Source organism: Citreimonas salinaria (genome assembly GCF_900107235.1).
Classification (GTDB): Bacteria; Pseudomonadota; Alphaproteobacteria; order Rhodobacterales; family Rhodobacteraceae; genus Citreimonas; species Citreimonas salinaria.
Genome location: NZ_FNPF01000004.1, coordinates 273245 through 328165 on the forward strand (window position 1 = coordinate 273245; position 54921 = coordinate 328165).

Consider the following 54921-nt stretch of genomic DNA (forward strand, 5'->3'; position numbering starts at 1 on the left):
TGGAACCGCTTCAACCGCAACACCGGCGGCACGCTGGTCGAGAAGTGCTGCCATTTCTTCGACCTGATGCGGCTGGTGCTGAAATCCGACCCCGTGCGCGTCAGCGCCAGCGCGGGGCAGGAGGTCAACCACCGCGACGAGCGGATCGACGGCGCGACACCCGACATCTGGGACAGCGCCTACGTCATCGTCGACTTCGCCAGCGGCGCGCGCGCCATGCTGGAATTGTGCATGTTCGCCGAGGGCTCGCGCTATCAGGAAGAGCTGTCGGCCACCGGCCCTGCCGGCAAGATCGAGGCGCTGGTGCCCGGGCCGGGCCGGTTCTGGCCGGCGCGGCTGGGGCTCGCGCCTGTGCCGCAGGTGATCGTCAGCCCGCGCGACCCCAAGGGGCCGCGGGTGGTCGAGATCCCCTTCGACCCGGAGTTGCTCAAGGCGGGCGACCACAACGGGTCGACCTACTACCAGCACCGGCGGTTCCTGGACGCGGTGCGGGGGCAGGGGCTGCCCGAGGTGACGCTCGAGGACGGGATGTGGGCCGTGCGCATGGGCCTCGCGGCGCAGCAGGCCGCGCTGACGGGCGAGACCGTGCGCTTCTGACGGCGGGTTCCGAATGGAGCGGCCTCTGGCCGCGCAGATCACTCGGCCCCCGCCTGCGGCGGGCGACCTCGGGCTGGCGCGCCGTGGTGAAGGCGGGCTTTGGCCGCACTGGCGTGCGTCAGGCGTCGGTATCCAGCCAGATCGTCACCGGGCCGTCATTGGTCAGGCTGACCTGCATGTCGGCGCCGAAGCGGCCGGTGGCCACCGGGATGCGATGGCCCTGAAGCGCGGCGGCGAAGCGTTCGTACAGCCGCTGCCCCTTGTCCGGGGCGGCGGCGGCCGAGAAACCGGGGCGGTTGCCGCGCCGCGTGTCCGCGGCCAGCGTGAACTGGCTGACCACCAGCGCGGCACCGCCGGCGTCGACCACCGACCGGTTCATCCGCCCCCCGTCGTCGCGGAAGATGCGCAGTTTCGCGACCTTGGCGGCCAGCGCGTCGGCCTGCGCCTCGGTGTCGCCCTGCATGGCGCAGACGAGGATGCACAGGCCCGGGCCGATCTCTCCCACGGTCGCCCCGCCGATCTCGACCCGTGCGGCGGTGACGCGCTGAAGCAGCGCCCTCACAGCTCGTTGTCCCAGGGCGGGTTCGCTCCGGCGCGCGACACGGTGATTGCGGCGGCCGCGACCCCCAGCGTCAGCGCCGGCTCCAGCGCATCGCCGGACGCGGCCCGCAACGCCGCCCGGTCCAGCAGCACCGCCCGGTCGAGCCCCGCCAGCAGGCCGGCGTTGAACGTGTCGCCCGCCCCCACCGTGTCGACCACCGTGACGGGGCGTGCCGGCACGCGCAGCATCTCGCCCGGCAGGTGCGCGTCGACCCCGTCGGCGCCCTTGGTGACGACGACCAGTGCCGCGCCGAGGCCCAGCAGGTCGGCGGGCGTGACGTTCAGCCAGGCCATGTCCTCGTCCGAGATCTTGACGATGTCGGCGCGCGCCAGCATCCCCGCCAGCCGCTCGCGGTAGCGCGTCTCGTCGGTGACGAAGCCCGCGCGGATGTTCGGATCCAGCATCACCACCCGGTCGCCGGCATCCTCGCAGAACGCCGCCAGCGCGTCGGCGGCGGGTTCGGCGACAAGGCTGATGCCGCCGAAGAACAGCGCGCGCACCTCGGGGCGGGGCTGTGGCATGTCGGCGGGCGCCAGCATGCGCCCGGCGGTGTTCTCGTCGTAGAAGGCATAGCGCGCGTGCCCGTCGGTGAGCGTGACGAAGGCCAGCGTGGTGGGCCGGTCGCTGCGCACCGCCAGCGTGGTGTCGACGCGGCTTTCGCTCAGCGCGCGGTCCAGCATCGTGCCGAACAGGTCCGTCGACAGTCCGCCGAACCAGCCCGCGGGCGCGCCCAGCCGGCCGAGCGCGATGGCGGTGTTGAACACGGACCCGCCGGGGTGGGGGGCGAAGGCGGGCTCTCCCTCGGCGGTTTCGCGAGGCAGCATGTCGATCAGCGCCTCGCCGCAGCAAAGGATCATCGGGCGGCTCCTGTCCATGACTTCGGGGTCCACCGTGCCCATCGGGCGGCGGGCAGGCAAGGGGGCGCCGCCTAGCGCCCCGCGACGAAGCCGATCCCCGCCGCGACGACCAGCGCCGCGATCACCGCCAGCGCGATCTTGATCGCCGACCAGGGCCGTTCGCCCTGCACGCGGCCGGTGCGGCCGTTGACCACGAAGCGGTAGCTGTCGCCGCGATACTTGTAGGCGGCCATCCACACCGGCAGCAGCACGTGCTTGAAGGTCACGTCCGAGACCTGCGTGTCGACCCGGTGAATGCGCTGGCGGTCGCCGCCGATGTCGAACTTCACCGCCTGCGCGATCGCCGCGTCCATCTTCTTGCGTGCCTCGACGAAGCCGTCGTCGAGGTCGACCTGGTAGGCCTCGGCGCGGAAACCCGACAGGAACTCCGGCCGGTAGGGCTCCATCGCGGCCAGGTCCCACGGCTCCAGCGCGTCGGTGAAGCGCCGGGGCAGGGCGTGCGAGGCCAGCACCAGCACGTCGTCGAACCACCTGGTGACGTGGCCCCGGACGTGCCGCCAGCGGACCTTGGCCACGCGCTGCGCCTTGGGCTTGCCGTCGCGCATGACCGTGCGGGTTTCCCAGTAGACGGTGCCGCGCTCGCCGGAATAGTCGCTTTCGGTATGCGCGTCGAAGGTCCAGTAGGGCACGTAGATGCCCTGCGGCCGGCGCCCCTTGCGCGCATAGGCCTGCAGCCCCGAGGGCGCGAACCACAGGCTGCCCAGCCAGTCGGTCATCGCCTTCTGCGCCGCCTCCGCGTCCAGCGCGAAGGGCAGCACGCCGCGCGGCTTGATGTGGCGGTTGGTGCCGGTGTCGGTGACCACGGGCGTCGCGCAGAACGGGCATTCGGCGGCGTGCAGCGCGGGGTCGAACTCGACCTCGGCGGCGCAGTTGGGGCAGCGGCTGACGCGGGTTTCCTCGATCTCCTGCAGGGGCAGCAGGTTGTCGAGCGCGGCCTTGAAGTCGAGCTCGCGGATGCCGCCCTCCCAAGGGCCGGGGCCGTCGATGTCGGCGGTGGCGCCGCAATGGTCGCAGACCAGCCGCCCTTCGGCGGGCGAGAACCGCATGTCGGCGCCGCAGGTGTCGCAGGGAAAGCGGTGCTCCTCGATCATCTCATGCGATCATCCCGCTCGATCGTTTCAGGCCGGCGGCGGGGGCGGCGGCAGGATCGTGAACAGCTGCGCGAGTTCGTCCACGTCCCCCGCGCGCAGCCAGCCGTCCTGCCCCGGCGTCCAGACAAGCGTCTCGCGCGTCAGCCCGCCCTCGGCCGCCATGCGCCCCAGGTCGGCCTTGGAATACGGCCCGCGGGTCTGCCCGGCCTCGGCGAGGTGCCAGACGTGTTCGACCGGGGGCGGCGGCGGAGCGGCGGGCGCGGCCCCCCACGGCCCCGGCTGCACCGCCTGGCCCATCCGCTGCCCCATCTGCATGCCCAGACCGGCGCCCAGCCCCATGCCCATCGACTGGTCGACCGCGCCGCCCTTGCCCATGGCCTCGGACGCCTTCCACTTCAGATGCTCGTCCAGATTACCCGCGATCCCGCGCGAGGTGCGCGCGTCCAGCGCCTTCTCCACCGCCGGCGGAAGCGAGACGTTCTCGATGTACAGCTCCGGCAGGCTCAGCCCGTATTGCCGGATCACCGGGTCGATCGCCTCGGCCACCAGCTTGCCCACCTCGGCGGTGTTCGCCGCCATGTCCAGCACCGGGATGCCCGAGGCCGCGATCGCACGCGAAAACTCCTGCACGATCACGTTGCGGATCTGGAAGGTGATCTCGTCGGCGGTGAACTGCCCGTCGGTGCCCACGATCTCGGTCAGGAACAGGCCCGGATCGGCCACCTTGACCGCGTAGGTGCCGAAGGCCCGGATGCGCACCGGCCCGAATTCCGGGTCGCGCATCATCACCGGGTTCTTCGTGCCCCATTTCAGGTTCGTCATCCGCGCGGTCGAGACGAAGTAGATCTCGGACTTGAAGGGCGATCTGAACCCGTGATCCCAGTGCTGAAGCGTGGTCATCACCGGCATGTTGTTGGTCTCGAGCATGTAGAGACCCGGCTTGAACACGTCCGCCAGCTGGCCCTCATGGACGAAGACCGCCGCCTGTCCCTCGCGGACCGTCAGCTTGGCGCCGTACTTGATCTCGTTGCCGTGGCGGTCGAAGCGCCAGACCAGCGTGTCGCGGCTGTCGTCGGTCCATTCGATCACGTCGATGAACTGGCCCGACACGAAATTCCACAGGCTCATGGGGTTCGCTCCTTCAGGTGCCGCCGCCCTCGACCAGTTCGGTGGCAAGGCTTCGGACGATGGGCAGCGCCTGCTCCGGCGTCATGCCGGGGCGCAGCGCGGGGTCGTAGAGGATTTCCAGCAGCATCGCGTCGTGTTCGGTCAGCAGCGCGAACTCGTCGTCGTCGTTGAAAATCGACGGCCGCGCGCGCGGGCTGTCATTGGCCAAGCCCAGCCCCTGGGCGATCTCCTCGTGGATGCAGGACTGACGCAGCAGGTCGGGATGCTCGGCCCGGATCACCGCGACCGCGCGGGCGTATTCGAAGCTGCCGAGCCGGTCCGAGAACGCGATGACCAGGCAATGGATCGAGCGCGGCAGGTCGTCGAACAGCCGCAGCGTCCGCGGGTCCGCCTCGGGCACCAGCGCGCGGATGCGCGGCACGATCCCGTTGCGCTCGTCCTCGCCCACGAACAGGACGTGGAAGTTCGGCGCGCTCTCGCTGAGCGAGATCGAGTGCCCGGTGATCCCCGCCAACCGGCGCGCATAAACGCCCAGCTCGTTGCGCGCGACCGTGCGCAGGTCGGGCGGCACCGAGGCGCCGAACTCGGGCGAGATTCGAACCGGCTGCACCCATTTCTTGATCACGCTGGCCTCGCCCTCGGACGGGCGCAGGCCCTCGCCGCGGGCGTATTCCTCGCGCAGGGCGATGGCCTCGAAGTTGCGTACCAGCATCGTGTCGGTGAACTGCGTGTCCGGCCCGCCGCCATCGGTGCGCATCAGCCCGCGCACCAGAAGGTCGTTCTGGACGCGGGCATAATAGGTTGCCAGCGCGCGGCTGTTGGACGATCGCTGCCCGGTGGGCGCGGGTTCGGGTGCCGGCGCGGGCGGTGGCCGCAGGCCGGAGGGACGCGGCGCCGGGGACACGGCGGTCTCGCGCGGGGCCATGGCGCTTTGCGTGCAGGCGCCCAGCGCCAGCAGCGCGGTCAGGCCGATCGCCCGGGCGCGGCGGGCCGGGGTCATCGCGCCGCGCGCCCGGCAGGCCGGGTCGTGCCGCCGGACTCGGCCTGTGCCAGCGCAGTGCGCAGCTCGGACTCCATCTTCTGCAGCTCCACCTCCGCCTCGGCCCGGTTGGCCTTGCCCTCGTCCGCGATGCGCAGGCTGTCCTCGATCGTCGCGATCAGGTCGTCGTTGGCCTTGCGGATGGCCTTGATGTCGAACACGCCGCGCTCGGTCTCGGCGCGGATCATGGCGTTGCTCTCGCGCAGGTTGGCGGCGTTCGCGGTCAGCAGGTCGTTGGTCAGGTCCGATGCATCCTTTACCGCCGCCGCCGCCTCGCGCGAGCGTTGCAGCGTCACCGCCTGCGCCAGCTGCGTCTCCCACAGCGGCACGGTGTTCACCAGGGTCGAGTTGATGCGCGTCACCAGGCTCTTGTCGTTCTCCTGCACCAGGCGGATCGACGGCAGCGACTGCATCGTCACCTGCCGCGTCAGCCGCAGGTCGTGCACCCGGCGGTCCAGGTCGTCGCGGGCGGCGCGCAGGTCGCGCAACTCCTGCGCGCGCATCATCTTGTCCTCGTCCCCGGCATTCTCGACCGCCCTTTGCGCGGTCGGTATCTCGGTCGCGTCCACCTCGTCCAGCCGGGCCTGCCCGGCGGCGATGTAGAGCGCCAGTTCGTCGTAGAAATCCAGCGTCTTGTCGTAGAGCAGGTCCAGCGACTTGATGTCCTTCAGCAGCTGGTGCTCGTGCCGCAGCAGGTCGTCGGTGATGCTGTCGATCTGCGCCTGCACGGTCTCGTAGCGGGCCTTGAACTTGGCCAGGGGGGCTGCGCGCCCGACCAGCTTTTCCCACCAACTCCGGCTGCGCCGCGCGTCCAGTTCCGAGATCGAGAAGCCGCGGATCGTCGCCACGATGTCGCGCAGCCCGTCGCCGGCGGGGCCGATCTCCTTGTTGCGCACCGCCGCCAGCATCGACTGGCTGATCTGCTGCAGCTCGGCCTGCGCGGCCGAGCCGAAGGCCACGATCGAATTCGTGTCGCGCAGGTCGATCTCGGCCATGCGCCTGCGGATCGCCTCGCCGGTCGCCGCATCGGCGTTCTCGAGCGGGGTCACCGCATCGGCCTGCGCCGGGTCCGGCAGCGTGTGCGCGCTCAGTTGCTCGACCAGCGTGCTGTCGGTTCTGGCGTGATCGCGGGTCTTGTCGGACATGCGGAAACCTCATGCGAGTGATAAGCGATTATGCGCCGCGGCGCGTCACGGGTCGAGGGCGACACCCTCTCGCCGGAGCCGGTCGCGCAGCACGCCGATCTCGACCTCCAGCGCGGTGGTGTCCTCCAACAGCAGGGTCTGGGTCTTCTCGCCGAACGACGCCTCGAGATCGGCCAGCAGCCGCAGGAAGTCGTCGCGCGCGCCCGCGGCACGGGTCCGGGGGTCGAGATCGGCATACTTGCGTGCCGCGTCGCGCGCGCCGATCAGGTAGACGCCCAGGTAGCGCCGCGCCGCGACCAGGTCGCGCGGGTCCTTCTCGACCCGGCGGATCATGTCGCGCACGCAGGCGGCCAGCCGGTCGACGCGCGCCTCGATGTCGCGATCACCGGTGCTGCGCGCGGCGGCGGCCATATCGGTCAGGTGCGCCTCGGCCTCGTCCACAACCTTCGCGACGCGCTTGCCCTGCAGGGTGTCGCCCGCCAGCCCCTTGTCGCGCATCGGGTCCAGCCCGAAGGCCCCCAGGTGCAGCGCGGCGGCCGAGGCGCCGAACAGCAACGGCGCCGCCAGCGCGGACTGCGAGGTCCAGGCCGCGATCGCGGTGCCGATGCCGCACATCACCGCTGCCAGCAACTTGCGCGGCAGGGCCGGGCGGCGGGCGATGGTGCGATGGGCATAGGCGGCCTCGGCCCGCAGGCCGTCGCGCAGCAGCCATGCGCCCAACATCAGCGCGCCCGCGCCCAGCAGACCGGCGGCGAATCCCGCCGCCCCCGCGCCGAGCGACGTGAAGGCCAGCACCACCGGCGGCAGGAACATCACGTTCGACCGCGCGCCCACCGGGTCGACCCGCGGCGGCGCGCCAAGCGGGCCCGCCTGCGCCGCCGCGCCGGGGCTGTGGCGGTCGCCGTAGCGCCGCGCCATGCCTAGACTCCCCCGATCGCGCCCGACGTCACGCCGAACAGCAGCAGGAGCAACAGCACGTATGTCAGTTTGCGTAGGCCCTTCGCGGACACCGGGACCCCCTTTGGGATGCGTCGATGCCCTGAACGTAGGGATTCCCGGCCCCGCTTGCCAGTGCCGACGACGCTCGCCGTCAGCAGCGCGGGGCGGACCGCGTCAGGCGGCCAGCGTCTCTCCGCCGCCGCCTGGCGCGCGCACCGAGGGGGCGGCGGCGCTTTCGGCGTCGTCCGTGATCCACGTGTCGACCGCCTCGCGCATCAGGGCCAGCCGCTCGACGTACCGACGCGACGCGAAAGGCCCGCGATCGCCCTCTTCCAGGCGCGCGATCTCGGCGGCCAGCCGGTGCTGCAGGTCGGTCAGCAGCGGCTCCATCCGGTCGATCCGCGCGCGATCCTGCCGTGCCGCGCGGTGCAGCGTCGCCGCCACGTGGTCGGCGAAGGCGGTGGTCTCGTGCGCCAGCTGGGGGTCGTCCAGCGACAGCACGCGCGCCTCGGCATCGGCCAGGGCCGATTCCAGCGCGATCAGCAGCGGGCGGCGCCGGTCGCCGGCACCCGCCTCGGGGCAGTCGGTTGCCGTCTTGTCGCGCAGCGGGTCCGGCCCGAACGAGATCAGCGCCAGCGCCGCGGCCAGCAGCCCGAACACGGCAGCGACCCGGCCCGAACCGAACCGGTGCAGCGCCAGCGTGCCCACGACCAGCCCGATCAGCAGCGCGCCGATGATCTTGCGCGGCACCCGCGGCGCCGCCGCCAGCCGCGCCGCCGCGTAGGCGCGCGCGATCCGCTGGCCGCGCGCGATCAGCCGCACCGCGAGGATCAGCACCACCGCCAGGACCAGCGCGCTCAGCTGCATCGCCTGGCTGCCGTGCAGCGCCCAGACCACCAGCGGCAGCGCCGCCAGAAGCAGCAGGCCAAGCCGCCCCTCGACGGCGTCGCCGCGCGTCACGAAGCGCAGCGAAGGGATCAGCGCCGGGGCCTTCATGCCATGCCCAGGATGAAGATCATCAGCCACAGCGCCGCGAAGGCCAGGCTGGACGCCCGCCCGCCGCGCGTTCCCAGCGTTCCCGCCAGAACCTGCGCCGTGTCCCGCAACACCCCCGGCAGCCCGGTCAGGACCAGATATCCGGAGAAGAGCGCCGTGCCCAATGCGATGATCGTGATAGCCATGCCACCATGGATTCCCGCCAAACCGGGCGAAAACGCGGCAAGGGCCGGTCAAAACAGGGGTTTGTTAACGGGGTGTTAACGGCCCGAGGGCTTGCGGGGCGTCCGAGTCACGCGCCGGCGCGGCGCGCCCTTGGCCGCCTTGGCGGTGCCGGTGTCGTCCTTGTCCGGCTCCAGCCCCAGCTGGTCGCGCAGCACGCGGCCGCGCACTTCCTCGACCGCGCCCGCTTTCAGCTGGCCCAGCTGGAAGGGGCCGTAGGACACCCGGATCAGCCGGTTCACCGTCAGCCCGATATCCATCATCGCGCGGCGCACCTCGCGGTTCTTGCCCTCGCGCAGGCCCACCGTCAGCCAGGCGTTCGCGCCCTGCTGGCGGTCGATTCCCACCACCATCGGCTGGAATCGCTGCCCGTCCACCACCAGCCCGGTGCGCAGCGGCTCCAGCATGGCGTCGGTCGGCCGGCCGTTGACGCGCACCCGGTAGCGCCGCAGCCACCCGGTCGACGGAAGCTCCAGCCGCCGCTTGATCCCGCCGTCGTTGGTCAGCAGCAGCAGCCCCTCGGAGTTGAGGTCCAGCCGCCCGATGCTCATCACGCGGGGCATGTCCTCGGGCAGGTCGTCGTAGATCGTCGGCCGGCCCTGTTCGTCCTTCGTGGTCGTCACCAGCCCCGTGGGCTTGTGATACAGCCACAGCCGGGGCGCCGCGGGCGCACTCAGCGGCTTGCCGTCGACCTCGACCTTGTCCTTCGCGGTCACGTTCAGCGCCGCGCGGTCGACGACCTTGCCGTTGACGGTGACGCGCCCCTCTTCGATCAGGCGCTCGGCCTCGCGGCGCGAGGCGACGCCGGCGCGGGCGATCACCTTTGCGATTCGGTCGCCGGGCGGCGAGGAGGGGGGCGTTTGGCTCATCCCCCGCGCTCTAAAGCATCCGCGCGCCCGAAAGAAGGGGGTTCGGCCTGCGCCGCTGCGGCGCTATAGGGGGCTCATGCGCTTCGCCTCTCACATGGATCGCGCGCTGGACCAGGCCCGCGCCGCCGCCGACCGCGGCGAGGTGCCCGTCGGCGCCGTGCTCGTCGGCCCCGGCGGCGTGCTGGCCGTCGCCGGCAACCGCACGCGCGAACTGAACGACCCCACCGCCCATGCCGAGATGCTGGTGATCCGCGCCGCCTGCGCCGCCCTGGGGCAGGAGCGGCTGACCGGCTGCGACCTCTACGTGACTCTGGAACCTTGCGCGATGTGCGCCGCCGCCATCGCCGCCGCGCGGATCGGGCGGCTGTATTACGGTGCCGACGATCCGAAATCCGGCGGCGTCGCCCACGGCGCGCGCGTCTTCGCGCATCCCCAGGCCCACCACGCGCCCGAGATCTACGACGGCATCGCCGCCGAGGCCTCGGCCGCCCTGCTGCGCGCCTTCTTCGCGGAACGCCGGGGCCCGCCCCGATGACCGTGATCCTGTTCAACAAGCCGATGAACGTGCTGTCGCAATTCACCGATCGCGGCACCGAAGGCAGCCCGCGCGCCACGCTGTCGGATTACATCGACGTGCCGGGCGTCTATCCCGCAGGGCGACTCGATCGCGATTCCGAGGGCCTGATGATCCTGACCGACGACGGCAGGCTGCAGGCGCGCATCGCCTCGCCCAGGTTCAAGCGCCGCAAGACCTACCTCGTGCAGGTCGAGGGCACGCCGTCAGACGCGCAGCTCGACGCGCTCCGCCGCGGCGTGACCCTGAAGGACGGCCCCACCCGCCCCGCGCAGGCCGAGGCCATCGCCCCGCCCGACCTGTGGCCCCGCGACCCGCCCGTCCGCGCGCGCAAGACCGTGCCCGACGCGTGGCTGCGCCTCACTATCACCGAGGGGCGCAACCGCCAGGTGCGCCGCATGACCGCGCATGTGGGTCTGCCCTGCCTGCGGCTCGTCCGCTGGCAGGTCGGCGACTGGAGCCTCGACGGCCTCGCCTCCGGAGACTGGCGCAAGGTCTAGGTGGTTTCCGGAGGGGGCGTACCCGTGGATCCGACGCTCGCCGTCGGCGTGGCTTACCCGCCGAACGGCCTCGCGCGCAGCCCGGGCGCATGGCCGGAGCGGACCCGCACCACGCGCAAGATCCCCGTCCGGAGCGGCGCCAAATCCCCCGAAACCCTAACGCTTCGCGAATCGGTCTCTGCAAGCCATTGATTTTCCTGAGGCGCGATCCTGTCCCACCGTGGGACACCCGCTCGGCCGTCTCAGACCCACTTCGCCATCGGCGGCAGGCTCATCAGCACCGCATTGGCATCGTGCCCCGTCGCCAGCCCGAACTTGGTCCCCCGGTCGTAGACCAGATTATACTCGGCATAGAGCCCCCGGTGGACCAGCTGCGCGTCCTTGTCCGCCTCCGAGAAGTCCTGCACCCGCCGCTTTTCGACCAGCGGCAGGAAGGCCGGCAGGAAGGCCCGCCCGATATCCTGCGTCAGCGCGAAATCCGCCTCCCAGTCGCCCGAGTTCCGGTCGTCCATGAAGATCCCGCCCACGCCCCGCGCCCGGTTCCGGTGGGGGATGTAGAAATACTCGTCCGCCCAGGCCTTGAGCCTGGGGTAGTGATCCTCGCCATGCGGGTCCAGGTGCGCCTTCTGGGTCGCGTGGAAATGCTCGGTATCCTCGGCGTATTCCAGGCACGGGTTCAGGTCCGACCCGCCGCCGAACCACCACGCATGCGGCGTCCAGAACATCCGCGTGTTCATGTGCACCGCCGGGACGTGCGGGTTCTGCATGTGGGCGACGAGGCTGATCCCGCTGGCCCAGAAGCGCGGGTCGCTGTCCATGCCCGGGATGCCGCGCGCGGCCATCGCCTTCTGCGCCGCGTCGCCCAGCGTGCCGTAGACCTCGGAGACGTTGACGCCGACCTTCTCGAAGACCCGCGCGCCGCGCATCGCGCTCATCAGCCCGCCGCCGGCATCCGAGCCGTCCTCGGCCCTGCGCTGCGTCTTCGTCACCTCGAACCGCCCCGGCGTCCTGTCGCTGAACGGCCCGGTGTCGTGGCTGTCCTCCAGCCCCTCGAATGCCGCGACGATCTGGTCGCGCAACTCCCGGAACCAGCCGGCCGCGCGGGATTTTTCGGTATCGAAGGCGTCTTTCATCGGGGTGCCCCTGCAGTTTCGGCCACCCTAGCTGCGACGTTTCCGCCCCGCAACGCGACCGCGCGCGCCCGCATCCTCTTCTGGCCGCACATATTCCGCGAAGCGTGAGGGGCAGCGCCCCGCTCCGCCGCCCGAACCCGCGCGCCGGCCGCTCAGTGCGCCGGCGCCGCCACCGGGTCGACCAGCGTTCGGCCGCCATCGACGGTGATGATCTGCCCGGTCATGAAGCCCGCGCTTTCCGACGTCAGGAACTGGACTGCCTCGGCCAGCTCGCCGGGGGCGGCGATGCGGCCCAGCGGCGTGTGATCCTCGATGTCGGATCGATAGTCGCGGTTGTCGCGCAGCGTGTCCTTGAGGCTGGTCGACATGACCGACCCGAAGGCCACGGCGTTGACGCGGATGCGCTCGGGCGCCAGAGCCACGGCCATGCCGCGGGTCATCTGGTCCATCGCCGCGCACGAGATCGAGTAGCCCAGCAGCGACGGATGCGTGCGCCGCGCGGCGATCGACGAAAGGTTCACGATGGCGCCAACCTGGCCGCGCTCCTGGCCCTCGGCCTGCTTGATCATCCGCTTGGCGACCAGCTGGCTCAGGCGCAGCGCGGTCATCATGTTCTGCGACAGCATCAACTCGATCGACGTGTCGTCCAGGTCCAGCGGATCCGAGGTCAGCATCTGCCGCGACCCGTTCACGAGGATGTCGACCCGGTCGAACGCGTCCAGCGTCGCCGACAGCAGGTTCGCCATGGTCAGCCGCTCGCGCAGGTCGCCGGCGAAATAGCGCATCGAGTCGCCCTCGTCGCGCTCGCCGCACTCCTTGATGAGCCGGTCCTCGTCGATGTCGGCGAACATCACGTTGGCGCCCTTGGCGGCGAAGTGCCGCGCGATGGCCAGCCCGACGCCGTTGGCCGCGCCGGTGACGATCGCGGTCTTGCCCTCTACGGAAAAGCTCATCTCGGTCTCAGCCTGTGCCTGGGGTGGATCGGCCGCGCCGGTCGGAATGCGGGCGCGCCGCGTGGAGGATCTTGAACTTGGTGTCGCCGCCCGTTTCGGACACGTCGCGGAAGGCGGCGGTCAGGGCAGGTTCATACGGCAGATGCTGGTTAGCGACCAGCCAAAGCTGCCCGCGTGGCCCCAGCATGCGCGCGGCGGCCGCGATGAAGGCCTTGCCGATGTCGGGGTCGCCCTTGCGCCCGGCATGGAAGGGTGGGTTCATCACCACTGCCTCGAGCGGCGCGTCGGGCTGCCATGCGGTGGCGTCGGCCCAGTGGAAACGCGCGCGCGGATCGTCGACATTCGCCCGCGCGCAGTCGAGCGCGCGCAGGTCGGCCTCGACCAGGTGAAGCTCGGTCACGCCGCGGCTCAGGATCTCGCGCGACAGCCAGCCCCAGCCTGCGCCGAGATCGGCCACCCGGTCGGGCAGGCGGGCGGGCAGCGCCTCGGCCAGCGCGCGCGACCCGGGATCGGCGCCGTCGGCCGAGAAGATGCCGGGCGCGGTCATGTCGCCCTCGGCGTTGGGGGACATCTCCGGAAGGATCCAGTCGGCCAGCGCGCCCGCGGCCTCGAACCACACGACCTTGCCATGCGCCTTCGAGACCGGCCCGTGCAGCGCGTCGGCCAGCCTTGCGCGCAGCGCCTTGACCATCGCCTCGATCCCGTCGGTCTTGGCGCCGTCGACGACCACCAGCCCGCCGGGCGTCGCCGCCTCGGCCCGGGCGATGCGGTCCTGCGCCAGATCGCGGGCGCGGGGCAGGGTGACGATCGTGGCGGCGTAGGACCCGTCAAGCGCGGTGGCGACGTTCATGCCACGGTCGCGCCAGATGTCGTGGTCCGGCTTGAGCGGCTGCACGATGGCTAGGCGCGCCGGGTCCACCGGCGGCAGGGGGGCGTCGAGCAGCGGGGCGACCAGCGCGACGCGCCCTCCGGGCGGTAGCGCAAGGCCGGCCTGGATCGCGTGGCTCAGGCGGTCTGGATTGTGTGAGGACATGGGCGGCGCGCGGCGCCTATTCCTTTTCCATCGTGCATTGCAGCGGGTGCTGGTGCCGGCGGGCGAAATCCATCACCTGGCCGACCTTCGTCTCGGCGATCTCGTGGCTGAACACGCCGACGACCGCAACGCCCTTCTTGTGGACGGTCAGCATCACCTCGAACGCTTGGGCGTGGGTCATGCCGAAGAAGCGCTCCAGCACGTGCACGACGAATTCCATCGGCGTGTAGTCGTCGTTCAGCAGCAGCACCTTGTAAAGCGGCGGCCGCTTGGTCTTCGGCTTGGTGTCGACGGCGACACCGGTGGCGTCGCTCGGATCGCCCGGAGGAGGCGTGCCGGCCATCGTGGCCATCATCGTGCGGGTCGCGTCCATGCTTGCCTTCGTCCTTGCCCGGTCGCGTCGGTCCGCGGTCGGGAAATGGCGGTTTCAGGACACCCTATATAACCTGTGGGCCGCGTGCGAAAAGGGGGGCAGCAACCGCGGGGTGGGAAGATATGGCACGAAAGCTGCGGACGATCGGGTTCGATGCCGACGACACGCTTTGGCACAACGAGAAATTCTTCCGCCTGACGCAGGATCGATTCGCCGCCCTGCTGGCCGACCACGCCGAGGGGCACGATCTGGACGCCCGGCTGCTGGCGGCCGAGCGGCGCAACATCGGGCATTACGGCTTCGGCGTGAAGGGCTTCGTGCTGTCGATGATCGAGACCGCGATCGAGGTTACCGACGGCCGCGTGCCGTCCTCGGTCATAAGCGAGCTTCTGGCGGCGGGGCGCGAGATGCTGGATCACCCGATCGAACTGCTGCCCCACGCGCGCGAGGCCGTCGAGGCGGTGGCCGACGATCACCGCCTGGTGCTGATCACCAAGGGCGACCTGCTCCACCAGGAGCGCAAGCTCGCGCAATCGGGCCTGGGCGAGTTGTTCGACGCGGTCGAGATCGTGTCCGACAAGCGCGCCGACACCTATGCGCGCATCTTCGGCGGCCTGCCCGGCGGGACCGAGGCCGCGATGATGGTGGGCAATTCGATGAAATCCGACGTGGTGCCGGCGGTGGAGGCGGGCGGTCACGGCGTCTTCGTTCCGCACGACTTGGGATGGGCGCTGGAAGAGGCCGATGCGCCGGCAAGCAAAAAGTTCCATGCGATCAAAAATCTCGCGGAATTGCCCGCGCTGGTTGAACGCCTCGTCTAACGGGCGCCTTGCGATGACCCACAAGATCCAGAAGATCCCGCAGGATGAAGGGCTTGCCGATCCGCCGGCCACCAGATGCGCTGTGGCCTCAAGGCCAAAGCGCGGACCTCGGCGCATTGCCCGCTTCCCGCCACACATCGGCCATGTTAACGTGCGCTTAATGAAGATCGGTCCAAGATGACCGACGCAGGAGACCCGACCGGGGACCAACCCTGGCGGAACGAGGCAGAGAAGGCAGAAATCATGACGGGACGTCACTGGCAGACGGGCCGGCCCGGCCTGTATGTGATCGCGATCGCCTGGCTGTTGCTGATCGCGCCTATGGCCGCGATCGCGGCCCCCTACGCGGCGATGGTGATGGATGCGCGCAACGGCGAAGTGCTGCATTCGCAGAACGCCGACACGCGGCTGCATCCGGCATCGCTGACGAAAATGATGACGCTCTACATCGCCTTCGAGGCGGTGCAGAACGGCGAGATTTCGATGGACACGGTGGTGACCGTCTCGCGCAACGCCGCGGCCGAGCCGCCCTCGGCGCTGGGCCTGCGCACGGGTCAGAGGATCAAGCTGCGCTACCTGGTGCGCGCCGCGGCGGTGAAGTCCGCCAACGACGCCGCCACCGCGATCGGCGAGGCGATCTCCGGCTCCGAAGCGGCCTTCGCCCGGCGGATGAACCGCACCGCCAAGGCGCTGGGCATGACCAACACCACCTTCAAGAACGCCCACGGCCTGACCGAGTCGGGCCACCTGTCGACCGCGCGCGACATGACCATTCTCGGGCGGCACGTGCTGTACGACTACCCGATGTACTACAATCTCTTCTCGCGCCAGGCGGCGGATGCGGGGATCAAGACGGTCTACCACACCAACCGCCGCTTCCTGCGCGACTATGCCGGCGCCGACGGGATCAAGACCGGCTATACCCGCGCGGCCGGCTTCAACCTGACCGCCTCGGCCCAGAAGGGCTCCGAGCGGATCATCACCACGGTCTTCGGCGGCAACTCGACCGCGTCGCGCAACGCCGAGGTCGCAAAGCTGATGGACCTCGGCTTCCAGCGCGCCGCGACGCAGGTGGCGCTTCACCGCCCGGCCAAGCCGCCCTACCTCGGCAACCAGGGCGACGTGCTGGTGGCGCATGGTGCCAACCCGGCATCCGGAGCGCAGGCCAAGACGATTCGCGTGGCCCGTGCCGCGGTGACGCGCAGCCTGCGGCCCTTTGCCCGGTCCGGTGCCGAACAGGTGGTCGCCCCGCTCGTGGCGGCGCTGCAGACCGACATCGAGGCGCTCGTCGCGGACGTTCAGGTGGTCCGCGCGGACCCCAACGCGATCCAACCCGAGGCCGGTCCGGAAGCGCCCGAAACGGTCGAGCTTGCCTCGCTCGACACGGCCGTGGACGCGGCACTCGGGATGGCCGACGGCGACGTCGCCACCGACGCCGCGACCGAGATGGCCGCCGGATCGGTCGCCACCGACGCCGCCCTCGAAACGGCGGGCGGCGCGACCATTGCCGAGGCGGCCGTGGAAGAGGCCGTGCCCGCCGCGATCACAACGCCGGTCCTGCGCCCGGTGACCATCGCCGCGTTGCGCGACGCCGCGACGCCCGCGCAGGACGAGGAAATCGTCACACGGCTGTCCACTTCGGGCGGGCGGCACTGGGGCATCAACCTGGGCCGCTACGGCAGCCGCTTCGCCGCCGAGAAGATCCTTCTGCGCACCGCGCTGTCGGAAACCGCGACGCTGGACGGCGCGCTGCGCAAGGTGGTGCACAGCAACCGGGGCTTCGACGCGACCTTCCACGGCCTGTCCCGCGACACCGCCGAACTGGCCTGCCGCCGGCTGCAGGCGCGGCAGGTGACCTGCTTCATGATGGGCCCGGGCTGACGCCGACTACCCGAACGAGCTGAACAGGACGGCCCGATCGCACCGCGCTCGGGCCGTCGTCATTTTTCGGGTGGATCCGGTGCGGGCACGGGCGCGGCGATGCGCGCCGGGCATTGATCCGGACAAAACCGGTTCGGGCAAAGATCTGCGCGAGCCCGTACTTCGGGCGCCTAAAAAGACAAACCCCCGACAGGCTCTCGCCCCGGGGGTCGTCATCGTTTTCAGCGTCAAATCGGCTGGCGCGGGCTCAGAGCATCCCTTCGCGCTGGGCCTTCTTGCGCGCAAGCTTGCGGGCGCGTCGAATCGCCTCCGCCTTCTCGCGGGCCTTCTTCTCGGACGGTTTCTCGAAATGCTGCTTGAGCTTCATTTCGCGGAACACGCCTTCGCGCTGCAGCTTCTTCTTCAGGGCACGAAGCGCCTGATCGACATTGTTGTCGCGAACACTGACCTGCATGTGGTTGTCACCACCTTTCTAGGTTCGAGTTGCAAGGAATTGCAGGAAGTGGCCCTATAGCAATCGAAAGCCATGTTGTCCAGTCCAAGACCGGGCGGACGCCGCCGAAACGACACCGACAGGAGTAGCGCCATGACCGACACACCCGAGGACAGGCTGCTGGACGCGGCGCTGGTTCACGTGCCCTTCGACGGCTGGTCCGAGGAGACGTTTCGCGCCGCGATCCGCGACACCGGCATCGCGCCGGCGGTGGCGCGCGGGCTGTTCCCGCGCGGCGCCGTCGACCTCGCGATCGCGTATCACCGCCGCGGCGACGACGCGATGGCCGCCCGCATCGCCGAGACCGACCTCGGCGCCATGCGCTTCCGCGACCGCGTGGCCTTTGCCGTCCGCGCGAGGATCGAGGCGACCGGCGACCGCGAGGTCGTGCGCCGCGGCACAACGCTGTTCGCGCTGCCGATGCATGCCGCGGACGGGGCAAAGCTGATCTGGGGCACCGCCGACCGGATCTGGACCGCGCTGGGCGACACGTCGCAGGACCTCAACTGGTACTCCAAACGCGCGACCCTGTCGGGGGTCTATTCCTCGACCGTGCTCTACTGGCTGGGCGACGATTCGATCGACAACGACGCCACCTGGGCCTTCCTCGACCGACGCATCGACGACGTCATGCGGATCGAGGGCGCGAAGGCGCAGATGCGCAAGAATCCCCTGACGCGCGGGCTGATGGCGGGGCCGGAATGGCTGGCCTCGCGGATCCGCGCGCCCCGGCGCGACGCGGGCGTTCCGGGCGGCAGGCCGCGCGGCTGAACGTCCCCCGCCCCCGGGGCATTGAGGTCACCGGGGCGATGCGCCATGGTCGCCCCCGACATGGGAGGTGGCGAATGGCCGACACGATGCGCGCGGTGGAAATCTCGAAGCCCGGCGGCCCCGAGGTGCTGACGGAATGCGAACGCCCGATCCCCCGGCCCGGCCACGGCCAGGTGGTGATCCGCGTCGCCCATGCCGGCGTCAACCGCCCCGACGCGCTCCAGCGCGCCGGCGCCTACGACCCGCCGCCGGGCGCGTCCGACCTGCCGGGGCTCGAGGCCGCGGGCGAGGTCGCCGCTGTGGGCGACGGGGTCGACTGGCCCCGCGTGGGCGAGCGCGTCTGCGCTCTGCTGCCCGGCGGCGGCTACGCCGAATACGTGGCAACCCGCGCCACGCATTGCCTGCCCGTGCCCGAGGGCATGGACCTGCGCGAGGCCGCCTGCCTGCCCGAGACCTTCTTCACCGTCTGGTCCAACGTCTTCATGCGCGGCGGATTGCAGGCGGGCGAGCGGTTCCTGGTGCACGGCGGCTCGTCGGGGATCGGAACCACCGCGATCCAGCTGGCCCGCCATTTCGGCGCGCGCGTCTTCGCCACCGCCGGCACGGCCGACAAGTGCAAGGCCTGCGAAACGCTGGGCGCCGAGCGGGCGATCAATTACCGCGACGAGGATTTCGTCGAGATCCTGCGCGCCGAGGGCGGCGCCCACCTGATCCTCGACATGGTCGGCGGCGACTACATCAAGCGCAACGTGAAGGCGCTGGCCGACGACGGGCGGCTGGTGCAGATCGCGTTCCTGCAGGGGCCCAAGGCCGAACTGAACTTCGCCCAGGTCATGGCCCGGCGGCTGACGATCACCGGCAGCACGCTGCGCCCGCAAAGCGACCTCGCCAAGGCGCGCATCGCCGAGGCCCTGCGCGTCGAGGTCTGGCCGCTGCTGGACGCCGGAATCGTGGCGCCGGTGATGGACCGCGATTTCGCACTGGAGGATGCCGCGCAGGCCCATGCGCGCATGGAAGCCTCCGAGCATATCGGCAAGATCGTTCTGAACGTCGGCTGACCAGCCGGGTAAAAAAGGAATCCGGCTGACCGGCCGGGCATAATCACGCCGGCCGACCGGCCGGCAGAGGAAGATGCCGGCTGAACGCCGCGCGGATGGAAATGGCCGGCCGATGCGGCCGCGCAAGAGGGAGACAGTGGACAATGGTCAAGACCGTCATCATCGAGGCCCATGGCGGCCCCGAGCAGTTCAGGATCGTCGACCGCGAGGTCGGCGCGCCCGGCAAGGGCGAGATCCGCATCCGCCACGAGAATTGCGGACTCAACTTCATCGACGTCTACCAGCGCTCGGGCCTCTACAAGCTGGACCTGCCGCACGCGATGGGCATGGAAGGCGCGGGCGTGGTCGAGGCCGTGGGCGAGGGTGTCTCGCACCTCAAGAAAGGCGACCGCGCCGCCTATGCGTCGATGCCGCCGGGGTCGTATTCCGAGGCGCGGGTGATGCCGGCCGCACAGGTCTGCAAGCTGCCCGACGAGATCAGCTTCGAGCTGGGCGCGGCGATGATGCTGAAGGGCATGACCGTGGTCTACCTGTTCCAGCGCACGACGCCGATCAAGAAGGGCGACACCGTGCTGTTCCACGCGGCGGCGGGCGGCGTGGGCCTGCTGGCCTGCCAGTGGGCGCGGTCCGAGGGCATCCGCCTGATCGGCACCGCCGGCACGGATGAAAAGTGCCGCCTGGCCGAGGAAAACGGCGCCGATGTCTGCATCAATTACCGCGATGGCGACTGGGTGCAGAAGGTCCGCGACCTGACCGACGGCCAGGGCGTCGACGTGGTTATGGACGCCGTCGGCAAGGACACGTTCGATGGTTCGCTCGACTGCCTGAAGCCGCTGGGGATGATGATTTCCTTCGGCAATGCCTCGGGACCCGTGCCGCCGTTCAATCTGGCGACCTTGGCGGGGAAGGGCAGCCTGAAGATCACGCGCCCGACGCTGTTCACGCACATCGCGAAGCACGAGGATTGCCAGGCCATCGCCGCCGCGCTGTTCGAGAAGGTGGCCAACGGCGACGTCGAAATCCGCATCGACCAGCGGTTCGCCCTCGACGACGTGGCCGAGGCGCAGCGCGCGCTCGAGGCGCGCGAGACTACCGGGCAGACGGTGCTGACCGTCTGAGGGGGGCGACGATACGGCGCTCGTTCCGGCCCTGCGGCCGGTACATCGCCCCGCCCGCCGTCCCGTCACGGGGCGCGGTCTAGGCGACGCGCCAGTCGAAGAAGCCCGGCCCGGCGTGTCCCAGCAACTCGTCGGCGAGGTCGCTGCCCATGGCGGCGCCGTCGGCCACGGGACCGTTGCGTTCGCCCGCGTGCGATTGCGAGCCGTCGGGGCGCAGGATCTCGCCGCGCAGGCGCAGGGTGCCGCCGTCCAGTTCCGCCAGGCCCGCAATCGGCGTGTCGCAGGATCCGTCGAGCCGGGCGAGGAAGCTGCGTTCCGCCGCAAGGCGCAGGGCGGTGGGTGTGTCGTGGATCGCCGCCAGCATCTCGGCCGCCGTGTCGTCATCGGCGCGCCTTTCGATCCCGATGGCGCCTTGTGCTATGGCGGGCAGCATGTCCTCGGGGGCGATCGGGGTCTTCGGGACATCGGTCATGTTCATGCGGTTCAGCCCGGCCATCGCCAGGAAGGTCGCCTGCGCCACGTCGTCGTGCAGCTTCTTCAGGCGCGTCTGCACGTTGCCGCGGAACTCGACCACCCTCAGGTCCGCGCGGCGATTCAGCAGCTGCGCCCGCCGCCGCAGCGAGCTTGTGCCCACCACCGCGCCGGTCGGCAGGGCGTGGATCGTGTCCACGTGGGGCGAGATGAACGCGTCGCGGGTGTCCTCGCGCGGCAGGTAGCAATCCAGCACCAGCCCCGCGGGCTGCTCGGTCGGCATGTCCTTCATCGAGTGCACCGCGATGTCGATGCGGCCGGCGATCATCGCCTCCTCGATCTCCTTGGTGAACAGGCCCTTGTTGCCGATCTCCTTCAGCGGACGATCGGCGGCGATCATCGAGCGGTCGTCGCCGGTCGTCTTGATCACCACGATCTCGAACGCGTCGCCCGGCAGGTGGAAAGCCGCCGCCAGCCTGTCGCGCGTCTCGTGCGCCTGGGCGAGCGCCAGCGGCGATCCGCGGGTTCCGATCTTCAGCGGCGCGGCGGGGGAGGGCAAACGAAGCGTCATGGCCCACGCTTAGCCACGCGGCGCAGCCCTTACAATGGCCGACTTGACATGGCCGGCGCGACACGGGACGCATGGCGCGACACCGAAGGGACCACCACATGACCAAGACGATCCTGCGCGCGCTGGCGGGCGAGACGCTGCCCGTGCCGCCGATCTGGATGATGCGGCAGGCGGGGCGCTACCTGCCGGAATACAAGGCCACGCGCGCGCAGGCGGGCGACTTCCTGTCGCTGTGCTACAACCCCGAACTGGCCTCCGAGGTCACGCTGCAACCGATCCGCCGCTACGGCTTCGACGGGGCGATCCTGTTCGCCGACATCCTGCTGCTGCCGCAGGCGCTGGGGGTCGATCTGTGGTTCGTTACCGGCGAAGGCCCGCGGATGACCACCGTGACCACGCAGGCCGGGTTCGACGCCCTGAAGCCGGTCTCGGCCATCCACGACACGCTGCACCCGGTCTACGAGACGGTGCGCCGGGTCGCGCACGCCCTGCCTTCGGAAACCACGCTGATCGGCTTCGCCGGCGCGCCCTGGACCGTGGCGACCTACATGATCGCCGGCCAGGGCACCCCCGACCAGGCCCCCGCCCACAAACTGATGGCCGAGAACCGCCCCCTGTTCGAGGCGCTGATCGACCGCATCACCGAAGGCACGATCGAGTACCTCTCGCAGCAGGTGCAGGCCGGCGCCGAGGTGGTGAAGATCTTCGACAGCTGGGCCGGCAGCCTGCCCGCCTCGGAATTCGACCGCTACGCCACCGAGCCTGCCCGCCGCATCACGCAGGAGCTCAAGCGCCGGTATCCCGGCCTGCCGGTGATCGCCTTCCCGCGCCAGGCGGGCGACAAGTATATCGGTTTCCACGCCGCCACCGGCGCCGATTGTGTCGCGGTGGATGACAGCGTCTCGGCCGAATGGGTGGCCGAGCACGTGCAGCCCGACGGCTGCGTGCAGGGCAACCTCGCGTCCAGCCACATGGTGGCCGGCGGCGAGGACCTGGTGCGCGAGACGCGGAGGATCGTGAAGGCGCTGTCGGGCGGGCCGCACATCTTCAACCTCGGCCACGGGATTACGCCCGATGCCGACCCCGCGAACGTGCAGCTGATGATCGACACCGTGCGCGAAGGCGCGCGCTAGCCAAAGATGCGCGAGGGCGCGCTGAACTCCGCGTGGCGGCGCGCCTGCTGCGGGTGGTCTGTGCGGTGACGATGGCTTGCGCCGGGGCGCCCGACGCAGCAACGTTGGCGCAAACGGGAGACACCTCATGGCGATGGTCGACATCACCGGCCTGCGCAAGGTCTACGACGACGGCTTCGAGGCGCTCAAGGGCGTCGACCTGTCGATCCACGAGGGCGAGATCCTCGCCCTGCTCGGCCCCAACGGCGCGGGCAAGACGACGCTGATCTCGGCCGTCTGCGGCATTGCGGTGCCCACCGGCGGCACGATCGAGGTCGGCGGCCACGACGTGCTGCGCGACTACCGCGCCGCGCGCCGGCTGGTCGGCCTCGTCCCGCAAGAGGTCAACCTCGAGCCGTTCGAGAAGGTCATCCGCACGGTCCGCTTCTCGCGTGGGCTGTTCGGGCTGCCCGCGGATGAGGCGAAGATCGAGGCGATCCTGCGCAAGCTCTCGCTGTGGGACAAGCGCGACACGCCGATCCGCGCGCTGTCGGGCGGCATGAAGCGCCGCGTGCTGATCGCCAAGGCGCTGGCGCACGAACCCCGCGTGCTGTTCCTCGACGAGCCCACCGCCGGGGTCGATGTCGAGCTGCGCCGCGACATGTGGGAAACCGTGGCCGAGCTGAAGGCCGACGGCGTGACCATCATCCTGACCACGCATTACATCGAAGAGGCCGAGGCCATCGCCGACCGCATCGGCGTGATCAGCGCCGGCCGCATCCTGCTGGTCGAGGACAAGGCCAGCCTGATGGCGCGGCTGGGGCGCAAGACGCTGCGGATCGACCTCGCGCAGCCCCTCGCCGCGATTCCCGGCGCACTCTCGCATCACGGCCTGACGCTGGCCGATGACGGCGCCACGCTGGTCTATTCCTACGACACCGGGTCGACGCGCAGCGGCATCGCGCGGCTGATGGCCGACCTGACGGCCGAAGGGCTGGCCGTGCGCGACGTCTCCACCGCGCAGGACAGCCTCGAAACCATCTTCGTCGGGCTGGTCAACGAACGGCAGGAGGGCGCGGCATGAGCGGCGGCATCAATTTCGGCGCGATCCGCGCGATCTACCTGTTCGAGATGTCGCGCTTCTTCCGCACGCTGGGGCAAAGCTTCGTCTCGCCGGTGATCTCGACCTCGCTGTATTTCGTGGTCTTCGGCGCCGCCATCGGCAGCCGCATCGACCAGGTCGAGGGCGTCAGCTACGGCGCGTTCATCGTGCCGGGCCTCGTGATGCTGAGCGTCATCACGCAGGCCATCTCGAACGCCAGTTTCGGGATCTACTTCCCGAAATTCATCGGCACGATCTACGAACTGCTCTCGGCGCCGGTGAACTTCCTGGAAATCGTCGCGGGCTACGTAGGAGCTGCTGCGACCAAGGCGCTGTTCATCGGCGCGGTGATCCTGGGCACGGCGGCGCTGTTCGTCGAGGTGCAGATCCTGCACCCGTTCGCGATGCTGGCCTTCCTGGTCCTCACCTGCGTCAGCTTCGCGCTGCTGGGCTTCATCATCGGCATCTGGGCCGAGAATTTCGAGCAGCTCCAGCTCGTCCCGCTGCTGGTCGTCACGCCGCTGGTGTTCCTCGGGGGCTCGTTCTACTCGATCTCGATGCTGCCCGAGACGTGGCAGACCATCGCGCTGTTCAACCCGGTGGTCTACCTGATCTCGGGCTTCCGGTGGTCGTTCTTCGGCATGGCGGACGTGCCCGTGGGCCTCAGCCTGCTGGCCATCGCGGGCTTCACCGCCCTGTGCCTGACCGTGCTGTGGTGGATCTTCCGCACCGGCTGGCGCATCCGCACCTGAGGGGCGCGGGGCGGGCAATTCCTAACGGTTCGTGAATCTTCCTCTGCAAGCCATTGATTTTGCTGAGGCGAAAACGTGTCCCACCGTGGGACACTCCGCGACGCCCCCGACCGCCCCGCTTCCCGAGCCCTCTCGCCAAGTCCCCTGAAAGGGCCTAAAGCGAAATCATGTCTCCCGTCCCTCTGTCCGAGGCCCGGGGCCTGCCGGTCTGGCGCCGCCCCGTGACGCTGCTGTTCCTCATGGCGATCGCCATGCCGCTCAGCTTTGCCACCTGGTCGGCGCTGCTGAACAATTTCGTCATCGAGGCGGCGCAGTTCGACGGCTCGGACATCGGCTGGCTCCACACCGTCCGCGAGGTGCCCGGCTTCCTCGCCATCGCCGTGATCCTGCTGCTGTTCATCGCGCGCGAGCAGACCATCGCGCTGGTCTCGCTGGCCCTGCTGGGCGTCGCCACCGCGATCACCGCGCAGTTTCCCACGATGGGCGGGCTTCTGTTCGTCACGCTGCTCAGCTCGATCGGCTTCCACTACTACGAGACCGTGAACCAGAGCCTGCAGCTGCAATGGCTGCCCAAGGCCCGCGCGCCGCAGATGCTGGGCCTGCTGCTGGCGGCGGGGTCCGCCGCGACGCTGGTGGCCTACGTGGCGATCGTGCTGACCTGGCAGGCGTTCGACCTGTCCTACACCTTCGTCTACATGAGCGCGGGCTCGCTGACGCTGATCATCGTCGCGTATTGCTGGTTCGCCTTTCCCCAGTTCGAAAGCCCGCATCCCCAGACCAAGGAATTCGTCCTGCGCCGCCGCTACTGGCTGTATTACGCGCTGCAGTTCATGTCGGGCGCGCGGCGGCAGATCTTCACCGTCTTCGCCGGCTTCATGATGGTCGAGCGTTTCGGGTTCGAGGTGCACCACGTCACCGCGCTCTACCTGATCAACCTCGTCGCCAACATCATCCTCGCGCCGATCTTCGGCCGCGTCGTGCACCGGTTCGGCGAACGCAACGCGCTGGCGTTCGAGTATGTGGGTCTGGTGGCCGTGTTCATGGCCTATGGCGGGATCTACTGGTTCGGCTGGGGCGTGGTGCTGGCCGCGACGCTCTACGTGGTCGACCACATCTTCTTTGCCCTCGCGCTGGCGCTGAAGACCTACTTCCAGAAGATCGCCGACCCGGGCGACTTCGCGCCCACCGCCGCCGTGGCCTTCACGATCAACCACATCGCGGCCGTCTTCCTGCCCGCGTCGCTGGGCTACCTGTGGCTGATCTCGCCCGGGGCGGTGTTCGGGCTGGCGGCGATGATGGCGGCGACCTCGCTGGCGCTGGCGCTGATGATCCCGCGCCACCCCGAGCCGGGCAACGAGACGATCTTCGCGCGCCTGATGCCCGCCGCCCCGGCCGAGTGAGGCTTGCGGCGCGGCGGCTTTGCTGCCATCTGCGCCGCAAGCTGCCAGCGGAGGACGCGATGCCCACCACCTACACCGCCTACACGAAACTCGGATCGCAAGAAGCCGCCGAAGCGCTGGGCGAGGCGATGGAATCGCTCGACCCCGAACCCACCGGCGTCGGCGTGTTCGAGATCGAGGACGGCTCGGGCACGTGGGAGGTCGGCGGCTACTTCCTGGCGCCGCCCGACGACATCGAACTGACGCTGCTGGCGCGGGCGTTCGATGCGTCCGATTTCGTCGTCTCGAAGGTTCCCGACACCGACTGGGTGGACAAGGTCCGTCGCGAGTTGACGCCGGTCGTGGCGGGGCGCTTCTTCGTCTACGGCAGCCACGACGCCGACAAGATCCCCGATGACAGCGAGCCGCTGCTGATCGAGGCCGCGATGGCCTTCGGCACAGGCCATCACGGCACCACGCAGGGCTGTCTCGAGGCGCTGGACCGGCTGGCGTCGGGCGGCTTCGAAGGCAGGAATGTCGCCGATATCGGCTGCGGCACGGCGGTGCTGGCGATGGGTGCGGCGCGGATTTGGCCCGGCGCCGTTGTCGCGTCGGACATCGACGCCGTCGCGGTCGAGGTGGCGCAGGCCAATGTCGACGCCAACGGGCTGGACGGCCGGGTGACTTGCCTCGAGGCGACAGGTTTCGACCACCCCGACCTGGCGGCCCGCGCGCCCTTCGATCTGGTCTTCGCCAACATCCTCAAGCAGCCGCTGATCGACCTCGCTCCGGCCATGGCCGCGCATCTCGCGCCGGGTGGCTACGCGATCCTGTCGGGCCTGCTGACGCGCCAGGTCGACGAGGTCGTCGAGGCCTACGACGCGGCCGGCATCGCGCTGCTGCGCCGCGACACGATCGGCGACTGGGCGACGCTGACGTTGCAGAAGCGCGGTATTTGAACCCGCTTTGGCTAAAATGCCCAGCTTCCGTACCACTGGCGCCGCAATTCGACGCGAGTGTCGCCTGATCCGGTGGGGGCCGGACGACGAGGCGACGATGGACGACGCACAACGACGATTCGAGCAGCGGTGCCGCACGGTCCGGCAAAAGCATCTCCGCATGGCTGGCGGCTATGTCACGCGTCTCGACCGGTCGGGGGTGATCCTGCAGGCGCCCAGCCAGCGGGCGCGTCCCGCAGTCTGGCGGGCGCTTACGCTCGCATTCGTCGGAGCGCTGGGGATCAAGGCGCTGATCCTGGCCGGCATGGGCGCCGAGGCCTACGAGGCGAAGCGCGCCGATCTTATCGCGGGTAACGGCGTCGAGCGGGCAGGCGCGCTGCTGATGTCCGTGGACCCCCTGACCGCCCGGGTGGCCGAACGGCTGGGGCCGCATCTTCCCTGAACCGCCGGCCATGGCATGTGCTGCCAAGCAAAAGGGCCGCCCCGGACAATTCCGGCGCGGCCCTCTCGTGTTCCGATCCCGTGGCTTCAGGGCTTGCGCAGGCGCGGAAGCTGACCCCGGTGCAGGCCGATATCGTCCAGCTGGCGGTCGCTGAGCCGGTCGAGGTTGGTTTGCGTCGTGCGCGTGTCGTTCCAGGCAGCGAAGATGTTGAACGCCGACAGGAACATCGAGCCGATGCGACCGGCGGAGCCGGCGCTGGCGTAGGCGCGGTTGGTATCGATCACGGACATGGCGGGTCTCCTTGCAGGCTGGGCGGTGCCGTCGTCCACCCGAACTAGGAGCGCTCAAGACATGCCGCAAGAGAGAAAAATGCGACTGCATTCCACGCCCCGCACGCATGGCGAAAAATCGCCTTAACGAATTATGAACAATGGAAAAATCCGGCCGCAGGGCGTGCCGTTTCCGCGTCGCGGAGCGTCGGTTTCAGACCTTGTTTTACGGACCGTGTCGTCTGTGGAAAAGTCCGTGTCGTTTTCGGATCGCGGCGCATTAGCCGTGGCCTGTGTTCGCGTTTCGTGCTAGCGGTGAAAAAAATAATTCGAATGGGGCAGCAATGCGGGTTCTCGGCATCGATCCGGGCCTACGGTCCCTTGGCTGGGGCGTCATCGAGGCCGAGGGGAACCGAATCAGGCACATTGCCAACGGGCTGTGCCAGACCTCCTCGGCGGGAGGCGCGGCGTTGGCCGACCGGCTGCTGTCGCTGCACGAACAGCTGACCGAGGTGTTCCGCAGGTTTCTGCCGCAAGAGGCCGCGGTCGAGCAGACCTTCGTCAACAAGGACGGCGTGGCCACGCTGAAGCTGGGGCAGGCGCGGGCGATCGCGCTTCTGGTGCCCGCGCAGTTCGGCCTGCCGATCGGCGAGTACGCGCCCAACAAGGTCAAGAAGACGGTCGTCGGCGTCGGTCACGCGGACAAGCGGCAGGTGGAACACATGGTACTGATGCAGTTGCCGGGCGCCAAGCTCGCCGGGCCGGATGCCGCCGACGCGTTGGCCATCGCGATCTGCCACGCGCGCTATGCCGGCGCCAGCGCGCTGAGGATCAAGGCATGATCGGGCGCATCGCGGGACGGATCGAGTACAAGGGTGACGATCACGTGCTGATCGACGTGCGCGGCGTGGGCTACGTGGTGTATTGCTCGGACCGGACGCTGGCTGCGCTGCCGCGGGCGGGCGAGGCGGCGGCGCTGTGGACCGACCTGCTGGTGCGCGAGGACCTGCTGCAGCTCTTCGGCTTCCCTACGCTGGTCGAGAAGGAATGGCACCGGCTGCTGATGGGCGTGCAGGGCGTGGGCGCCAAGGCGTCGCTGGCGATCCTTGGCACGCTGGGCGCGGACGGCGTCAGCCGCGCCATCGCATTGGGCGACTGGAATGCCGTCAAGGCGGCGAAGGGCATCGGTCCGAAAACGGCGCAGCGCGTGGTGAACGAGCTGCGGGACAAGGCCCCCACGGTCATGGCGATGGGCGAACAGGCGGTCTCGGCTCCCGATGCCTCGGTGATCGACGACGCGCCCGGCGCGGCCGCCTCGACACCGCCGCCCGCGCGCCCGGCGCCCTCGGGGCGAGCCGAGGCGCTTTCGGCGCTGTCCAATCTGGGCTACGCCCCGTCCGAGGCCGCGCGCGCCGTGGCCGAGGCGCTGGACGAGGCGCCCGACGCCGACACCGCCACGCTGATCCGCGCCGCGCTGCGCCTGCTGGCCCCCAAGTAAGGCGCTGCGATGAGCGATCCCGATCCCACCCTGCGCGCAGCACCCCTGCCCGAGGACAGCATGGACGAGGGCGGCCGCGCCCTGCGCCCGCAGATGCTTGCCGATTTTGTGGGCCAGGCCGAGGCGCGCTCGAACCTGCGGGTGTTCATCGACAGCGCCAGGCACCGCGCCGAGGCGATGGACCACACTCTGTTCTTCGGCCCGCCCGGCCTCGGCAAGACGACGCTGGCGCAGATCATGGCGCGCGAGCTCGGGGTCGGTTTCCGCATGACGTCTGGACCCGTCCTGGCCAAGGCGGGTGATCTGGCGGCGATCCTGACCAACCTCGAGGCGCGCGACGTCCTGTTCATCGACGAGATCCACCGCCTGAACCCGGCGGTCGAGGAAGTGCTGTACCCGGCGATGGAGGATTTCGAGCTCGACCTCGTGATCGGCGAGGGGCCCGCCGCGCGCACCGTGCGGATCGAGCTTCAGCCCTTCACCCTGGTCGGGGCGACCACGCGGCTGGGCCTGCTGACCACGCCGCTGCGCGACCGCTTCGGCATCCCGACGCGGCTGAATTTCTACACGGTGGAAGAGCTTGAAACCATCGTACGCGGCAACGCGGTCAAGCTGGGCGTCCGGATGGAGGGTGACGGCGCGCACGAGATCGCCAAACGCTCGCGCGGGACGCCGCGCATCGCCGGACGGCTGTTGCGCCGCGTCGTGGATTTCGCCGTTGTCGAGGGCGGCGGCGTGGTCAGCCAGGCATTGGCCGATCGGGCGCTGACGCGGCTGGGCGTGGACGCGCTGGGGCTGGACGGCGCCGACCGGCGCTACCTGGCGCTGATGGCCGAGCATTACGCCGGCGGCCCCGTCGGGATCGAGACGCTGTCCGCCGCGCTGTCCGAAAGCCGCGACGCGCTGGAGGAGGTCGTCGAGCCCTTCCTGCTGCAGCAGGGTCTGGTCCAGCGCACCCCGCGTGGACGCATGCTGGGTCGCCGCGCCTGGACGCATATGGGGCTGCCCATGCCCGCCGTCCCCGGCCAGAGCGATCTGTTCGGAGACGAGCCATGATTCCTGACGACATCGCCGCGCGGTTCACCCGCTCCGACGGCAGCTACCTGTGCGCGCGCTGGGGCCGGCCGATCGCGCCCATCGTCTTTGGCGTCGACGACGCGACGCTGGCCGTGGTCAAGGGCGCGTTCGAGGCGCTCTGCGCGCTGGCTGGCCACCAGATGGCCGAGACCGACCCCGAACTTGGCGCCAACGTCATGGTCTTCTTCTTCCGGGACTGGCAGGAATTGCTGCAGGTGCCTGACCTCGACCGGCTGATCGACGGGCTGGAGCCGCTTGTTGCGCGGCTGTCGGGAAGCGGGGCCAACCAGTACCGCGTGTTCCGCTTCGACGCGTCGGGCGCGATCCGCGCCTGCTTCGTCTTCCTGCGGATGGACGACGCGCTGTCGGCGATGCCGGCCGAGACGCTGGCGCTGAACCAGGTCGTGCAGACGATGGTCCTGTGGTCCGACACCGCGTTCACCGACCGCTCGCCCCTGGGGCGGCTCGGCGATGGGCGCGTCGTGCTGCGCCCCGAGATAGGCGCGCTGATCCGCGCGGTCTACGACTCGGTCATGCCGGCGGTGGCGCAGGATCGAAGCCATGCGTTGCGGTTGGCGGCGCGGATCGCGGCGTCGCCGTCCGCCTGAACGGACGGGCGGACCTTCGATCCGCGCCTAGCGCACCATGCCGACGATCTCGTAGGTCCGCTTCAGCACCGGCGCGGCGATCTCGCGCGCGCGTTCGGAGCCGCGGTGCAGGATCGCGTCGATCTGGGCCGGGTCCTCCATCAGGCGGGCCATCTCGGCCGAGATCGGCGACAGCTTATCGACGGCCAGATCGGCCAGCCTCGGCTTGAAGACCGAGAACGGTTGCCCGCCGAATTCCGCCATCACCTGGTCGACGCTCTGGTCCGACAGGGCGGCGTAGATGTTCACCAGGTTGCGCGCCTCGGCCCGACCCTCGAGGCCCTTCGCGTCGCCGGGCAGCGGCTCGGGATCGGTGCGGGCCTTGCGGATCTTCGAGGCGATCGCGTCGGCATCGTCGGTCATGTTGATCCGGCTCATGTCCGAGGGATCGGACTTCGACATCTTCCTAGATCCGTCGCGCAGGGACATGACGCGGGTCGCGGCCCCCTCGATCACCGGTTCGGTCAGCGGGAAGAAGTCGACGCTGTAATCGTGGTTGAACTTTGCCGCGATGTCGCGCGTCAGCTCGAGGTGCTGCTTCTGGTCCTCGCCCACCGGCACGTGGGTCGCGTGGTAGGCCAGGATGTCGGCCGCCATCAGCGCCGGGTAGCCGAACAGGCCCAGAGAGGCGTTCTCGGCGTTCTTGCCGGCCTTGTCCTTGAACTGGGTCATGCGCTTCATCCAGCCCATGCGCGCGACGCAGTTGAAGATCCAGCCCAGCTGCGTGTGCTCGGGCACCTGGGACTGGTTGAACAGGATGGACTTCTCGGGGTCGATCCCGGCGGCGATGAAGCCGGCGCACAGTTCGCGCGTTGCGCGGGTCAGCTTGGCGGGGTCCTGCCAGACGGTGATGGCGTGCAGGTCGACCATGCAGTAGATGGTCTGGTAGCCGCCGTCCTCCTGCATGTCGACGAAGCGCTTCATGGCGCCCAGGTAGTTGCCCAGCGTCAGCCCGCCGGACGGCTGGATGCCGGAAAAGACGCGCGGCGCGAAGGCGGTGTCGGGCTGGGCCTCGGACATGGGGTTCTCCGTCTGGAAGTTCGGGCCGGTGTGGCTTACTGGTGCCCCGTCACCCCGTCAAGAATGAGGCCAGCCGATGGTGCATCCGCACAACGAGAACCCGGTCAACCCGCTGCCCCCGGCGGTGGTGGCGCTGGCGCTGGTGACCGTCGGCATCGAGGCGATCTTCGGCCTGGGCGCGCGGGGCCTTCTGGGCGGTCCCGAGGCGGTGGGCTGGCGGCTGGCCGCGATCGAGCGCTACGCGTTCTCGCCCGAGATCCTGCGCTGGATGGTCGAGACCGGGCGCTACCCGCCCGAGCATCTGCTGCGCATCGTCTCCTATCCCTTCGTCCATGCCGGGTTCACCCATGCGCTGTTCGCCGCCGTGATGCTGCTGGCGCTGGGCAAGATCGTGGCCGAGACGATCGGCGGCGCCGCGATGCTGGCGGTGTTCGTGGTCTCGACCGTGGGCGGCGCGCTGCTCTACTCCCTGCTGCCTGGCAGCGTGCAACCGCTCTTCGGCGCGTTCCCACCGGTCTACGGGCTGATCGGGGCGTTTACCTATCTGTTGTGGGTGCGGCTGGGGCAGGTCGGCGCGCAGCAGTTGCGGGCGTTCTCGCTCATCGGGGTGCTGCTGGGCATCCAGCTCGTCTTCGGCGTGCTGTTCGGCGGCGGGTTGGACTGGGTCGCGGACGTGGCGGGGTTCGCAGCAGGTTTCCTGCTGACGATCGTGCTGGTGCCGGGAGGCTTTCACCGTCTGCTGGCGCGGCTGCGCCGCGGCTGAGCGCCGCGGGGCTTGCGCCCGCCTACCCGCGGCGCCGGGCGAAGGTGGTGCGCAACTCGGCCATGCTGAAGGCGCCGGTCATCTGACCCGCGATGGCGTAGACCAGCGCCCCCGCGGCGATCAGGAATGCCAGCGCCGCGTAGCGCAGGCCCGGCGTCGCCAGCAGCCCACCCAGCCAGATCTGCATCAGCCAGAGCGCCGCTCCCATGATCGCCGAGGCGACGCAGATCCGCCACATCCGCCCGCCGAAGCGCGCGTCGAAGCGCGCGACCTCGCCGAAGCGCCGGCCGCCGATCGACAGTTGCGCGACCATGATCCAACCGGCGGCGGTGGTGGCGATCGCCGGGGCGATCCAGCCAATCGCCGGCGCCAACCCGACCGCAAGCGCAGCGTTCACGATCATGGCGACGACGGCGTAGCGGAACGGGCTTTTCGTGTCCTCGCGCGCGAAGAAGATCGGCTGCAGCACCTTCTGAAGCACGAAGGCGGGCAGGCCCAGCCCGTAGATCGCCACCGCCAGCGCGATTGCCGCGGTGTCGTCCGGTCCTGTCGCGCCGCGCTGGAACAGCACCGAAACGATGGGCACCGGGATCGCCATCAGCGCGACCGCGCAGGGCACCGTCAATGCCAGAGACAGTTCACCGGCGCGCGACAGTGCGGCGCGTCCGCCAGCGGCGTCGTCCGCCTTCAGGCGGCGCGACAGTTCGGGCAGCAGGACGATGCCGATGGCGATGCCGACGACGCCCAGCGGCAGCTGGTACAGGCGGTCCGCCGCATACAGCCAGCCGACGGCCTTTTCGAAATGGCTCGCGACCAGCTGGCCGACCAGCAGGTTCACCTGCATAACCCCGGCGGCGAGTGCGGCGGGCACCGCGACGATCACCAGCCGCTTCATGTCGGGCGTCAGCCGCGGGCGGCCGGGACGGATGTGCAGGCCGGCGCGCTCGGCCGCGAGCCAGACCAGCGCCAGCTGCGCCACGCCCGCCAGCGGCACGGTCCAGACCAGCCAGACGATCGCCGCGCCGCCGAAGTGCGACGCGGCCGCCATCGCGGCGATAATCAGCACGTTGAGCAGGATCGGTGCCGCCGCGGCGGCCGCGAAGCGTCCGGTCGCGTTCAGCGCGCCCGACAGCATCGCCGAGACCGAGATCAGCAGGATGTAGGGGAACATCACCCGGCCATAGGCGACTGTCATGTCGAAGCGCGGGTCACCGGCAAAGCCGCCCGCCGTAACGTAGACCAGCGCCGGCATGAAGATCAGGGCCAGCGCGGTCAGCGCGAGCAGCACGGTCACCAGCCCGTTCAGCGCGTCGCGCGCGAACAGCAGCGGCGCCTCGTCGGCCTCGTACTTCTTCGAGAACATCGGCACGAAAGCGGCGTTGAACGCGCCCTCGGCGAAAAAGCGGCGGAACATGTTGGGCAGGCGGAAGGCGGCGACGAAGGCGTCCATCACCGGCCCGGGACCGATCAGCGCCAGGATCATGATCTCGCGCGCGACGCCCAGCACGCGGCTGAGCATGGTCCAGACACCCACGGTCAGGATGCCCGAGATCAGGCGGATCGGTTTCACTGGCATCTCCCTTTTTCGGGTTGGCTTAGACGGATGCGCGCGCGGCTGAAAGACCCCGTGCGGGGCCCTGGCGCGTCGCGCGGCGGCCGCGCGGCGTCCGGCGGTTGTGGATGCCGCTGCGGCGGCTTCGGGGGCGGGATCAGCTGCGCGCGCGCTCCTTGCCGGCCTCGATCGCCTCGCGCAGCTTCTTCTCGACAGCGTCGCGCTTGACTTTCGAATGCAGCTTCAGGCCGAACATGTCCTTGACGTAGAACGTGTCGACGACCTGTTCGCCGAAGGTCGCGATCACCGCGCTGGCGATGTAGATGTTCTGCGACGCCAGCGTCCGCGTGAGATCGAAAAGTAGCCCGCGCCGGTCGCGGGTGTCGACCTCGATGATGGTGAAGATCTCGGACCCGTCGTTGTCGAAGGTGATCGAGGTGGGCACGCTGAAGGCGCGCTCGCGCTTGCGGAACTTTTCCTTCGGCTGGATCGCGTCGCGGGCCACCAGTTCGCCCAGCAGCGTCTTGCGGATGGTCTCGCGCAGGCGGTCCAGGCGGCTGGGGTCGTAGGGGCTGCCCTCCTCGTCCTGGATCCAGAAGGCGGCGGTGGCAAAGCCGTCCTTGGTGGTGAAGGTGCGCGCGTCGACCACGTTCGCGCCCGACAGCGCCAGCGCGCCCGCGAGGCGCGAGAAGATCCCGGGGTGATCCTGCAGGGCAAAGCAGACGCGGGTGGCGTCGCGGTCCTCGTCGGGGTGGATGTCGATGGCGATCTCGTCGGCACTGATGTCGCGCAGCAGGCGGGCGAAGACCTCGTGCGCGGTGACGTGTAGGCCCTGCCAGTAGGGTTCGTAATGGCGCGTCGTCTCGGTCTTGATGTCCTTTGCGTCCCAGCCGTCCAGGCGTTCGCGCAGCAGGCGCTTGGCCTCGGCGCCGCGCTTCTCGCGGTTGAGCGCCTCCATCCCGTCTTCGAGCGCGCGGCGCGTCTGGCGGTAGAGCGCGCGGATCAGCGCGCCCTTCCAGTTGTTCCACGTGCCCGGCCCCACGCCGCGGATGTCGCAGACCGTCAGCACGCACAGCAGATTCAGCCGCTCGACGCTCTGCACCGCCTTGGCGAAGTCGCGCACCGTGCGCGGGTCGGCGATGTCGCGCTTCTGCGCCATGTCGGACATCAGCAGGTGGTAGCGCACCAGCCATTCGACAGTCGCGACATCGGCCCTCTTCAGTCCCAGCCGGGGCGCCACGGTGCGGGCGATGCGCGCGCCCAGGACGGAATGATCCTCGTCTTGGCCCTTGCCGATGTCGTGCAGCAGCATTGCGACGTACAGCACCTTGCGGTTCACGCCCTCGGCGATGATCTGACTGACGACGGGCAGGTCGTCCTCGTGCTCGCCATGCTCGATCTCGGACAGGTTCCGGATCACCTGGATCGTGTGTTCGTCCACGGTGTAGTGGTGGTACATGTTGAACTGCATCATCGCCACGACGGGTGCGAATTCCGGGATGAAGGCGGCCAGTACGCCAAGCTCGTTCATCCTGCGCAGGGCGCGTTCGGGATTGCCGTGCTTCAGCAGCAGGTCGAGGAAGATGCGCCGGCCCTCGCGGCTTTCGCGCAGTTCGCGGTCGATCAGGTGCAGGTTCGCCTTGACCAGCCGCATCGCGTCGGGGTGGATCAGCAGCCCGGTGCGCAGCGCCTCCTCGAACAGGCGCAGCATGTTGAGCTTGTCGGACAGAAAGGCCGCGTCGTCGACGATGGCCAGGCGGTTGCGGTCGACCCGGTAGCCGGGCTTGGTGCGCGGCGTGCGCTTCAGCATCCGCAGGATCAGCGGCGCGTCCTTGGTGTTCTCGGCCTCGAGCGCGGCCAGAAAGATGCGCGTCAGGTCGCCCACGGCGGTGGCGTGGCGGAAATACTCCTGCATGAACAGCTCGACCGCCCGCCGCCCGCGCCGGTCGGCATAGCCCATGCGCGCCGCAATCTCGACCTGCATGTCGAAGGTCAGCTGTTCGTTGGCCCGACCCGAGACCAGGTGCAGGTGGCACCGCACGGCCCACAGGAAGCGCTCGGCCGAGACGAAGGTCTCGTATTCCTCGCGGCGGAACAGGCCCCTGCGCATCAGCTCGGCCGGATCGTCGGCATGGTGGACGTACTTGGCGATCCAGAACAGCGATTGCAGGTCGCGCAGGCCGCCCTTGCCCTCCTTGACGTTGGGCTCGACCATGTAGCGCTCGCCCTGCTTGACGTGGCGGGCGTCGCGTTCCTCCAGCTTGGCCTCGATGAAGTCGCGGGCGGTGCCCTCGAACAGCTCCGACCACAACCGCGCGTCGAGTTCCTCGGCCAGGGCCCGGCGCCCGGCAAGGTAGCGTGTCTCCAGCAGCGCGGTCCGGATGGTGTAATCTTCGCCCGCCAGCCGCAGGCAATCCTTCACGGTACGCGAGGCATGGCCGACCTTCAGCTTCAGGTCCCACAGGATGTAGAGCATCGACTCGATGACGCTCTCGGCCCAGGCCGTGATCTTGTAGGGCGTCAGGAACAGCAGGTCGACGTCCGAGAACGGCGCCATCTCGCCGCGGCCGTAGCCGCCGACGGCCACGACTGCCAGGTGTTCGCCCTCGGTCGGGTTGGGTTTGCGGTGCAACCGCTCGGTCGCGATCTCGAAGGTCAGCTGCACTGCGCAATCGACCACGTAGCGATAGGCGCGCGTGGTGCGCCGCGCGGCGAACGGATCGCGCGCGAACGCGTCCGCGATTGCGGCGCGGCCGTGGTTGATCGCGTCGCGAAGGCATTTCACCGCGGCCTGCCGCACCGACATCTCGTCGCCACCGGACGGCAGCGACGAGAACAGCGCCGCCCGCAGCGCCGGCAGGTCGAGAATATCGGAGGCCGGCGCGATCAGGTCGTCGGGGTGCCGCGGTCCGACCGGTTCAGAAACCGGCGCGGCCGAGGCTGCTGGGAGCGGAGTCAACGATGATCACCTGTCCGTTCTGGATGCTTGCGATGGCCAGCGCGCGCTGGTTCGTCCCGTCTGCGCCCAGGCGGAAGCGACCCGTGGCTCCCTGGAAGCCGCTGGCCTGCGTAAGCGCCGCCGCCGGCACGCCGCCGCGCGTGGCGCTGGCCGCGATCGCGGTGATGCCGTCATAGGCCAGCCCCGCCAGCGGGTGCGGCGCCCGGCCGTAGGCCTGGGCATAGCTGGCTTCGAAGCCCTGTTGCCGGCTGGGGTCGGGCACTGCGAACCAAGCGCCGCGCGCGCCCGGCAGGTTGTAAAGCTCGGGCTTCACGTCCCAGCGGGTGAGGCCGATGTACTGCACCGTGGCCGGGTCCAGACCGTTCTCGGGCAGCATTTGCAGCAGCATCGGCATGGCCGCGTTGGTGGCGTCGGTGGTGATGAATACCGTGTCGGCGCCCGCCTCGGCCGAGGCGCGGGCGCGCTGCGCGGTGGCGGCGACGCCCTCGACCGACAGCGGATACGCCTCGGATGCGAGCACGTTCAGACCCGCGCGGGCGGCCGCCTGCTCGATCGCGATGCGGCCCACCTGGCCGGGCACGTCGTCGGAATGCACCACGACGAGGCTGTCCTGCCCCTGGTCGGCCGCGTAGGTCAGCAGTCGTCGCGCGGTATTGTCGAAGGTCGTTCCCAGCACGTAGACGTTGCCGCCCGCGATCGAGGGGTTGTTGGAAAAGCTCAGGACGTTCACGCCCTCGTCTGCCACCGCGACACCCGCGGCGTTCGCCGCTTCGCCCCGAAGCGGCCCGAGAATGACGTCCGCGCCCTCGTCGACGGCCTGCTGCGCGCGCGCGGCGGCGGTCGAGGTGTTGCCGGCCGTGTCGTAGACCCGCAGGTCGATCCGGCCCTGCGGATAGCCCGCCATCGCCAGCCGCGTCGCGTTCTCGAGATCGGCAGCAATCCGCGACACCTCGGGCGAGGGGTCGCTGCGCGGGATCAGAAGCGCCACCTGGACCGGGGCGGTCGATGCCGGCTGCGCGCCCGGGCCCGAGGCATCCGGAATGGCGACGTCGCAGGCGGCGATCGTCGCGGCGGCGGCAAGCGCCGCGAGCGGGCGCAGAAGCCTGCGCAGCGGGGACGGAACGGTCATGGATGGAAACTCCCTCGTTGTTTGCCATGGGGCTGGCATGCCACATGTAAACGCGGCTTGATCATAGCCGGTTGCACGAAGGGGTCCAATGACGAATCCGGCGACACAGCGGCTTTCCGCGGGGCTGTATCTGGTGGCGACGCCGATCGGCAACGCGCGCGACATCACGCTGCGCGCGCTCGACATCCTTGCCGCCGCCGACGTGCTCGCGGCCGAGGACACGCGCAGCCTGCGCCGGCTGGCGCAACTGCACGGGATCGACCTGTCGGGCCGGGCGCTGCTGGCCTACCACGAACACAACGGCGCGAAGATGCGCCCCCGCCTTCTGGCCGAGATCGCCGCCGGCCGCTCGGTCGCCTACATGTCCGAGGCGGGCACGCCGACCATCTCCGATCCGGGCTTCGACCTTGCCCGCGCCGCGCGCGCCGAGGGGCTGGCCGTGACGACGGCGCCCGGCGCCTCGGCCGTGGTCGCGGCGTTGACCATAGCCGGGCTGCCGACCGACCGCTTCTTCTTCGCCGGCTTCCTGCCCAATGCCGCCAAGGCCCGCCGCCGCGCGCTGGAAGAGGTCGCGGCGATTCCCGGCACGCTGGTCTTCTACGAATCCCCCCGCCGCCTGGGCGCGATGCTGGCCGACGCCGCGGCCGTGCTGGGCGGCGCGCGCGAGGCCGCGGTCTGCCGCGAGATCACCAAGAAGTTCGAGGAGCTGCGCGGCGGCACGCTCGACGAGCTGGCCGCGCATTACGCCGACGCGCCCGCGAAGGGCGAGATCGTCGTGCTGGTCGGGCGCGGCACCCCGAAAGAGGCCGGCGAGGCCGAGATCGAGGACATGCTGCGCGACGCGCTGGCCACCATGTCGGTCCGGGATGCAGCCGACAGCGTATCGGGCGCGCTGGGCGTCAAGCGGCGGCAGGTCTACCAGGCCGCGATGCGCCTCTCGGCCGAAGGGGACGCACCGGACCCGGAGCAGGACGCATGACGACCCGAAGCCGTCGGGCGCGCGGGGAAACCGGCTACCATGCCGGTCTGGCCGCCGAGGAGGCGGTCGCGCGCGACTACGAACGCCGCGGGCTGCACATCATCGCCCGGCGCTGGCGCGGCCAAGCGGGCGAGATCGACCTGATCGCGCGCGACAGCGACACGGTCGTGTTCATCGAGGTGAAGGCGTCGCGCGATTTCGATCGCGCGATGTCGCATCTGGGGCCGCGACAGGTCGCCCGGCTCTGGGCCGCGGCCGAGGAATATGCGGGGACGCTGGCATCGGGCAGCCTGACCGACATGCGCTTCGACGTGGCGCTGGTCGACGGGCAGGGCTCCGTCCGCGTGATTGAGAACGCGCTGGCGTGACTCCGTTTCCGTGATCGGCCGCCATTGCGTGTCCGCCGCGCATGCGCCATCAAGGCAACGTTTGCAGATGCGGGGGAACGCATGAAGGTCGCCTTTCAGATGGACCCGATCACGGCGGTCAATATCGACGCCGACACCACGTTCCGGATCGCCGAAGAGGCGCAGGCGCGCGGGCACGAGCTGTTCTACTACAGCCCCGACGCGCTGGCCTACGAAGAGGGGCGCATCACCGCGCGCGGCCACTGGATGAAGGTCCAGCGCGTCGCCGGACAGCCGGCGGTGCTGGAGCCGGTCAGCGTGGTGGACCTGTCGGAGTTCCACGTGATCTGGCTGCGCCAGGATCCGCCCTTCGACATGCACTACATCACCACGACGCACCTTCTGGACCGGCTGAAGGGCAAGGTGCTGGTGGTCAACGACCCGTTCTGGGTGCGCAACTTCCCCGAGAAGCTGCTGGTGCTCGACTTCCCCGAACTTACGCCACCCACCACCATCGCACGCGACCTGGCGACGCTGAAGGCGTTCCGCGACCGGCACGGCGACATCATCCTCAAGCCGCTCTACGGCAACGGCGGGGCGGGGGTGTTCCGGCTGGAAACCGGCGACCGCAACCTGTCCTCGCTGCACGAGCTGTTCACCGGCTTCTCGCGCGAGCCGCTGATCGTGCAGAAATACCTGCCGGCCGTGTCCAAGGGCGACAAGCGCGTGATCCTCGTCGACGGAGAGGCCGTGGGCGCGATCAACCGCGTGCCCGCGTTGGGCGAGGTGCGCTCGAACATGCATGTGGGCGGCCGCCCTGAGAAGGTTGCCCTGACCGATCGCGACCGCGAGATCTGCGCCACGATCGGCCCGCGCCTGCGCGATCACGGCCAGATCCTCGTCGGCATCGACGTGATCGGCGACTGGCTGACCGAGATCAACGTGACCTCGCCCACCGGCATCCAGGAACTCGAGCGCTTCGACGGCATCAACGTCGCAGGCCGCCTCTGGGAGGCCATCGAGGCCAAGCTGGGATGAGGCCGTGAGCTCGCTGCGGCTGCGCGCGCTCGAGACGCAGCTGCGGCTCGTGGCGCGCCGGCGGATGGAACGCGTCGCCGACCCTACCGAGGCGCGGGCCGAATTCGAGGCCGGCGCGCGCATCATGTTCCGCCAGCCCTCGGGGCTTCGCCACGTCGAGGTCGCGGACCAGCCCGACCGGATCACCGCGGGGTCGGTGACGGCAGGCCGCGCCATCCTGTATTTCCACGGCGGCGGCTACATCACCGGGTCTCCGCGCACCCATGCGGCGATGCTGGGTCGCCTGTCGCGCATGACCGGCACCGAGGTGCGCGCCCCGCGCTATCCGCTGGCGCCCGAGCATCCGCACCCGGCCGCGTATTATGCCGCCGTCGCCGCGTGGGACGCGCTGCTCGGGTCGGGGCTGACGCCGGGCAACATCGTGCTGGGCGGCGATTCCGCCGGCGGCGGGCTGGCACTGGCGCTGCTGTCGGCGCTGTGCCTGCGCGAAACCCCGCCCGCCGCCGCCTTCGCGCTGTCGCCTTGGACCGACCTGACGCTCAGCGGCGACAGCCTGCGCAGCAACGCCGCGACCGAGGTCCTGCTGCCCGTCGACCGTGTCGAGGAAGTGCGCGGCTACATCCTGCCGAAGGGCGACCCGGCCGATCCGCGCCTGTCGCCGCTTTTCGCCGACTTCCCGGGCTGCCCGCCGGTGCGCATCGACTGGTCCGCGACCGAGATCCTGCGCGACGATTCCCGCCGCATGGTCGACCGGCTGCGCAGCTTCGGCGCCGATGTCGAAGCGGTCGAGATCCCGCACGCGCCGCATGTCTGGCCGCTGTTCCACGGCTATGCGCCCGAGGCCGACGTGACGCTGCGCGCGGTCGCGCGGTTCGTTCAGCGCTCCTTCGCGCCCGACAGCCGGTAGCCCAGCGCCTCGGCCAAGTGGTGGCGCGCGATTGCATCCGCGCCGTCCAGGTCCGCGATGGTTCGTGCGACCCGCAGCACCCGGTGATATCCGCGCGCCGACAGCCCGAACCGGTCGGCGGCGCGCGACAGCAGGTCCCGTCCCTCGGCATCCAGCGGCGCGATCTCCTCCAGCAATTGCCCCTCGGCATCGGCATTGGTGCGCACCCCCGCCACGCCCTCGAACCGCGCCGTCTGCCGCGCGCGGGCGGCGGCGACTCGCGCCGCGATTTCGGCCGAGCCTTCGGTGGGCGGCGGCAGGTTCAGGTCGGTGAAGACGACGGGCGGCACCTCGATCCGCAGGTCGAAGCGGTCCATCAGCGGGCCGGATACGCGCGCCATGTAATCCGCGCCGCAGCCGGGCGCGCGGGCGCAGGCCTGCGCCGGATCGCTCAGATAGCCGCATTTGCACGGGTTGGCCGCCGCGATCAGCATGAAGCGGCAGGGATAGCGCACGTGGGCATTGGCGCGGGCGACCACGACCTCTCCGGTCTCGATCGGCTGGCGCAGGGTCTCCAGCACGGCGCGCGGAAACTCGGGGAACTCGTCCATGAACAGCACGCCGTTATGAGCAAGGCTGATCTCGCCCGGCTTGGCGCCGCGTCCGCCGCCGGTGATCGCGGCGATCGACGCGGTGTGGTGCGGCTCGCGGAAGGGACGTGCGCGTGACAGTCCACCCTGGTCCAGCAGGCCCGCGACGAAGTGGATCATCGACGTCTCGAGCGCCTCGAGCGGCGTCAGCGGCGGCAGGATGCCCGGCAGCCGCGCGGCCAGCATGGACTTGCCCGATCCGGGCGTGCCGGTCAGCATCAGGTGGTGTCGGCCCGCGGCGGCGATCTCCAGCGCGCGCTTGGCGCGCTCCTGTCCCTTGACGTCGCGCAGGTCCTTCAGGCCCGTCTCCGGGGCGATCACCCCCGCCATCGCCGGTGCGATCACCGACTGCCCGGAAAAGTGCCGCACCACGTCCATCAGCGATCCCGCGCCCAGCACTGTACAGGCATCGACCCACGCCGCCTCGGGGCCCGAGGCGCGCGGGCACAGCAGCTGGCGGTCGTCCTCGGCCGCGGCCATCGCCGCCGGCAACGCGCCCAGCACCGGCACCAGCGTGCCGTCGAGCGACAACTCTCCCAGCGCCACCGTGCGGGACACCGCCTCGGCCGAGACGATGTCCAGCGCCGCCAGCAGCCCCAGGGCGATGGGCAGGTCGAAATGCGAGCCCTCCTTGGGCATGTCGGCGGGCGACAGGTTCACCGTGATGCGCTTCGACGGAAGCGCTATGGCCAGCGCGGTCAGCGCCGCGCGCACGCGGTCGCGCGCCTCGGACACGGCCTTGTCCGGCAGACCGACGATGGAGAACGCCGGCAGCCCGGGGCTGACGGCGCATTGCACCTCGACCAGGCGGGCCTCGACCCCCTCGAAGGCGACTGTGTAGGCGTGCGCGACCATGGTTTCCCTTCCACCCGCGCGAAGGTGCGCCAACGTGGTTAGCGCATGGTTAACGGCCCATGCCAAAACAGGGCCACGCGACCGCAATCTTTCCCGGAACGTGCGGCGCGGCGACATGTCCGGGGGCGCGTCCGCCCGGCCGCCTTGCGATCGTTGCGAGGAATGTGCCCGGCACGAAACTTTTTTCGCAACCGCGGGTGATCCACCGTCGTTCTACTCACGTATCTGTCTGTGAGGAACCTGGAGAAGGGCCGCCCTGCGGCAGATCATGGGAGCGACTATGGCACTTGATGGATTGAACGATCAGACGCTGTCGCGCCGCGCCATGAAGGCAGAACTTCTGGACGCGGAGACCGAGCTGAAACTTGCCTATGCGTGGCGCGACCAGCGCGACGAGGAGGCCCTGCACCGCCTGATCACCGCCTACATGCGGCTGGCGATCTCGATGGCGGCGAAGTTCAAGCGCTACGGCGCCCCGATGAACGACCTGATCCAGGAGGCAGGACTTGGCCTGATGAAGGCCGCCGACAAGTTCGACCCGGATCGCGGCGTGCGGTTTTCCACCTACGCCGTGTGGTGGATCAAGGCCAGCATCCAGGACTACGTGATGCGCAACTGGTCGATGGTCCGCACCGGCTCGACCTCCAGCCAGAAGTCGCTGTTCTTCAACATGCGCCGCGTGCAGGCCCGGCTCGAGCGCGAGGCCGCCGCCGCCGGCCAGACGCTGGACCGCCACCAGCTGCGCCAGATGATCTCGACCGAGGTGGGCGTGCCGCTCGCCGATGTCGAGATGATGGAGGGACGGCTGAGCGGCTCGGACTATTCGCTCAACGCCACCCAATCCGTCGAGGACGAAGGCCGCGAATGGATCGACGCACTGGAGGACGACAGCGCCCAGGCCTCGGAGATCGTCGAGGGCCGGCACGACACCGACCGCCTGCGCGACTGGCTGATCGCCGCGATGGGCGCCCTGAACGAGCGCGAGCGCTTCATCGTGCGCGAGCGCAAGCTGCGCGACGACGGCCGCACGCTCGAAAGCCTCGGCAACGAACTCGGGCTGTCCAAGGAGCGCGTGCGCCAGCTCGAGGCGGCGGCCTTCGCTAAGATGCGCAAATCGCTTGAAAGCCAGTCACGCGAGGTCCAACACTTCCTCGCATGACAGCAAAGACACCGGTATCCGCGCGCCTGCGCCTTTCCCTCGCAGCCGCGGCGGTCGCCGTCGCCGCGCCGGCCGCAGCGCAGGAGGCGCGGCCCGAAACATGGGGCGACGCGCAGATCGTCTGGCTGGGCGAGCAGCACGACAACCCGGCCCACCACGCGCGGCAGGCCGAACTGGTCGCTGCACTGGACCCCGCCGCCCTGGTGTTCGAGATGCTGACGCCCGACCAGGCGGCGCGCGTCACGCCCGCCCTGGTCGCCGACCCGGAGGCGATGGAAGCCGCGCTCGGCTGGGAAGAGTCGGGTTGGCCCGACTTCTCGATGTATCACCCGATCTTCGCCGCGGCCCCGGACGCCGCGATACACGGCGCTGCCGTCCCGCGCGAGCAGGCGCGCCGCGTGAAGGACGAGGGCATCGCAGCCGTCTTCGGCGCCGAGGCCACCCGCTACGGCCTCACCGATCCTTTGACCGTGGCCGACAGCGTGGCGCGCGAGGCGCTGCAGATGGCCGCGCATTGCGATGCACTCCCGGCCGAAATGCTGCCCCTGATGGTCGACATCCAGCGGCTGCGCGACGCCGCCTTGGCCCGCGCGGCACTCGACGCGCTGGAAGACGACGGTGCGCCGGTCGTCGTCATCACCGGCAACGGCCACGCCCGCACCGACTGGGGCGCACCTGCGGCGGTCGAGCGCGTCGCGCCCGACGTCGACCAGCGCGCGCTGGGGCAGGGCGAGGACGATACCGGCCCGCCGCAGGGCAGCTTCGACGCGGTCGAGATCACCGCCCCGGTGGACCGGGGCGATCCCTGCGCGGCGTTCGCCAAGCCTTGAGGCCCGGGCGGGCGCGGCATAGGGTCGGCCCGACACCAACGGGGGTTCCCATGCTGGCGGGCAAGCGCATTCTGCTGATCATCGGCGGCGGCATCGCGGCGTACAAGTCGCTCGAGCTGATCCGCCTGCTGCGCCGCGACGGCGCGGCCGTGACCCCCGTCCTGACGCGCGCCGCGCAGGAATTCGTCACGCCGCTCAGCGTGTCCGCGCTGGCGGGCGAGAAGGTCTATAGCGATCTCTTCGACCTGACGGACGAGGCCGAGATGGGTCATATCCAGCTCAGCCGCGTGGCGGATCTGGTGGTGGTGGCGCCCGCGACGGCGGACATGATGGCCAGGATGTCGGGCGGGCACGCGAACGACCTGGCCAGCACGCTGCTGATGGCCACCGACACGCCGGTGATGATCGCGCCCGCCATGAACGTGCGGATGTGGGATCACCCGGCCACGCAGCGCAACCTGACCGTACTGCACATGGACGGAATCCGCGTGATCGGCCCCGAGACCGGCGACATGGCCTGCGGCGAACACGGCCCCGGCCGCATGACCGAACCGGCCGATCTGTTCCGCGCCATAACGGCCGCGCTGGCCGACGGCCCGCTCAAGGGGCGGCGCGTGCTGGTGACCTCCGGGCCCACGCACGAACCCATCGACCCGGTGCGCTACATCGCCAATCGCTCGTCGGGGCGGCAGGGCACGGCGATCGCCGAGGCGCTGCGCGATCTGGGCGCCGAGGTGACCTTCGTCACCGGCCCGGCCGACGCGGCGCGCCCGCAGGGCGTGCGCGTGGTCGAGGTCGAGACCGCGATGCAGATGCGTGAGGCAGCGCTGGCCGCGCTGCCGGCGGACGCGGCCGTCTTCACCGCGGCGGTGGCAGACTGGCGCGTGGCGCAGCCTTCGGACCAGAAGATCAAGAAGTCGCCCGATGGCCTGCCGATGCTGGACTTCGTCGAGAATCCCGACATCCTGGCCGAGATATCGCAGATGAAGCAGGGCCGGCCCGCGCTGGTCGTAGGCTTCGCCGCCGAAACGCAGGAGGTCGAGGCCAACGCCATCCGGAAGCGCACCCGCAAGGGCTGCGACTGGGTCGTCGCCAACGACGTATCGCCGGGCACCGGCATCATGGGCGGGACGGAAAACGCCGTCGTCGTCGTCACCGAGGCCGGCGCCGAGACGTGGGAGCGCATGGGCAAGGGCGAGGTCGCCCGCCGTCTGGCCCAGCGCGTCGCGGAGGCCCTGGGCTGACGATGGTCGAGATCGCCATCGCCTGGGAAAACGGCGCCGACCGTTCGCTCGGCCTGCCGGATTACGCCACCGAAGGGGCCGCCGGCGCCGATCTGCGCGCCAACCTGCCGGACCGGCGTGCCCTGACGCTTGCGCCCGGCGCGCGGGCGCTGGTGCCCACCGGCCTGCGCCTGGCCATCCCCGAAGGCTACGAGGTTCAGGTCCGCCCGCGCTCGGGGCTGGCGCTCAGGCACGGCATCACGCTGCCCAACGCGCCCGGCACGATCGACGCGGACTACCGGGGCCCGCTGGGCGTGATCGTGCTGAATGCCGGCGACGCGCCCTTCGTCATCGCCCATGGCGACCGGATCGCTCAGATGATCGTCGCACCCGTGCTGCGCGCCAGCTTCGCCGTGGTCGACGCGCTGCCGGGCACCCGGCGCGGCGAAGGCGGGTTCGGCTCGACCGGGAGGATCTGATGCTGCTCGTTCTGGCGATGGCGGCCGCGCTTTGGGGCCTGGGCCGGCTGACCGGCGCGCCGCCCGCGGCGCGCGGCTACATGATCGGGTTGCTCTACGTCGGCGTGGTGGCCCTGCACCTAGTTCTGCCGGACGGGCATCCGCTGCGCGCCGCCACCGGCAACGATGCCGAGCCTTGGCTGATCCTGGGCGGGCTGGTGGCGATCGGTGTCGGCTACGGCCGCGTGCTGCGCCGCGTGCGGGCCCGGGCGCAGGCGAAGGAGGCCGAGTCCCGCCCCGCGCCCGAGCCGGGGCGCTTCGCGCAAGGAGAACTCGACCGCTATGCCCGTCACATCGTGCTGCGCGAGCTGGGCGGCCCGGGCCAGAAGCGGCTGAAGCAGGCGCGCGTGCTGGTCGTGGGCGCGGGCGGGCTGGGATCGCCTGCGCTGCTGTACCTCGCGGCGGCGGGCGTGGGCACCATGGGCGTGATCGACGACGACGTGGTGGACGCGTCGAACCTGCAGCGCCAGGTGATCCACCGCGACGCGCATATCGGCATGCCCAAGGTCTTCTCGGCCGAGGCGGCGATGCGCGGCGTGAACCCCTTCGTCACGGTGCGGCCCTACCACCGGCCTTTGACCGAGGAGATCGCCGCCGCCCTTTTCGACGATTACGACCTGATCCTCGATGGCTGCGACAGCTTCGACACGCGGCAGCTGGTCAACCGCGTGGCGGTGGCGCAGAGCAAGCCGCTGATTTCCGGCGCGCTGTCGCAATGGGAGGGGCAGGTCAGCGTCTTCGACCCCGCGACCGGCGGGCCGTGCTATGCCTGCGTCTTTCCGGAAAAGCCTGCCGCGGGCCTCGCGCCCAGCTGCGCCGAGGCCGGGGTGCTGGGGCCGCTGCCCGGCGTCGTGGGGTCGATGATGGCGGTTGAGGCAGTCAAGTTGATCGCGCAGGCCGGTGCAAGCTTGCGCGGCGAAATGCTGATCTACGACGCGCTGTGGGGCGAAACGCGCAAGATCGCGCTGAAGCGGTCGGCGGCCTGCCCGGTCTGCGGCAGGAACGCCGAGCGCCGCTCGCGCTGACGCGCATCGCCCCGCCCGCCGTCCCACCAGGTTCCCTGCCTGCCGTTGCGCAGCGCCGGGGCGGGACCTAGATCAGGCGGGAAATCGAGGAGACACCGATGACGACGCCGCTTCTTGCGCCTTGGGACACGCCCTTTGCGCTGCCGCCTTTCGACACGATCGAGGATTCCCACTTTGCCCCCGCCTTCGACGCGGCGCTGGCCGAGCACCGCACCGAGATCGAGGCGATCGCTGCCAACCCCGAGCCGCCCAGCTTCGAGAACACGATCCTGGCGCTCGAAGGGGCGGGCGAGGCGCTGGACCGCGTGCTGGGGGTGTTCTTCAACCTCGCGGGCAGCGACTCCAACCCCGAGCGGCAGGCGCTGCAGCGCGAGTTCAGCCCCCGGCTGGCCGAGCACGCCGCCGCCATCCACGCCAACGAGCGCCTGTTCGAGCGTGTCCGCACCCTGTGGGAAACGCGGGACGAGCGCGGCCTGTCGGACGAGGAACTGCGCGTGCTGGAGCTGTCGCATCGCGGCTTCGTGCGCGCGGGTGCCGCGCTGAAGGGCGACGCAGCCGCGCGCATGACTGCAATCAAGTCGCGGCTGTCGGTGCTGGGCACGCAGTTCACCCAGAACCTGCTCAAGGACGAGGCCGATTTCCTGCTGCCGCTGGCCGAGGACGACCTCGCCGGCCTGCCCGATTTCGTCGTCGATTCCGCCCGCGCGGCGGGCGAGGCGACGGATCTGGACGGGCCTGCGCTGACGCTGTCGCGCTCGCTCATCGTTCCGTTCCTGCAGTTCTCGCCCCGCCGCGACCTGCGCGAGCGCGCGTGGCGCGGCTGGGTGATGCGCGGCGAGAACGGCGGCGAGACCGACAATCGCGGCATCGCCGCCGAGGTCCTGGCGCTGCGGGCCGAGCGCGCCACGCTGCTGGGCTACCCGGATTTCGCACATTACAAGCTCGAGACCGAGATGGCGGGCAGCCCCGATCGCGTGCGCGACCTGCTGGGCCAGGTCTGGGAGCCGGCCAAGGCGCAGGCCGAGGCCGACGCCGCCGAGATGGAGAAGATGCTGCACGCCGACGGCCATTCCGGCCCGCTGCAGCCGTGGGACTGGCGCTACTACGCCGAAAAGCGGCGCCGCGCGCTTCACGACCTGGATGAGACGGAACTGAAGCCGTACCTGCAGCTCGACCGGATGATCGAGGCCGCGTTTTCCTGCGCGGGCCGCCTGTTCGGGCTGGACTTCGCGCCGCTGGATGTGCCGCTTTACCACGCGGATTGCCGCGCTTGGGAGGTGACCCGTGGCGGCGAACACGTGGGCGTCTTCATCGGCGACTATTTCGCGCGCGCCTCGAAGCGCTCGGGCGCGTGGTGCTCGGCCTTCCGCAGCCAGGCGCGGCGGCCCAAGACGCAGACCCCGGTCGTGGCGAATGTCTGCAACTTCGCCAAGCCGTCCGCCGGCAAGCCCGCGCTGCTGAGCTACGACGACGCGCGCACGCTGTTCCACGAATTCGGTCACGCGCTGCACCAGCTTCTATCGGACGTGGATTTCGGCTCGATCTCGGGCACGGCGGTGGCGCGCGACTTCGTCGAACTGCCCAGCCAGCTCTACGAGCATTGGCTGGAAGTGCCCGAGGTGCTGGGCGAGTTCGCCACGCACGCGACCTCGGGCGAGGCGATGCCGCAGGAGATGCTGGACCGCGTGCTGGCGGCCGCGACCTTCGACATGGGCTTTCAGACGGTGGAATACATCGCCTCGGCCATGGTCGACCTGGAATTCCACTCGGGGCCGCCGCCGGCCGACCCGATGCAGAAGCAGGCCGAGGTGCTGGAAGGACTGGGCATGCCGCAGGCGATCGCGATGCGCCACGCCACGCCGCATTTCGCGCATGTCTTCGCCGGCGACGGCTATTCCAGCGGCTACTACAGCTACATGTGGTCCGAGGTGATGGATGCCGACGCCTTCCAGGCCTTCGAGGAAGCCGGCGGTGCCTTCGATCCCGAGATGGCCGCACGGCTCGAGCGGCACATCCTGTCGCGCGGCGGCTCGGCCGAGGCCGAGGCGCTTTACACCGCGTTCCGGGGCCGGATGCCGGGCGTCGAGGCGCTGCTGAAGGGGCGCGGCCTGGCGGCCTGACGGCGCACGGCGCTCGCGGCCCCTTAGGGCCGCATTGCCCCGCCCGCCGTCCCGCAACCGTCGCCGCCGACGACGGTACGGCTGAGCGTGCGGCCGGCGGTGCGGCAGGCCGATGGAAATTCGCTCATCGCGTTGTTGACAGGCGCGCCCGCGATCCCTACTTCAGCATCGTTAGCACTCGGCCAAAGCGAGTGCTAACGGTTCGGCGGGTCGCGCCGGACCAGAGGGAAAACTTTGAGCTAGGAGACTCGAAGATGGCATTCAAACCGCTTCATGACCGCGTGCTGGTTCGCCGCGTCGAAGGCGAGGAAAAGACCAAGGGTGGTCTGATCATCCCCGACAACGCCAAGGAAAAGCCCGCAGAGGGCGTCGTGGTCGCGTGCGGCGAAGGTTCGCGCAAGGATAACGGCGAACTGATCGCGATGGCGGTCAAGCAGGGCGACCACATCCTGTTCGGCAAGTGGTCCGGCACCGAAGTCACGATCGACGGCGAAGAGCTGCTGATCATGAAGGAATCGGACATCCTCGGCATCATCGAGGGCAAGCTGGAAGCGAAAGCCGCCTGACAGCGACCTGCGGTCCCCGCGACCGCACCGGAATAACGATCGGCTTCCGGGGCGACGCCCAACCGCGACCCCGGCTGCCGTAACCCAGCCTCATTCAGGAGAACGCACAGATGTCTGCCAAGGACGTGAAGTTCAATACGGACGCCCGCAACCGCATGCTGAAGGGCGTCAACACGCTCGCCGATGCCGTCAAGGTCACGCTGGGCCCCAAGGGCCGCAACGTGGTGCTGGACAAGTCGTTCGGCTCGCCGCGCATCACCAAGGACGGTGTCTCGGTCGCCAAGGAAATCGAACTGGAAGACAAGTTCGAGAACATGGGCGCGCAGATGGTGAAGGAGGTCGCTTCCCGCACCAACGACGAAGCCGGTGACGGCACCACCACCGCGACCGTTCTGGCCCAGGCCATCGTCCGCGAGGGCATGAAGGCCGTCGCTGCCGGCATGAACCCGATGGACCTCAAGCGCGGCATCGACCTCGCGACCTCGAAGGTCGTGCAGCACATCCGCGACGCGGCCCGCAAGGTCGAGAACTCCGACGAAGTCGCTCAGGTCGGCACCGTGTCCGCCAACGGCGAATCGGAAATCGGCCGCATGATCGCCGACGCGATGCAGAAGGTCGGCAACGAGGGCGTCATCACCGTCGAGGAGAACAAGGGCCTCGAGACCGAGACCGACGTCGTCGAGGGCATGCAGTTCGACCGCGGCTACCTGTCGCCCTACTTCGTGACCAACTCCGAGAAGATGGTCGCCGAGCTGGAAGACTGCTTCGTGCTGCTGCACGAGAAGAAGCTGTCCAGCCTCCAGCCGATGGTTCCGCTGCTCGAGCAGGTGATCCAGTCGCAGAAGCCGCTGCTGATCATCGCCGAGGACGTGGAAGGCGAAGCGCTGGCCACCCTGGTGGTCAACAAGCTGCGCGGCGGCCTGAAGATCGCGGCCGTCAAGGCACCCGGCTTCGGCGATCGCCGCAAGGCCATGCTGCAGGACATCGCGATCCTGACCGGCGGCCAGGTCATCAGCGAAGACCTGGGCATGAAGCTCGAGAACGTCACCATGGACATGCTCGGCACCGCCAAGAAGATCACGATCTCGAAGGACGAGACCACCGTCGTCGACGGCGCCGGTGAGAAGTCCGAGATCGAGGCACGGGTCACCCAGATCCGAAACCAGATCGAAGAGACCACCAGCGACTACGACAAGGAAAAGCTGCAGGAGCGTGTTGCGAAACTCGCAGGCGGCGTTGCCGTCATCCGCGTCGGCGGCATGACCGAAACCGAGGTGAAGGAGCGCAAGGACCGCGTCGATGACGCGCTGAACGCCACCCGCGCCGCGGTTCAGGAAGGCATCGTGGTCGGCGGCGGCGTCGCCCTGGTGCAGGGCGCCAAGTCGCTCGCAGGTCTCGAAGGCGCGAACAGCGACCAGAACGCCGGCATCACCATCGTGCGCCGCGCACTGGAAGCACCGCTGCGCCAGATCGCCGAGAACGCAGGCGTCGACGGTTCGGTCGTCGCGGGCAAGATCCGCGAATCCAGCGACCTCAAGTTCGGCTACAACGCGCAGACCGACGAATATGGCGACATGTTCAAGTTCGGCGTGATCGACCCGGCCAAGGTTGTCCGCACCGCGCTCGAGGACGCATCCTCGATCGCCGGCCTGCTGATCACCACCGAGGCCATGGTCGCCGAAAAGCCGCAGAAAGAAGGCGCCGGCGCCGGCGGCGGCATGCCCGACATGGGCGGCATGGGCGGCATGATGTAATCACGCCGATCCTTGTCAGGATCTTGGGGGCGTCCTTCGGGGCGCCCCTTTTTCGTGCGCGGGTTTTTCCGCGAAGGACCCGGTGCCCCGCCGTGCCGCTTGCGCGGCGCGCGCGGATGCGGTTTGTGTGGCCCCGTGGAGCCGTTGTTGCCGACATACGAGATGCCGCACTGGGCGGCCGGGCGCGTGGTCGCCGGCATAGACGAGGTCGGCCGCGGGCCGCTCGCCGGCCCCGTCGTGGCTGCCGCCGTGATCCTGCCCGTGGACGCCGTTCCCGACGGTCTTGCGGATTCCAAGGTCCTCACCGCCGCCCGGCGTACGGCACTCGACCAGGTGATCCGCGCCTGCGGTCACATCGGCCTGGGCATGGCCAGCGTGGACGAGATCGACGCCATCAACATCCTGCAGGCGACCTACCTCGCGATGCGCCGCGCCGTCGCCGCACTGCCCCTGTCGCCCGCGCACCTGCTGATCGACGGCAACCGCCTGCCGCCGGACCTGCCCTGCGAGGCCACGACGATCGTGCAGGGCGACGGATGCTGTCCGTCCATCGCCGCGGCCTCGATCGTGGCGAAATGCTGGCGCGACGCGCATATGTGCGACCTCGCGCAACACTTTCCCGGTTATGGCTGGGAGACCAACGCCGGGTATGGATCGAAAAGCCACAGGGAGGCGCTCCGAAATCTCGGAGTGACCCCACACCATAGACGTTCTTTCCGCCCGGTACACGATATCTTGTATCAAGAAGAAACCGCAACCGGCTGATTCTTTTTACAAATTGACGGCGAATCGGGTTTGAATCATTTTTGTCCTCAACCACAGAGCGCGATCCACGCGCCGGGGCAGAGGCAGAGAAATGAGAACGATGAGCAAACCCAAGGGCGCGGCGGCGCTCCCTCTCAACACGATCCTGAACGGCGATTGCGTCGCCATCATGGACAGCTTGCCCGAGGCATCGGTCGACCTGATCTTCGCCGATCCGCCCTACAACCTGCAATTGCGCGGCGACCTGCACCGCCCGGACAATTCCCGCGTGGACGCGGTCGACGATCACTGGGACCAGTTCGACACCTTCGCCACCTATGACCGCTTCACCACCGACTGGCTGCGCGCCGCGCGCCGGGTGCTGAAGCCCAACGGCGCGATCTGGGTCATCGGGTCGTACCACAACATCTTCCGTGTCGGCGCCAGCCTCCAGAACGAGGGATTCTGGATCCTCAACGACGTGGTCTGGCGCAAGTCCAACCCGATGCCGAATTTCCGCGGCAAGCGGCTGACCAACGCGCACGAGACGATGATCTGGGCCAGCAAGAGCGAGGGCGCGAAGTACACCTTCAACTACGAGGCGCTGAAGGCCCTGAACGAGGGTATCCAGATGCGCAGCGACTGGGTCCTGCCGATCTGCAACGGCGGCGAGCGGCTGAAGGACGCCAACGGCGACAAGGCCCACCCCACCCAGAAGCCCGAGGCGCTGCTCCACCGCGTGCTGATCGGTGCGACCAATCCCGGCGACGTGGTGCTCGACCCGTTCTTCGGCACCGGCACCACCGGCGCGGTGGCCAAGATGCTGGGCCGCGACTTCATCGGGATCGAGCGCGAGCATGCCTATATCGAGGTCGCCGAAAAGCGCATCGCGAACGTCCGGCGGCTGGACAAGACAGCGCTCGAAGTCAGCCGTTCGAAGCGCGCCGAGCCGCGCGTGCCCTTCGGCCAGCTGGTCGAGCGCGGCATGCTCCGCCCCGGCGAAACCCTGGTCAGCATGAACGGCAAGGCCGCCAAGGTCCGCGCCGACGGCACGCTGGCCGTGGACGGGCTCAACGGCTCGATCCACCAGGTCGGCGCCGCGCTGGAGAACGCGCCCAGCTGCAACGGCTGGACCTACTGGTGCTTCAAGCGCGACGGCAAGACCGTCCCGATCGACGTGCTGCGCCAGCAGATCCGGTCCGAAATGGACGACGCGCGCCCCGTCTGATCACTGCACAATTCAGCAATGCCTGCGCTCCGGCCCGTCGCCGGGGTGCGCCTTGCCTCGCCTGCTTGCAGGCGGGGCCTTTTCGCTTGCGCATACCCGCATTGCGGGCGCGCCAGCCTTTTGGACATTGGCATCGCTGCCTCGGCGGTCTAGCAATCGCGGATGGATGTGCGCGCGCTGTTTCTGGGTCTGGCCTTCGCGGTCATGTGGTCGTCGGCCTTCACCTCGGCGCGGATCATCGTCGCCGCAGCACCCCCCGTGGGCGCGCTGGCGCTGCGCTTCCTGATTTCGGGCCTGCTGGCGGTCGTGCTGGCGCGGATGCTGGGGCAAAGCTGGCACCTGACTCGGGCGCAATGGAGGGCGACCATCGTCTTCGGCCTGTGCCAGAACGCGCTGTACCTGGGCCTGAACTTCGTCGCCATGCAGACGGTCGAGGCCTCGCTGGCCGCCATCATTGCGTCCACCATGCCTCTGCTGGTCGCCTTGGCGGGCTGGCTGATCTTCCGCGAAAAGGTGAAGCCGCTGGCGGTGGCGGGCCTTCTGGGCGGCGTGCTGGGCGTGGCGGTGATCATGGGCTCGCGGCTGGAAGCGGGGGGCGACCCCTACGGCATCGCGCTGTGCGTGCTGGGGGTGATCGCGCTGACTGTGGCCACGCTGGCGGTGCGCGGCGCCACCTCGGGCGGCAATTTCCTGATGGTCGTGGGCCTTCAGATGCTGGTGGGCAGCGCGGCGCTGTGGCCCGTCGCGCTGACGTTCGAAAGCCTCGACATCGACTGGTCGACCACGCTGGTCGTGGCCTTCGTCTACACGACGCTGGTGCCGGGGCTCGCGGCGACGCTCGTGTGGTTCTACCTCGTGGACCGGATCGGCGCGGTGCGCGCGTCGACCTTCCACTTCCTCAACCCGTTCCTGGGCGTCCTGATCGCCGCCGCCTTCCTGGGCGAGGCGCTTGGCGTGTTCGACCTGCTGGGCGTGGCAATCATCTCCGCCGGCATCCTCGCCGTTCAGATGTCCAAGATCAGGCGGGTGGAGAATGCGCCGCAAT

At 69.7% G+C, this 54921-nt stretch carries 56 protein-coding genes (2 of these 56 only partly in view); 34 read left to right on the forward strand and 22 right to left on the reverse strand.

Annotated elements, in window-relative coordinates; all coding sequences use genetic code 11:
- Window positions 1–597 carry the 3' portion of a Gfo/Idh/MocA family protein gene (locus BLW27_RS07385; protein ID WP_089881653.1) on the forward strand. The gene continues 513 nt to the left of window position 1, outside the view, so only the last 597 of its 1110 coding nucleotides appear in the window; its start codon lies off the left edge, out of view; its stop codon occupies window positions 595–597.
- Window positions 598–715: 118 nt separating this feature from the next.
- Here BLW27_RS07385 and dtd read toward each other — a convergent pair whose 3' ends face one another.
- The 10 genes from dtd to BLW27_RS07435 form a co-directional block, all read right to left on the reverse strand.
- Window positions 716–1159 (reverse strand): D-aminoacyl-tRNA deacylase, encoded by a 444-nt coding sequence (gene dtd, locus BLW27_RS07390; protein WP_089881656.1) that lies wholly within the window; start codon window positions 1157–1159, stop codon window positions 716–718.
- Window positions 1156–2055: a carbohydrate kinase family protein gene (locus BLW27_RS07395; protein ID WP_089881659.1), complete on the reverse strand. Its 900-nt coding sequence runs from the start codon at window positions 2053–2055 to the stop codon at window positions 1156–1158. Before BLW27_RS07395 ends, dtd begins: the two co-directional genes overlap by 4 nt.
- 71 nt (window positions 2056–2126) lie before the next feature.
- Window positions 2127–3206, reverse strand: a complete 1080-nt coding sequence (locus tag BLW27_RS07400) for a TFIIB-type zinc finger domain-containing protein (RefSeq protein WP_089881662.1) — start codon at window positions 3204–3206, stop codon at window positions 2127–2129.
- A gap of 27 nt (window positions 3207–3233) precedes the next feature.
- Complete coding sequence (locus tag BLW27_RS07405) at window positions 3234–4334, reverse strand: SPFH domain-containing protein (RefSeq protein ID WP_089881667.1); 1101 nt, start codon at window positions 4332–4334, stop codon at window positions 3234–3236.
- A 13-nt stretch (window positions 4335–4347) separates the two neighbouring features.
- Window positions 4348–5334: a DUF2927 domain-containing protein gene (locus tag BLW27_RS07410; protein WP_177177846.1), complete on the reverse strand. Its 987-nt coding sequence runs from the start codon at window positions 5332–5334 to the stop codon at window positions 4348–4350.
- Window positions 5331–6518: a toxic anion resistance protein gene (locus BLW27_RS07415; protein WP_089881670.1), complete on the reverse strand. Its 1188-nt coding sequence runs from the start codon at window positions 6516–6518 to the stop codon at window positions 5331–5333. The genes BLW27_RS07410 and BLW27_RS07415 overlap by 4 nt, the downstream gene beginning before the upstream one ends.
- A gap of 45 nt (window positions 6519–6563) precedes the next feature.
- On the reverse strand, window positions 6564–7436 hold the full coding sequence (locus BLW27_RS07420; protein WP_089881673.1) for a 5-bromo-4-chloroindolyl phosphate hydrolysis family protein: 873 nt from the start codon (window positions 7434–7436) through the stop codon (window positions 6564–6566).
- 195 nt (window positions 7437–7631) lie between these two features.
- Window positions 7632–8453 carry a hypothetical protein gene (locus BLW27_RS07425; RefSeq protein WP_089881678.1) on the reverse strand — a complete coding sequence of 274 codons (822 nt, stop codon included), beginning with the start codon at window positions 8451–8453 and terminating at the stop codon, window positions 7632–7634.
- Window positions 8450–8638, reverse strand: coding sequence for a hypothetical protein (locus BLW27_RS07430; protein WP_089881681.1), 189 nt, complete (start codon window positions 8636–8638; stop codon window positions 8450–8452). The genes BLW27_RS07425 and BLW27_RS07430 overlap by 4 nt, the downstream gene beginning before the upstream one ends.
- Before the next feature lie 75 nt (window positions 8639–8713).
- On the reverse strand, window positions 8714–9544 hold the full coding sequence (locus BLW27_RS07435) for a pseudouridine synthase (RefSeq protein WP_089881684.1): 831 nt from the start codon (window positions 9542–9544) through the stop codon (window positions 8714–8716).
- 76 nt (window positions 9545–9620) lie between these two features.
- Between BLW27_RS07435 and BLW27_RS07440 the strand changes: the two genes are divergently transcribed.
- Both BLW27_RS07440 and BLW27_RS07445 read left to right on the forward strand, forming a co-directional pair.
- The gene (locus tag BLW27_RS07440; protein WP_089881687.1) at window positions 9621–10079 is read left to right on the forward strand and encodes a nucleoside deaminase; all 459 of its coding nucleotides are present in this window, start codon (window positions 9621–9623) and stop codon (window positions 10077–10079) included.
- Window positions 10076–10618, forward strand: a complete 543-nt coding sequence (locus BLW27_RS07445; protein ID WP_089881690.1) for a pseudouridine synthase — start codon at window positions 10076–10078, stop codon at window positions 10616–10618. The genes BLW27_RS07440 and BLW27_RS07445 overlap by 4 nt, the downstream gene beginning before the upstream one ends.
- A 242-nt stretch (window positions 10619–10860) precedes the next feature.
- Here BLW27_RS07445 and hemF read toward each other — a convergent pair whose 3' ends face one another.
- The 4 genes from hemF to clpS all read right to left on the reverse strand — a co-directional run bounded on the left by hemF (window position 10861) and on the right by clpS (window position 14110).
- Window positions 10861–11751, reverse strand: coding sequence for an oxygen-dependent coproporphyrinogen oxidase (hemF, locus tag BLW27_RS07450; RefSeq protein WP_089881693.1), 891 nt, complete (start codon window positions 11749–11751; stop codon window positions 10861–10863).
- A gap of 152 nt (window positions 11752–11903) precedes the next feature.
- A complete protein-coding gene (locus tag BLW27_RS07455; RefSeq protein ID WP_089881696.1) occupies window positions 11904–12704 on the reverse strand; it encodes an SDR family NAD(P)-dependent oxidoreductase in 801 nt (266 codons plus the stop codon).
- 7 nt (window positions 12705–12711) lie between these two features.
- Window positions 12712–13737, reverse strand: a complete 1026-nt coding sequence (locus BLW27_RS07460; protein WP_089881699.1) for a class I SAM-dependent methyltransferase — start codon at window positions 13735–13737, stop codon at window positions 12712–12714.
- 16 nt (window positions 13738–13753) lie between these two features.
- Window positions 13754–14110, reverse strand: a complete 357-nt coding sequence (clpS, locus tag BLW27_RS07465; RefSeq protein ID WP_089881702.1) for an ATP-dependent Clp protease adapter ClpS — start codon at window positions 14108–14110, stop codon at window positions 13754–13756.
- Window positions 14111–14232: 122 nt separating this feature from the next.
- Here clpS and BLW27_RS07470 point away from each other — a divergent pair, with 122 nt between their 5' ends.
- Together BLW27_RS07470 and BLW27_RS07475 are read left to right on the forward strand one after the other, a co-directional pair.
- Complete coding sequence (locus tag BLW27_RS07470; RefSeq protein ID WP_089881706.1) at window positions 14233–14931, forward strand: HAD family hydrolase; 699 nt, start codon at window positions 14233–14235, stop codon at window positions 14929–14931.
- Window positions 14932–15174: 243 nt separating this feature from the next.
- Window positions 15175–16812, forward strand: a complete 1638-nt coding sequence (locus BLW27_RS07475) for a D-alanyl-D-alanine carboxypeptidase family protein (protein WP_245710808.1) — start codon at window positions 15175–15177, stop codon at window positions 16810–16812.
- Window positions 16813–17059: 247 nt separating this feature from the next.
- Here BLW27_RS07475 and rpsU read toward each other — a convergent pair whose 3' ends face one another.
- The gene (rpsU, locus tag BLW27_RS07480; protein WP_008207378.1) at window positions 17060–17266 is read right to left on the reverse strand and encodes a 30S ribosomal protein S21; all 207 of its coding nucleotides are present in this window, start codon (window positions 17264–17266) and stop codon (window positions 17060–17062) included.
- Between the two features lie 132 nt (window positions 17267–17398).
- Between rpsU and BLW27_RS07485 the strand changes: the two genes are divergently transcribed.
- The 3 genes from BLW27_RS07485 to BLW27_RS07495 all read left to right on the forward strand — a co-directional run bounded on the left by BLW27_RS07485 (window position 17399) and on the right by BLW27_RS07495 (window position 20252).
- Window positions 17399–18076: a COQ9 family protein gene (locus BLW27_RS07485; RefSeq protein WP_089881709.1), complete on the forward strand. Its 678-nt coding sequence runs from the start codon at window positions 17399–17401 to the stop codon at window positions 18074–18076.
- 74 nt (window positions 18077–18150) lie between these two features.
- Window positions 18151–19134, forward strand: a complete 984-nt coding sequence (locus BLW27_RS07490) for an NAD(P)H-quinone oxidoreductase (protein ID WP_089881712.1) — start codon at window positions 18151–18153, stop codon at window positions 19132–19134.
- Between the two features lie 143 nt (window positions 19135–19277).
- Window positions 19278–20252: a quinone oxidoreductase family protein gene (locus tag BLW27_RS07495; protein WP_089881715.1), complete on the forward strand. Its 975-nt coding sequence runs from the start codon at window positions 19278–19280 to the stop codon at window positions 20250–20252.
- 79 nt (window positions 20253–20331) lie between these two features.
- Here BLW27_RS07495 and hemC read toward each other — a convergent pair whose 3' ends face one another.
- The gene (hemC, locus tag BLW27_RS07500) at window positions 20332–21294 is read right to left on the reverse strand and encodes a hydroxymethylbilane synthase (RefSeq protein ID WP_089881718.1); all 963 of its coding nucleotides are present in this window, start codon (window positions 21292–21294) and stop codon (window positions 20332–20334) included.
- 98 nt (window positions 21295–21392) lie between these two features.
- Between hemC and hemE the strand changes: the two genes are divergently transcribed.
- The 6 genes from hemE (at window position 21393) to BLW27_RS07530 (ending at window position 27040) form a co-directional block, all read left to right on the forward strand.
- Entirely contained in the window at window positions 21393–22427 is a 1035-nt protein-coding gene (gene hemE / locus BLW27_RS07505) for a uroporphyrinogen decarboxylase (RefSeq protein WP_089881721.1), read from the forward strand.
- Between the two features lie 127 nt (window positions 22428–22554).
- Complete coding sequence (locus tag BLW27_RS07510; RefSeq protein ID WP_089881724.1) at window positions 22555–23490, forward strand: ABC transporter ATP-binding protein; 936 nt, start codon at window positions 22555–22557, stop codon at window positions 23488–23490.
- 8 nt (window positions 23491–23498) lie between these two features.
- Complete coding sequence (locus BLW27_RS07515) at window positions 23499–24260, forward strand: ABC transporter permease (protein ID WP_089881925.1); 762 nt, start codon at window positions 23499–23501, stop codon at window positions 24258–24260.
- 167 nt (window positions 24261–24427) lie between these two features.
- On the forward strand, window positions 24428–25660 hold the full coding sequence (locus BLW27_RS07520) for an MFS transporter (protein ID WP_177177847.1): 1233 nt from the start codon (window positions 24428–24430) through the stop codon (window positions 25658–25660).
- 59 nt (window positions 25661–25719) lie between these two features.
- Window positions 25720–26598: a 50S ribosomal protein L11 methyltransferase gene (locus BLW27_RS07525; protein ID WP_089881730.1), complete on the forward strand. Its 879-nt coding sequence runs from the start codon at window positions 25720–25722 to the stop codon at window positions 26596–26598.
- A 160-nt stretch (window positions 26599–26758) separates the two neighbouring features.
- Window positions 26759–27040 (forward strand): hypothetical protein, encoded by a 282-nt coding sequence (locus BLW27_RS07530; protein WP_089881733.1) that lies wholly within the window; start codon window positions 26759–26761, stop codon window positions 27038–27040.
- An 86-nt stretch (window positions 27041–27126) separates the two neighbouring features.
- On the opposite strand, the gene BLW27_RS07535 is transcribed toward BLW27_RS07530, so the two are convergent.
- Complete coding sequence (locus tag BLW27_RS07535; protein ID WP_089881737.1) at window positions 27127–27330, reverse strand: DUF1127 domain-containing protein; 204 nt, start codon at window positions 27328–27330, stop codon at window positions 27127–27129.
- Window positions 27331–27653: 323 nt separating this feature from the next.
- On the opposite strand from BLW27_RS07535, the gene ruvC reads away from it, so the two are divergent.
- Genes ruvC through BLW27_RS07555 form a run of 4 tightly spaced genes read left to right on the forward strand, consistent with a single transcriptional unit; the run spans window position 27654 to window position 30492 of the window.
- A complete protein-coding gene (gene ruvC, locus BLW27_RS07540) occupies window positions 27654–28151 on the forward strand; it encodes a crossover junction endodeoxyribonuclease RuvC (RefSeq protein WP_089881741.1) in 498 nt (165 codons plus the stop codon).
- On the forward strand, window positions 28148–28807 hold the full coding sequence (ruvA, locus tag BLW27_RS07545; protein ID WP_089881744.1) for a Holliday junction branch migration protein RuvA: 660 nt from the start codon (window positions 28148–28150) through the stop codon (window positions 28805–28807). Before ruvC ends, ruvA begins: the two co-directional genes overlap by 4 nt.
- Before the next feature lie 9 nt (window positions 28808–28816).
- Entirely contained in the window at window positions 28817–29863 is a 1047-nt protein-coding gene (gene ruvB, locus BLW27_RS07550) for a Holliday junction branch migration DNA helicase RuvB (RefSeq protein WP_089881747.1), read from the forward strand.
- Window positions 29860–30492, forward strand: a complete 633-nt coding sequence (locus tag BLW27_RS07555) for a hypothetical protein (RefSeq protein ID WP_089881750.1) — start codon at window positions 29860–29862, stop codon at window positions 30490–30492. Before ruvB ends, BLW27_RS07555 begins: the two co-directional genes overlap by 4 nt.
- 27 nt (window positions 30493–30519) lie before the next feature.
- Here the strand turns inward: BLW27_RS07555 and trpS are convergent, their stop codons facing one another.
- Complete coding sequence (gene trpS / locus BLW27_RS07560; RefSeq protein ID WP_089881753.1) at window positions 30520–31551, reverse strand: tryptophan--tRNA ligase; 1032 nt, start codon at window positions 31549–31551, stop codon at window positions 30520–30522.
- Window positions 31552–31627: 76 nt separating this feature from the next.
- Between trpS and BLW27_RS07565 the strand changes: the two genes are divergently transcribed.
- Window positions 31628–32314, forward strand: a complete 687-nt coding sequence (locus BLW27_RS07565) for a rhomboid family intramembrane serine protease (RefSeq protein ID WP_089881756.1) — start codon at window positions 31628–31630, stop codon at window positions 32312–32314.
- 22 nt (window positions 32315–32336) lie between these two features.
- On the opposite strand, the gene murJ is transcribed toward BLW27_RS07565, so the two are convergent.
- The 3 genes from murJ to BLW27_RS07580 form a co-directional block, all read right to left on the reverse strand.
- Entirely contained in the window at window positions 32337–33884 is a 1548-nt protein-coding gene (murJ, locus tag BLW27_RS07570; RefSeq protein ID WP_089881759.1) for a murein biosynthesis integral membrane protein MurJ, read from the reverse strand.
- Window positions 33885–34023: 139 nt separating this feature from the next.
- Window positions 34024–36825 (reverse strand): [protein-PII] uridylyltransferase, encoded by a 2802-nt coding sequence (locus BLW27_RS07575; RefSeq protein ID WP_089881762.1) that lies wholly within the window; start codon window positions 36823–36825, stop codon window positions 34024–34026.
- Window positions 36785–37954: a penicillin-binding protein activator gene (locus BLW27_RS07580; protein ID WP_089881765.1), complete on the reverse strand. Its 1170-nt coding sequence runs from the start codon at window positions 37952–37954 to the stop codon at window positions 36785–36787. Before BLW27_RS07580 ends, BLW27_RS07575 begins: the two co-directional genes overlap by 41 nt.
- Before the next feature lie 88 nt (window positions 37955–38042).
- Between BLW27_RS07580 and rsmI the strand changes: the two genes are divergently transcribed.
- The 4 genes from rsmI to BLW27_RS07600 all read left to right on the forward strand — a co-directional run bounded on the left by rsmI (window position 38043) and on the right by BLW27_RS07600 (window position 41225).
- A complete protein-coding gene (gene rsmI, locus BLW27_RS07585) occupies window positions 38043–38933 on the forward strand; it encodes a 16S rRNA (cytidine(1402)-2'-O)-methyltransferase (protein WP_089881768.1) in 891 nt (296 codons plus the stop codon).
- Window positions 38930–39301, forward strand: a complete 372-nt coding sequence (locus tag BLW27_RS07590) for a YraN family protein (RefSeq protein ID WP_089881772.1) — start codon at window positions 38930–38932, stop codon at window positions 39299–39301. Before rsmI ends, BLW27_RS07590 begins: the two co-directional genes overlap by 4 nt.
- Before the next feature lie 81 nt (window positions 39302–39382).
- Window positions 39383–40318, forward strand: a complete 936-nt coding sequence (gshB, locus tag BLW27_RS07595; protein WP_089881776.1) for a glutathione synthase — start codon at window positions 39383–39385, stop codon at window positions 40316–40318.
- Between the two features lie 4 nt (window positions 40319–40322).
- Window positions 40323–41225 carry an alpha/beta hydrolase fold domain-containing protein gene (locus tag BLW27_RS07600; RefSeq protein WP_245710809.1) on the forward strand — a complete coding sequence of 301 codons (903 nt, stop codon included), beginning with the start codon at window positions 40323–40325 and terminating at the stop codon, window positions 41223–41225.
- On the opposite strand, the gene BLW27_RS07605 is transcribed toward BLW27_RS07600, so the two are convergent.
- The gene (locus BLW27_RS07605) at window positions 41195–42709 is read right to left on the reverse strand and encodes a YifB family Mg chelatase-like AAA ATPase (protein WP_089881779.1); all 1515 of its coding nucleotides are present in this window, start codon (window positions 42707–42709) and stop codon (window positions 41195–41197) included. The two genes, BLW27_RS07600 and BLW27_RS07605, sit on opposite strands and share 31 nt — an antisense overlap.
- Window positions 42710–42989: 280 nt before the next feature.
- On the opposite strand from BLW27_RS07605, the gene BLW27_RS07610 reads away from it, so the two are divergent.
- The 11 genes from BLW27_RS07610 to BLW27_RS07660 form a co-directional block, all read left to right on the forward strand.
- Window positions 42990–43868 carry an RNA polymerase factor sigma-32 gene (locus tag BLW27_RS07610; RefSeq protein WP_089881782.1) on the forward strand — a complete coding sequence of 293 codons (879 nt, stop codon included), beginning with the start codon at window positions 42990–42992 and terminating at the stop codon, window positions 43866–43868.
- Window positions 43865–44698 carry a ChaN family lipoprotein gene (locus BLW27_RS07615; RefSeq protein WP_089881785.1) on the forward strand — a complete coding sequence of 278 codons (834 nt, stop codon included), beginning with the start codon at window positions 43865–43867 and terminating at the stop codon, window positions 44696–44698. The genes BLW27_RS07610 and BLW27_RS07615 overlap by 4 nt, the downstream gene beginning before the upstream one ends.
- A 50-nt stretch (window positions 44699–44748) precedes the next feature.
- A complete protein-coding gene (gene coaBC / locus BLW27_RS07620; RefSeq protein WP_089881788.1) occupies window positions 44749–45942 on the forward strand; it encodes a bifunctional phosphopantothenoylcysteine decarboxylase/phosphopantothenate--cysteine ligase CoaBC in 1194 nt (397 codons plus the stop codon).
- 2 nt (window positions 45943–45944) lie between these two features.
- The gene (dut, locus tag BLW27_RS07625; RefSeq protein ID WP_089881789.1) at window positions 45945–46400 is read left to right on the forward strand and encodes a dUTP diphosphatase; all 456 of its coding nucleotides are present in this window, start codon (window positions 45945–45947) and stop codon (window positions 46398–46400) included.
- Window positions 46400–47464, forward strand: coding sequence for a HesA/MoeB/ThiF family protein (locus tag BLW27_RS07630; RefSeq protein ID WP_089881792.1), 1065 nt, complete (start codon window positions 46400–46402; stop codon window positions 47462–47464). Before dut ends, BLW27_RS07630 begins: the two co-directional genes overlap by 1 nt.
- A gap of 98 nt (window positions 47465–47562) precedes the next feature.
- Complete coding sequence (locus tag BLW27_RS07635; protein WP_089881795.1) at window positions 47563–49584, forward strand: M3 family metallopeptidase; 2022 nt, start codon at window positions 47563–47565, stop codon at window positions 49582–49584.
- 254 nt (window positions 49585–49838) lie between these two features.
- Window positions 49839–50150: a co-chaperone GroES gene (gene groES / locus BLW27_RS07640; protein ID WP_089881798.1), complete on the forward strand. Its 312-nt coding sequence runs from the start codon at window positions 49839–49841 to the stop codon at window positions 50148–50150.
- 110 nt (window positions 50151–50260) lie between these two features.
- A complete protein-coding gene (gene groL / locus BLW27_RS07645; RefSeq protein WP_089881801.1) occupies window positions 50261–51904 on the forward strand; it encodes a chaperonin GroEL in 1644 nt (547 codons plus the stop codon).
- A gap of 162 nt (window positions 51905–52066) precedes the next feature.
- A complete protein-coding gene (locus BLW27_RS07650; protein WP_089881804.1) occupies window positions 52067–52669 on the forward strand; it encodes a ribonuclease HII in 603 nt (200 codons plus the stop codon).
- A gap of 91 nt (window positions 52670–52760) precedes the next feature.
- The gene (locus BLW27_RS07655) at window positions 52761–53876 is read left to right on the forward strand and encodes a site-specific DNA-methyltransferase (RefSeq protein WP_089881807.1); all 1116 of its coding nucleotides are present in this window, start codon (window positions 52761–52763) and stop codon (window positions 53874–53876) included.
- 162 nt (window positions 53877–54038) lie between these two features.
- Window positions 54039–54921 carry the 5' portion of a DMT family transporter gene (locus BLW27_RS07660; RefSeq protein WP_089881809.1) on the forward strand. Its footprint extends 5 nt past the window's final position, so 883 of the gene's 888 nt are visible here — the first part of the coding sequence; the start codon lies at window positions 54039–54041; its stop codon lies beyond the right edge, outside the window.

Excerpts from the sequence above, each read along its gene's own strand:
- BLW27_RS07395 (WP_089881659.1), bottom strand. The coding sequence starts at position 2,055 with ATGATCCTTTGCTGCGGCGAGGCGCTGATCGACATGCTGCCTCGCGAA.
- BLW27_RS07400 (WP_089881662.1), bottom strand. The coding sequence starts at position 3,206 with ATGATCGAGGAGCACCGCTTTCCCTGCGACACCTGCGGCGCCGACATG.
- BLW27_RS07405 (WP_089881667.1), bottom strand. The coding sequence starts at position 4,334 with ATGAGCCTGTGGAATTTCGTGTCGGGCCAGTTCATCGACGTGATCGAA.
- BLW27_RS07410 (WP_177177846.1), bottom strand. The coding sequence starts at position 5,334 with ATGACCCCGGCCCGCCGCGCCCGGGCGATCGGCCTGACCGCGCTGCTG.
- BLW27_RS07415 (WP_089881670.1), bottom strand. The coding sequence starts at position 6,518 with ATGTCCGACAAGACCCGCGATCACGCCAGAACCGACAGCACGCTGGTC.
- BLW27_RS07420 (WP_089881673.1), bottom strand. The coding sequence starts at position 7,436 with ATGGCGCGGCGCTACGGCGACCGCCACAGCCCCGGCGCGGCGGCGCAG.
- BLW27_RS07425 (WP_089881678.1), bottom strand. The coding sequence starts at position 8,453 with ATGAAGGCCCCGGCGCTGATCCCTTCGCTGCGCTTCGTGACGCGCGGC.
- BLW27_RS07430 (WP_089881681.1), bottom strand. The coding sequence starts at position 8,638 with ATGGCTATCACGATCATCGCATTGGGCACGGCGCTCTTCTCCGGATAT.
- BLW27_RS07435 (WP_089881684.1), bottom strand. The coding sequence starts at position 9,544 with ATGAGCCAAACGCCCCCCTCCTCGCCGCCCGGCGACCGAATCGCAAAG.
- BLW27_RS07440 (WP_089881687.1), top strand. The coding sequence starts at position 9,621 with ATGCGCTTCGCCTCTCACATGGATCGCGCGCTGGACCAGGCCCGCGCC.
- BLW27_RS07445 (WP_089881690.1), top strand. The coding sequence starts at position 10,076 with ATGACCGTGATCCTGTTCAACAAGCCGATGAACGTGCTGTCGCAATTC.
- hemF (WP_089881693.1), bottom strand. The coding sequence starts at position 11,751 with ATGAAAGACGCCTTCGATACCGAAAAATCCCGCGCGGCCGGCTGGTTC.
- BLW27_RS07455 (WP_089881696.1), bottom strand. The coding sequence starts at position 12,704 with ATGAGCTTTTCCGTAGAGGGCAAGACCGCGATCGTCACCGGCGCGGCC.
- BLW27_RS07460 (WP_089881699.1), bottom strand. The coding sequence starts at position 13,737 with ATGTCCTCACACAATCCAGACCGCCTGAGCCACGCGATCCAGGCCGGC.
- clpS (WP_089881702.1), bottom strand. The coding sequence starts at position 14,110 with ATGGACGCGACCCGCACGATGATGGCCACGATGGCCGGCACGCCTCCT.
- BLW27_RS07470 (WP_089881706.1), top strand. The coding sequence starts at position 14,233 with ATGGCACGAAAGCTGCGGACGATCGGGTTCGATGCCGACGACACGCTT.
- BLW27_RS07475 (WP_245710808.1), top strand. The coding sequence starts at position 15,175 with ATGACGGGACGTCACTGGCAGACGGGCCGGCCCGGCCTGTATGTGATC.
- rpsU (WP_008207378.1), bottom strand. The coding sequence starts at position 17,266 with ATGCAGGTCAGTGTTCGCGACAACAATGTCGATCAGGCGCTTCGTGCC.
- BLW27_RS07485 (WP_089881709.1), top strand. The coding sequence starts at position 17,399 with ATGACCGACACACCCGAGGACAGGCTGCTGGACGCGGCGCTGGTTCAC.
- BLW27_RS07490 (WP_089881712.1), top strand. The coding sequence starts at position 18,151 with ATGGCCGACACGATGCGCGCGGTGGAAATCTCGAAGCCCGGCGGCCCC.
- BLW27_RS07495 (WP_089881715.1), top strand. The coding sequence starts at position 19,278 with ATGGTCAAGACCGTCATCATCGAGGCCCATGGCGGCCCCGAGCAGTTC.
- hemC (WP_089881718.1), bottom strand. The coding sequence starts at position 21,294 with ATGACGCTTCGTTTGCCCTCCCCCGCCGCGCCGCTGAAGATCGGAACC.
- hemE (WP_089881721.1), top strand. The coding sequence starts at position 21,393 with ATGACCAAGACGATCCTGCGCGCGCTGGCGGGCGAGACGCTGCCCGTG.
- BLW27_RS07510 (WP_089881724.1), top strand. The coding sequence starts at position 22,555 with ATGGCGATGGTCGACATCACCGGCCTGCGCAAGGTCTACGACGACGGC.
- BLW27_RS07520 (WP_177177847.1), top strand. The coding sequence starts at position 24,428 with ATGTCTCCCGTCCCTCTGTCCGAGGCCCGGGGCCTGCCGGTCTGGCGC.
- BLW27_RS07525 (WP_089881730.1), top strand. The coding sequence starts at position 25,720 with ATGCCCACCACCTACACCGCCTACACGAAACTCGGATCGCAAGAAGCC.
- BLW27_RS07530 (WP_089881733.1), top strand. The coding sequence starts at position 26,759 with ATGGCTGGCGGCTATGTCACGCGTCTCGACCGGTCGGGGGTGATCCTG.
- BLW27_RS07535 (WP_089881737.1), bottom strand. The coding sequence starts at position 27,330 with ATGTCCGTGATCGATACCAACCGCGCCTACGCCAGCGCCGGCTCCGCC.
- ruvC (WP_089881741.1), top strand. The coding sequence starts at position 27,654 with ATGCGGGTTCTCGGCATCGATCCGGGCCTACGGTCCCTTGGCTGGGGC.
- ruvA (WP_089881744.1), top strand. The coding sequence starts at position 28,148 with ATGATCGGGCGCATCGCGGGACGGATCGAGTACAAGGGTGACGATCAC.
- ruvB (WP_089881747.1), top strand. The coding sequence starts at position 28,817 with ATGAGCGATCCCGATCCCACCCTGCGCGCAGCACCCCTGCCCGAGGAC.
- BLW27_RS07555 (WP_089881750.1), top strand. The coding sequence starts at position 29,860 with ATGATTCCTGACGACATCGCCGCGCGGTTCACCCGCTCCGACGGCAGC.
- trpS (WP_089881753.1), bottom strand. The coding sequence starts at position 31,551 with ATGTCCGAGGCCCAGCCCGACACCGCCTTCGCGCCGCGCGTCTTTTCC.
- BLW27_RS07565 (WP_089881756.1), top strand. The coding sequence starts at position 31,628 with ATGGTGCATCCGCACAACGAGAACCCGGTCAACCCGCTGCCCCCGGCG.
- BLW27_RS07580 (WP_089881765.1), bottom strand. The coding sequence starts at position 37,954 with ATGACCGTTCCGTCCCCGCTGCGCAGGCTTCTGCGCCCGCTCGCGGCG.
- rsmI (WP_089881768.1), top strand. The coding sequence starts at position 38,043 with ATGACGAATCCGGCGACACAGCGGCTTTCCGCGGGGCTGTATCTGGTG.
- BLW27_RS07590 (WP_089881772.1), top strand. The coding sequence starts at position 38,930 with ATGACGACCCGAAGCCGTCGGGCGCGCGGGGAAACCGGCTACCATGCC.
- gshB (WP_089881776.1), top strand. The coding sequence starts at position 39,383 with ATGAAGGTCGCCTTTCAGATGGACCCGATCACGGCGGTCAATATCGAC.
- BLW27_RS07605 (WP_089881779.1), bottom strand. The coding sequence starts at position 42,709 with ATGGTCGCGCACGCCTACACAGTCGCCTTCGAGGGGGTCGAGGCCCGC.
- BLW27_RS07610 (WP_089881782.1), top strand. The coding sequence starts at position 42,990 with ATGGCACTTGATGGATTGAACGATCAGACGCTGTCGCGCCGCGCCATG.
- BLW27_RS07615 (WP_089881785.1), top strand. The coding sequence starts at position 43,865 with ATGACAGCAAAGACACCGGTATCCGCGCGCCTGCGCCTTTCCCTCGCA.
- coaBC (WP_089881788.1), top strand. The coding sequence starts at position 44,749 with ATGCTGGCGGGCAAGCGCATTCTGCTGATCATCGGCGGCGGCATCGCG.
- dut (WP_089881789.1), top strand. The coding sequence starts at position 45,945 with ATGGTCGAGATCGCCATCGCCTGGGAAAACGGCGCCGACCGTTCGCTC.
- BLW27_RS07630 (WP_089881792.1), top strand. The coding sequence starts at position 46,400 with ATGCTGCTCGTTCTGGCGATGGCGGCCGCGCTTTGGGGCCTGGGCCGG.
- BLW27_RS07635 (WP_089881795.1), top strand. The coding sequence starts at position 47,563 with ATGACGACGCCGCTTCTTGCGCCTTGGGACACGCCCTTTGCGCTGCCG.
- groES (WP_089881798.1), top strand. The coding sequence starts at position 49,839 with ATGGCATTCAAACCGCTTCATGACCGCGTGCTGGTTCGCCGCGTCGAA.
- groL (WP_089881801.1), top strand. The coding sequence starts at position 50,261 with ATGTCTGCCAAGGACGTGAAGTTCAATACGGACGCCCGCAACCGCATG.
- BLW27_RS07650 (WP_089881804.1), top strand. The coding sequence starts at position 52,067 with ATGCCGCACTGGGCGGCCGGGCGCGTGGTCGCCGGCATAGACGAGGTC.
- BLW27_RS07655 (WP_089881807.1), top strand. The coding sequence starts at position 52,761 with ATGAGAACGATGAGCAAACCCAAGGGCGCGGCGGCGCTCCCTCTCAAC.